The organism is Nonomuraea sp. NPDC049378, from assembly GCF_055586745.1.
In genome coordinates this window covers 53982-108114 of record NZ_JBVJHP010000025.1, presented here as the reverse complement: position 1 = coordinate 108114, position 54133 = coordinate 53982, and the positions used below count along the sequence as shown (strand labels likewise).

Annotated in this window: 57 protein-coding genes (1 of these 57 running past the window's edge); 32 read left to right on the top strand and 25 right to left on the bottom strand. The window is 71.4% G+C overall.

What is annotated here, in order from left to right:
- Positions 1 to 1282 carry the 5' portion of an MFS transporter gene (locus tag ACZ6SA_RS40985; protein ID WP_347645867.1) on the bottom strand. It extends 122 nt beyond the left edge of the window, so only the first 1282 of its 1404 coding nucleotides appear in the window; its start codon is at positions 1280 to 1282; the stop codon falls past the left edge of the window.
- 84 nt (positions 1283 to 1366) lie between these two features.
- Here ACZ6SA_RS40985 and ACZ6SA_RS40980 point away from each other — a divergent pair, with 84 nt between their 5' ends.
- From ACZ6SA_RS40980 to ACZ6SA_RS40970, 3 genes are all read left to right on the top strand, one after another.
- On the top strand, positions 1367 to 2170 hold the full coding sequence (locus ACZ6SA_RS40980) for a helix-turn-helix domain-containing protein (RefSeq protein WP_465834361.1): 804 nt from the start codon (positions 1367 to 1369) through the stop codon (positions 2168 to 2170).
- A 28-nt stretch (positions 2171 to 2198) separates the two neighbouring features.
- Positions 2199 to 3134, top strand: coding sequence for a DUF6924 domain-containing protein (locus tag ACZ6SA_RS40975; RefSeq protein WP_465834359.1), 936 nt, complete (start codon positions 2199 to 2201; stop codon positions 3132 to 3134).
- Positions 3135 to 3281: 147 nt separating this feature from the next.
- Entirely contained in the window at positions 3282 to 5048 is a 1767-nt protein-coding gene (locus ACZ6SA_RS40970) for an alpha/beta fold hydrolase (RefSeq protein WP_465834357.1), read from the top strand.
- A 47-nt stretch (positions 5049 to 5095) separates the two neighbouring features.
- Here the strand turns inward: ACZ6SA_RS40970 and ACZ6SA_RS40965 are convergent, their stop codons facing one another.
- Positions 5096 to 5995: an aminoglycoside phosphotransferase family protein gene (locus ACZ6SA_RS40965; RefSeq protein WP_465834355.1), complete on the bottom strand. Its 900-nt coding sequence runs from the start codon at positions 5993 to 5995 to the stop codon at positions 5096 to 5098.
- A gap of 315 nt (positions 5996 to 6310) precedes the next feature.
- Between ACZ6SA_RS40965 and ACZ6SA_RS40960 the strand changes: the two genes are divergently transcribed.
- The 4 genes from ACZ6SA_RS40960 to ACZ6SA_RS40945 all read left to right on the top strand — a co-directional run bounded on the left by ACZ6SA_RS40960 (position 6311) and on the right by ACZ6SA_RS40945 (position 10323).
- Positions 6311 to 7012 carry a vWA domain-containing protein gene (locus ACZ6SA_RS40960; protein ID WP_347645872.1) on the top strand — a complete coding sequence of 234 codons (702 nt, stop codon included), beginning with the start codon at positions 6311 to 6313 and terminating at the stop codon, positions 7010 to 7012.
- A gap of 83 nt (positions 7013 to 7095) precedes the next feature.
- Positions 7096 to 8073 carry a protein phosphatase 2C domain-containing protein gene (locus ACZ6SA_RS40955; RefSeq protein WP_465834352.1) on the top strand — a complete coding sequence of 326 codons (978 nt, stop codon included), beginning with the start codon at positions 7096 to 7098 and terminating at the stop codon, positions 8071 to 8073.
- Between the two features lie 21 nt (positions 8074 to 8094).
- Complete coding sequence (locus ACZ6SA_RS40950; RefSeq protein ID WP_347645874.1) at positions 8095 to 9132, top strand: protein kinase family protein; 1038 nt, start codon at positions 8095 to 8097, stop codon at positions 9130 to 9132.
- A complete protein-coding gene (locus tag ACZ6SA_RS40945) occupies positions 9133 to 10323 on the top strand; it encodes an FHA domain-containing serine/threonine-protein kinase (RefSeq protein ID WP_465834350.1) in 1191 nt (396 codons plus the stop codon).
- On the opposite strand, the gene ACZ6SA_RS40940 is transcribed toward ACZ6SA_RS40945, so the two are convergent.
- The gene (locus ACZ6SA_RS40940) at positions 10313 to 11719 is read right to left on the bottom strand and encodes a type 1 periplasmic-binding domain-containing protein (RefSeq protein ID WP_465834348.1); all 1407 of its coding nucleotides are present in this window, start codon (positions 11717 to 11719) and stop codon (positions 10313 to 10315) included. The genes ACZ6SA_RS40945 and ACZ6SA_RS40940 overlap by 11 nt on opposite strands.
- Before the next feature lie 316 nt (positions 11720 to 12035).
- On the opposite strand from ACZ6SA_RS40940, the gene ACZ6SA_RS40935 reads away from it, so the two are divergent.
- Positions 12036 to 12767, top strand: coding sequence for an aminoglycoside phosphotransferase family protein (locus ACZ6SA_RS40935; protein ID WP_347645877.1), 732 nt, complete (start codon positions 12036 to 12038; stop codon positions 12765 to 12767).
- Here ACZ6SA_RS40935 and ACZ6SA_RS40930 read toward each other — a convergent pair.
- Positions 12748 to 13383 carry an NAD(P)-dependent oxidoreductase gene (locus ACZ6SA_RS40930; protein ID WP_347645878.1) on the bottom strand — a complete coding sequence of 212 codons (636 nt, stop codon included), beginning with the start codon at positions 13381 to 13383 and terminating at the stop codon, positions 12748 to 12750. The two genes, ACZ6SA_RS40935 and ACZ6SA_RS40930, sit on opposite strands and share 20 nt — an antisense overlap.
- 81 nt (positions 13384 to 13464) lie before the next feature.
- On the opposite strand from ACZ6SA_RS40930, the gene ACZ6SA_RS40925 reads away from it, so the two are divergent.
- Positions 13465 to 13821 (top strand): winged helix-turn-helix transcriptional regulator, encoded by a 357-nt coding sequence (locus tag ACZ6SA_RS40925; RefSeq protein WP_347645879.1) that lies wholly within the window; start codon positions 13465 to 13467, stop codon positions 13819 to 13821.
- Here ACZ6SA_RS40925 and proS read toward each other — a convergent pair.
- A complete protein-coding gene (gene proS, locus ACZ6SA_RS40920) occupies positions 13815 to 15257 on the bottom strand; it encodes a proline--tRNA ligase (RefSeq protein ID WP_347645880.1) in 1443 nt (480 codons plus the stop codon). The genes ACZ6SA_RS40925 and proS overlap by 7 nt on opposite strands.
- Before the next feature lie 73 nt (positions 15258 to 15330).
- On the opposite strand from proS, the gene ACZ6SA_RS40915 reads away from it, so the two are divergent.
- Together ACZ6SA_RS40915 and ACZ6SA_RS40910 are read left to right on the top strand one after the other, a co-directional pair.
- Complete coding sequence (locus ACZ6SA_RS40915) at positions 15331 to 15963, top strand: hypothetical protein (protein WP_465834344.1); 633 nt, start codon at positions 15331 to 15333, stop codon at positions 15961 to 15963.
- Positions 15964 to 15968: 5 nt separating this feature from the next.
- On the top strand, positions 15969 to 16562 hold the full coding sequence (locus tag ACZ6SA_RS40910; protein WP_465834342.1) for a hypothetical protein: 594 nt from the start codon (positions 15969 to 15971) through the stop codon (positions 16560 to 16562).
- On the opposite strand, the gene ACZ6SA_RS40905 is transcribed toward ACZ6SA_RS40910, so the two are convergent.
- On the bottom strand, positions 16559 to 16966 hold the full coding sequence (locus ACZ6SA_RS40905) for a PIN domain-containing protein (RefSeq protein WP_465834340.1): 408 nt from the start codon (positions 16964 to 16966) through the stop codon (positions 16559 to 16561). The two genes, ACZ6SA_RS40910 and ACZ6SA_RS40905, sit on opposite strands and share 4 nt — an antisense overlap.
- Positions 16951 to 17211, bottom strand: coding sequence for a type II toxin-antitoxin system Phd/YefM family antitoxin (locus tag ACZ6SA_RS40900; protein WP_465834338.1), 261 nt, complete (start codon positions 17209 to 17211; stop codon positions 16951 to 16953). Before ACZ6SA_RS40900 ends, ACZ6SA_RS40905 begins: the two co-directional genes overlap by 16 nt.
- A 663-nt stretch (positions 17212 to 17874) precedes the next feature.
- On the opposite strand from ACZ6SA_RS40900, the gene ehuB reads away from it, so the two are divergent.
- The 4 genes from ehuB to ehuA are packed head-to-tail and all read left to right on the top strand — an operon-like array spanning position 17875 to position 21007.
- Complete coding sequence (ehuB, locus tag ACZ6SA_RS40895; RefSeq protein ID WP_465834336.1) at positions 17875 to 18807, top strand: ectoine/hydroxyectoine ABC transporter substrate-binding protein EhuB; 933 nt, start codon at positions 17875 to 17877, stop codon at positions 18805 to 18807.
- Between the two features lie 7 nt (positions 18808 to 18814).
- A complete protein-coding gene (gene ehuC / locus ACZ6SA_RS40890; RefSeq protein ID WP_347645883.1) occupies positions 18815 to 19549 on the top strand; it encodes an ectoine/hydroxyectoine ABC transporter permease subunit EhuC in 735 nt (244 codons plus the stop codon).
- Positions 19546 to 20199: an ectoine/hydroxyectoine ABC transporter permease subunit EhuD gene (gene ehuD / locus ACZ6SA_RS40885; protein WP_443154451.1), complete on the top strand. Its 654-nt coding sequence runs from the start codon at positions 19546 to 19548 to the stop codon at positions 20197 to 20199. Before ehuC ends, ehuD begins: the two co-directional genes overlap by 4 nt.
- 46 nt (positions 20200 to 20245) lie before the next feature.
- A complete protein-coding gene (ehuA, locus tag ACZ6SA_RS40880) occupies positions 20246 to 21007 on the top strand; it encodes an ectoine/hydroxyectoine ABC transporter ATP-binding protein EhuA (RefSeq protein ID WP_347646176.1) in 762 nt (253 codons plus the stop codon).
- A 78-nt stretch (positions 21008 to 21085) separates the two neighbouring features.
- On the opposite strand, the gene katG is transcribed toward ehuA, so the two are convergent.
- The 3 genes from katG to ACZ6SA_RS40865 form a co-directional block, all read right to left on the bottom strand.
- A complete protein-coding gene (gene katG, locus ACZ6SA_RS40875) occupies positions 21086 to 23317 on the bottom strand; it encodes a catalase/peroxidase HPI (RefSeq protein ID WP_465834333.1) in 2232 nt (743 codons plus the stop codon).
- A gap of 31 nt (positions 23318 to 23348) precedes the next feature.
- Positions 23349 to 23786, bottom strand: a complete 438-nt coding sequence (locus ACZ6SA_RS40870; protein ID WP_347617628.1) for a Fur family transcriptional regulator — start codon at positions 23784 to 23786, stop codon at positions 23349 to 23351.
- A gap of 79 nt (positions 23787 to 23865) precedes the next feature.
- Positions 23866 to 24315 (bottom strand): hypothetical protein, encoded by a 450-nt coding sequence (locus ACZ6SA_RS40865; RefSeq protein WP_347645886.1) that lies wholly within the window; start codon positions 24313 to 24315, stop codon positions 23866 to 23868.
- 150 nt (positions 24316 to 24465) lie between these two features.
- On the opposite strand from ACZ6SA_RS40865, the gene ACZ6SA_RS40860 reads away from it, so the two are divergent.
- Entirely contained in the window at positions 24466 to 25209 is a 744-nt protein-coding gene (locus ACZ6SA_RS40860; RefSeq protein ID WP_465834330.1) for an NUDIX hydrolase, read from the top strand.
- On the opposite strand, the gene ACZ6SA_RS40855 is transcribed toward ACZ6SA_RS40860, so the two are convergent.
- Positions 25188 to 25604: a helix-turn-helix domain-containing protein gene (locus tag ACZ6SA_RS40855; RefSeq protein ID WP_347645888.1), complete on the bottom strand. Its 417-nt coding sequence runs from the start codon at positions 25602 to 25604 to the stop codon at positions 25188 to 25190. The two genes, ACZ6SA_RS40860 and ACZ6SA_RS40855, sit on opposite strands and share 22 nt — an antisense overlap.
- A 52-nt stretch (positions 25605 to 25656) precedes the next feature.
- On the opposite strand from ACZ6SA_RS40855, the gene ACZ6SA_RS40850 reads away from it, so the two are divergent.
- Entirely contained in the window at positions 25657 to 26598 is a 942-nt protein-coding gene (locus ACZ6SA_RS40850; protein ID WP_465834327.1) for an NAD(P)/FAD-dependent oxidoreductase, read from the top strand.
- 35 nt (positions 26599 to 26633) lie between these two features.
- Complete coding sequence (locus ACZ6SA_RS40845; protein ID WP_465834325.1) at positions 26634 to 28010, top strand: MFS transporter; 1377 nt, start codon at positions 26634 to 26636, stop codon at positions 28008 to 28010.
- 31 nt (positions 28011 to 28041) lie between these two features.
- Here ACZ6SA_RS40845 and ACZ6SA_RS40840 read toward each other — a convergent pair whose 3' ends face one another.
- From ACZ6SA_RS40840 to ACZ6SA_RS40825, 4 genes are read right to left on the bottom strand one after another with little or no spacing between them, the layout of a single operon-like run.
- Positions 28042 to 28653 carry a class I SAM-dependent methyltransferase gene (locus ACZ6SA_RS40840; protein WP_347645891.1) on the bottom strand — a complete coding sequence of 204 codons (612 nt, stop codon included), beginning with the start codon at positions 28651 to 28653 and terminating at the stop codon, positions 28042 to 28044.
- Positions 28650 to 29264, bottom strand: coding sequence for a TIGR04282 family arsenosugar biosynthesis glycosyltransferase (locus ACZ6SA_RS40835; protein ID WP_465834323.1), 615 nt, complete (start codon positions 29262 to 29264; stop codon positions 28650 to 28652). The genes ACZ6SA_RS40840 and ACZ6SA_RS40835 overlap by 4 nt, the downstream gene beginning before the upstream one ends.
- A gap of 29 nt (positions 29265 to 29293) precedes the next feature.
- Positions 29294 to 30322 (bottom strand): molybdopterin-dependent oxidoreductase, encoded by a 1029-nt coding sequence (locus ACZ6SA_RS40830; RefSeq protein WP_465834321.1) that lies wholly within the window; start codon positions 30320 to 30322, stop codon positions 29294 to 29296.
- Positions 30319 to 31635 carry a glycosyltransferase 87 family protein gene (locus ACZ6SA_RS40825; protein ID WP_465834319.1) on the bottom strand — a complete coding sequence of 439 codons (1317 nt, stop codon included), beginning with the start codon at positions 31633 to 31635 and terminating at the stop codon, positions 30319 to 30321. Before ACZ6SA_RS40825 ends, ACZ6SA_RS40830 begins: the two co-directional genes overlap by 4 nt.
- Before the next feature lie 139 nt (positions 31636 to 31774).
- Between ACZ6SA_RS40825 and ACZ6SA_RS40820 the strand changes: the two genes are divergently transcribed.
- Together ACZ6SA_RS40820 and ACZ6SA_RS40815 are read left to right on the top strand one after the other, a co-directional pair.
- A complete protein-coding gene (locus tag ACZ6SA_RS40820) occupies positions 31775 to 32746 on the top strand; it encodes an NAD-dependent epimerase/dehydratase family protein (RefSeq protein ID WP_465834389.1) in 972 nt (323 codons plus the stop codon).
- Positions 32743 to 33399, top strand: coding sequence for a glycosyltransferase family 2 protein (locus ACZ6SA_RS40815; RefSeq protein WP_347645896.1), 657 nt, complete (start codon positions 32743 to 32745; stop codon positions 33397 to 33399). The genes ACZ6SA_RS40820 and ACZ6SA_RS40815 overlap by 4 nt, the downstream gene beginning before the upstream one ends.
- 11 nt (positions 33400 to 33410) lie before the next feature.
- On the opposite strand, the gene ACZ6SA_RS40810 is transcribed toward ACZ6SA_RS40815, so the two are convergent.
- The 3 genes from ACZ6SA_RS40810 to ACZ6SA_RS40800 all read right to left on the bottom strand — a co-directional run bounded on the left by ACZ6SA_RS40810 (position 33411) and on the right by ACZ6SA_RS40800 (position 35433).
- Positions 33411 to 33992, bottom strand: coding sequence for a hypothetical protein (locus ACZ6SA_RS40810; protein WP_347645897.1), 582 nt, complete (start codon positions 33990 to 33992; stop codon positions 33411 to 33413).
- Positions 33993 to 34066: 74 nt separating this feature from the next.
- A complete protein-coding gene (locus tag ACZ6SA_RS40805) occupies positions 34067 to 34993 on the bottom strand; it encodes an NAD(P)H-binding protein (RefSeq protein ID WP_347645898.1) in 927 nt (308 codons plus the stop codon).
- Positions 34990 to 35433 carry a nuclear transport factor 2 family protein gene (locus ACZ6SA_RS40800; protein WP_465834316.1) on the bottom strand — a complete coding sequence of 148 codons (444 nt, stop codon included), beginning with the start codon at positions 35431 to 35433 and terminating at the stop codon, positions 34990 to 34992. The genes ACZ6SA_RS40805 and ACZ6SA_RS40800 overlap by 4 nt, the downstream gene beginning before the upstream one ends.
- Before the next feature lie 98 nt (positions 35434 to 35531).
- Between ACZ6SA_RS40800 and ACZ6SA_RS40795 the strand changes: the two genes are divergently transcribed.
- A complete protein-coding gene (locus ACZ6SA_RS40795; protein WP_443154438.1) occupies positions 35532 to 36137 on the top strand; it encodes a TetR/AcrR family transcriptional regulator in 606 nt (201 codons plus the stop codon).
- A gap of 277 nt (positions 36138 to 36414) precedes the next feature.
- On the opposite strand, the gene ACZ6SA_RS40790 is transcribed toward ACZ6SA_RS40795, so the two are convergent.
- Positions 36415 to 37284 carry a hypothetical protein gene (locus tag ACZ6SA_RS40790; RefSeq protein WP_347645901.1) on the bottom strand — a complete coding sequence of 290 codons (870 nt, stop codon included), beginning with the start codon at positions 37282 to 37284 and terminating at the stop codon, positions 36415 to 36417.
- 400 nt (positions 37285 to 37684) lie between these two features.
- Here ACZ6SA_RS40790 and ACZ6SA_RS40785 point away from each other — a divergent pair, with 400 nt between their 5' ends.
- A complete protein-coding gene (locus tag ACZ6SA_RS40785; protein WP_465834315.1) occupies positions 37685 to 39355 on the top strand; it encodes a serine/threonine-protein kinase in 1671 nt (556 codons plus the stop codon).
- Between the two features lie 70 nt (positions 39356 to 39425).
- On the opposite strand, the gene ACZ6SA_RS40780 is transcribed toward ACZ6SA_RS40785, so the two are convergent.
- Positions 39426 to 40772 carry a hypothetical protein gene (locus ACZ6SA_RS40780; protein WP_465834313.1) on the bottom strand — a complete coding sequence of 449 codons (1347 nt, stop codon included), beginning with the start codon at positions 40770 to 40772 and terminating at the stop codon, positions 39426 to 39428.
- Between the two features lie 229 nt (positions 40773 to 41001).
- Between ACZ6SA_RS40780 and ACZ6SA_RS40775 the strand changes: the two genes are divergently transcribed.
- From ACZ6SA_RS40775 to ACZ6SA_RS40760, 4 genes are all read left to right on the top strand, one after another.
- A complete protein-coding gene (locus ACZ6SA_RS40775) occupies positions 41002 to 42819 on the top strand; it encodes a flavin-containing monooxygenase (RefSeq protein ID WP_465834311.1) in 1818 nt (605 codons plus the stop codon).
- A 14-nt stretch (positions 42820 to 42833) separates the two neighbouring features.
- Positions 42834 to 43265 (top strand): hypothetical protein, encoded by a 432-nt coding sequence (locus ACZ6SA_RS40770; protein WP_347645905.1) that lies wholly within the window; start codon positions 42834 to 42836, stop codon positions 43263 to 43265.
- Between the two features lie 97 nt (positions 43266 to 43362).
- The gene (locus ACZ6SA_RS40765; RefSeq protein WP_465834308.1) at positions 43363 to 44520 is read left to right on the top strand and encodes a sensor histidine kinase; all 1158 of its coding nucleotides are present in this window, start codon (positions 43363 to 43365) and stop codon (positions 44518 to 44520) included.
- A complete protein-coding gene (locus ACZ6SA_RS40760) occupies positions 44511 to 45152 on the top strand; it encodes a response regulator transcription factor (RefSeq protein WP_347645907.1) in 642 nt (213 codons plus the stop codon). The genes ACZ6SA_RS40765 and ACZ6SA_RS40760 overlap by 10 nt, the downstream gene beginning before the upstream one ends.
- A gap of 32 nt (positions 45153 to 45184) precedes the next feature.
- On the opposite strand, the gene ACZ6SA_RS40755 is transcribed toward ACZ6SA_RS40760, so the two are convergent.
- The gene (locus tag ACZ6SA_RS40755; protein WP_465834306.1) at positions 45185 to 45616 is read right to left on the bottom strand and encodes a VOC family protein; all 432 of its coding nucleotides are present in this window, start codon (positions 45614 to 45616) and stop codon (positions 45185 to 45187) included.
- 31 nt (positions 45617 to 45647) lie between these two features.
- Here ACZ6SA_RS40755 and ACZ6SA_RS40750 point away from each other — a divergent pair, with 31 nt between their 5' ends.
- The 5 genes from ACZ6SA_RS40750 to ACZ6SA_RS40730 all read left to right on the top strand — a co-directional run bounded on the left by ACZ6SA_RS40750 (position 45648) and on the right by ACZ6SA_RS40730 (position 48882).
- Entirely contained in the window at positions 45648 to 46445 is a 798-nt protein-coding gene (locus ACZ6SA_RS40750; RefSeq protein WP_465834304.1) for an MBL fold metallo-hydrolase, read from the top strand.
- A 68-nt stretch (positions 46446 to 46513) separates the two neighbouring features.
- Entirely contained in the window at positions 46514 to 47086 is a 573-nt protein-coding gene (locus tag ACZ6SA_RS40745) for a PadR family transcriptional regulator (RefSeq protein WP_347645910.1), read from the top strand.
- Between the two features lie 110 nt (positions 47087 to 47196).
- Positions 47197 to 47574, top strand: a complete 378-nt coding sequence (locus ACZ6SA_RS40740) for an SgcJ/EcaC family oxidoreductase (RefSeq protein WP_443154430.1) — start codon at positions 47197 to 47199, stop codon at positions 47572 to 47574.
- Positions 47571 to 47918 carry a hypothetical protein gene (locus tag ACZ6SA_RS40735; RefSeq protein WP_465834301.1) on the top strand — a complete coding sequence of 116 codons (348 nt, stop codon included), beginning with the start codon at positions 47571 to 47573 and terminating at the stop codon, positions 47916 to 47918. The genes ACZ6SA_RS40740 and ACZ6SA_RS40735 overlap by 4 nt, the downstream gene beginning before the upstream one ends.
- A 10-nt stretch (positions 47919 to 47928) precedes the next feature.
- Positions 47929 to 48882, top strand: a complete 954-nt coding sequence (locus ACZ6SA_RS40730) for a GNAT family N-acetyltransferase (RefSeq protein WP_465834299.1) — start codon at positions 47929 to 47931, stop codon at positions 48880 to 48882.
- On the opposite strand, the gene ACZ6SA_RS40725 is transcribed toward ACZ6SA_RS40730, so the two are convergent.
- Complete coding sequence (locus ACZ6SA_RS40725; protein ID WP_465834297.1) at positions 48861 to 50396, bottom strand: sensor histidine kinase; 1536 nt, start codon at positions 50394 to 50396, stop codon at positions 48861 to 48863. The two genes, ACZ6SA_RS40730 and ACZ6SA_RS40725, sit on opposite strands and share 22 nt — an antisense overlap.
- A complete protein-coding gene (locus ACZ6SA_RS40720; protein ID WP_347645915.1) occupies positions 50393 to 51064 on the bottom strand; it encodes a response regulator transcription factor in 672 nt (223 codons plus the stop codon). Before ACZ6SA_RS40720 ends, ACZ6SA_RS40725 begins: the two co-directional genes overlap by 4 nt.
- 124 nt (positions 51065 to 51188) lie before the next feature.
- Between ACZ6SA_RS40720 and ACZ6SA_RS40715 the strand changes: the two genes are divergently transcribed.
- Positions 51189 to 51623, top strand: a complete 435-nt coding sequence (locus tag ACZ6SA_RS40715; RefSeq protein WP_465834294.1) for a hypothetical protein — start codon at positions 51189 to 51191, stop codon at positions 51621 to 51623.
- 84 nt (positions 51624 to 51707) lie between these two features.
- On the opposite strand, the gene ACZ6SA_RS40710 is transcribed toward ACZ6SA_RS40715, so the two are convergent.
- Positions 51708 to 53288 (bottom strand): hypothetical protein, encoded by a 1581-nt coding sequence (locus ACZ6SA_RS40710; protein WP_465834292.1) that lies wholly within the window; start codon positions 53286 to 53288, stop codon positions 51708 to 51710.
- 164 nt (positions 53289 to 53452) lie between these two features.
- Complete coding sequence (locus ACZ6SA_RS40705; protein ID WP_347645918.1) at positions 53453 to 53866, bottom strand: hypothetical protein; 414 nt, start codon at positions 53864 to 53866, stop codon at positions 53453 to 53455.
- Positions 53867 to 54133 lie beyond the last annotated feature (267 nt).

Genomic DNA, 54133 nt, shown 5'->3' with positions numbered 1-54133 from the left:
AGGGCGCCGCGAAGTAGACGCTTCCGAGCCCGGCGACGGCGGTCACCCCGGCGAGCAGCGGGCCGCTGGCGTTCAGTGCCGAGATCGCTGACGCGAACCGCGCCTCCATCAGGGAGGTGATCTGCGCGATCAGCGGACTGTATCCGGCGGCGTGGCCGGCCCCGGCGATGAGCAGCAGCGGGATGGAGCCGAGCGGGCTCCACTCGTCACGGTAGAGGAGCACCACCAGGGCCGACCCTGCCGCGAACATGATCGGTCCGGCGATCGGCAGCGCGTTCTGCAGCCACTGCGGGTAGCGGCTCCAGCTCAGGCTGAGCGTGCCGAAGCCGAGGGCGTACGGGACGAACGCCAGTCCTGCCTCCAGCGGGGAGTAGCCGAGCGCGGTCTGGAGGTGCAGGGTCAGGGTGAGCAGGAAAACGGTGTAGCACCCCATGATGATCCAGCAGGCCGCCAGCCCTGACTTGGTTCCGCCCGGCCGCAGCGCCGCGAGGTCCAGCAGCGGGTGCGGCGCTCCGGCTTCGTGGCGGACGAACGCCACCAGCAGCGCGGCGCCGCACGCCAGGGAGATCCACGCCCACGTGGGCCAGCCGTGGTCCTGGCCGAAGATGAGCGGGACGGTGAGCGCCGTCATGGCGACGGTCAGGAGGGCCACCCCGGCCACATCGAGGCGTACCGGCTGGTCGGTGCGGGAGTTCAGCAGGACGCGCGGGCCGGCCATCAGCAGGATCACGCCGATCGGGATGTTGATCAGGAAGATGGGCCGCCAGGAGAGGCCGAACAGGTCGGCGCCGGCCACCAGCCCTCCGATGACCTGCCCCAGCGCGACTCCCAGGGCGAGCACCATGCTGTAGACGCCGATCGCCCTGCGGCGTGCCGCGCCCTCCCAGTGCATGTGGATGAGCGAGAAGATCTGCGGCGTGAGCAGTGCCGCACCCATGGCCTGGGCGATGCGGGCGAGCACCAGCACGGTCGGGTCAGGGGCCAGCCCGCACAGCAGCGACGCCCCGGTGAACCAGCCGAGCCCCAGCAGGAACGCGCGCCTGTGCCCGATGACGTCGCCGATCCGCGCGCATGTGACCAGGAGCACGCCGGTGATCAGCAGGTAGCCCGACACGATCAGCTGGATCTCGGCGCCACTGGCGTGCAGGCCCTCGCGAATGGTCACCGCGCCCACGGACACGATCGACCCGTCCATGGACGCCATGGCCTGCCCGGTGAGCAGCACGGCCAGCATCCGGCCCCGGCGGGCAGCCGTCACCGACTGAGGAACAACAGTAACCATGTACGCAGCATCGGCCGTTCGCGCCGCCCGGTCTTGAAGAAATATGCGGACGAAACTGTCGGTGGTGCTGCTTAGGGTTGTCCGGTGCGTACGGCGAGAAGGCTCATCGAGAGCCCACACTTCGTGGTCAGCGCGGTGGAGTGCGCGGACGACCACGCCGGCTGGTCGGCTCCCGAGACGTCGTCCGCCGCCCAGATCGTGCTGGTGCGGCGGGGCCGGTTCCGCCTCGAGTCCCAGGGCCGGCAGCTGACGGTCGAGCCCACCACCGGCTATCTGCACCGTCCGGGGCAGGAGATCCGTTTCGCCCATCCGGCGGGCGGTGACGTGTGCACGTCGATCACGTTCACCGGCGATGTGCTGACGGCCGGGCTCGATGCGGTCCGTTCTCCCGCGGTCCGGGTCGACGCGCGGCTCGAACTCGCCCACCGCCTGCTGCTGCGTCCTGGCGCCGACCCGGGCTTCGCCGCCGTCGAGGCTCTGCTGGACCTCCTCCTGCCGGCCCTGCGCGAGCAGCCCCGGGACGTGTCCCCGCCCGGCCGGCGGGAGCTGGCGGACCGGGCCCGGGAGGCGATCGTCGCTGACGAGCCGGGCTGCGCCAGCCTGACAGCCCTGGCCCGGCGGTTGCGGACCTCCCCATCCCATTTGAGCCACACCTTCCGCCATCACGTGGGCATGCCGTTGAGCCGCTACCGCAACCGCGTGCGGGTGAGCCGCGCGCTGACGCGCCTGGACCAGGGCGAGACGGACCTCGCGGCGCTCGCGGCCGGCCTAGGCTTCAGCGACCAGGCCCACCTGACCAGGGTGATGCGCGACGAGCTGGGTCACACTCCCGGCCGGGTCCGTGCCCTTCTCTCCCCGGACGCCGGCCCGTGCCGGCCGTCCCCGTGACCTTTTCGATCTCGTCTTCGGAGGATCCATGTCCCGCCCCGAGCTTCCCCATCCGGCGCCCGGCGAGGTGCTGCTGGTCTGCACGTGTTACGAGGACGGTAAGGCTCTGTACGGCGGGTTGCCCGACGAGATCGGCGGGCGCAGGGACGGCGACGTGCTCGTTCTCGGGGACAGCGGGATGCGGCTCCGCCCTGTCGAGGACTCCGGATGGGATTACCTGCACGGAGGCAACGTCCCGGCGCTCATCCCGGACGGCGGCCCCGTGCCGCCGGTCGCCGTCCTGGTGGACATCCCGGTGGTGTACGGCGGAGACGGGCCCCTGCTGGTGGACCTGGTGGCGATCCCCGGTCGCGGGGTCCGGGTCGCGCCGGACCGGCTCGGCGAGATCCTGGCGGCCCTGCGATCCGGCACGCTCGCGTTCGACGACCTGGTACGCGACATGGACCGGTCGGGCGTCTACCTCGGTGACGGCGGCCGGCCCGCCTTCCCCGTGCCGGCGGCGCCGCCGCACCGGTCGTTCCCCGCGCTGCCCTCGACCGACCTCGCCCTGCTCGTCCGCACCTCCTTCGACGACGAGGAGGGCTGGCGCGCCCTGCTGGACGAGCTGGGCGGGGCCGACGAGGACGGCCATGTCGGCATGGACGAGGACGCGATCGACGACGACGCACCGTTGGCGGCGCTGGTCGTCGACGACCGGGCCTTCGAGGGTCTCCAGCCCGGCGAGGTCCCGGCGCTGGTGCCGCCCGAGGAGCACACCACGCTGGTCGCGCTGGCCGACGGCCGCACCTTCGCCGAGCCCGGCCGGCCGCTGACCGTGGTCGACCTGTACGACACGCCCGGGCAATCCGCCGTTCTCCCATGCCGCATGGCCGGGTCGCTCGCGTGCAACCTGGAGATCGCCAACATGGACTTCCACGAGTTCGTCGCCGAGGAGGGCGTGCAGCCGTGGTGGGAACGCCCTTGACGCGACGCGGGCGCGTCCGGTCGGAGAGGCGGCTGGTCAGGGCGCTGAGATCATCCCAGGGTCGCTGACGGCTCTGGGAGCCGGCTCCCAGAGGGAATCCTCCGCCAGGCCGAAGACATCCGGTGCACGGCAGGCGAAGCTGTCGGCATGATCGCAGAAGCCTTGGGATCAACGCTGGTCGCGGCCCTGTTGCCCGGCACGCTGGCCCCTTCGACCGACCTGCATGACTGCGCGAATGCGGCCACGCGCTGCGACGGCAGCATCGAGGTTCCCCTCGACTGGGACAACCCCTCCTCCGAGCGCATTTCCGTAGCCTTCGCCTGGATTCCAGCCAAAGTCGCCGACGGAACCGTGGTGGCCAATCTCGGCGGGCCAGGGCAGACTCTGACGACCGTACCCACGATGCAGCACGTTCTCGGGCCCGTGCTCGAACGCAAGAACCTGCTGGTCATGGATCCGCGCGGGATGGGGAAGTCCTCGCCGCTGCACTGCCCGGGAGCCGGCCTCGACAAGCCCGAGTCCCTCGCCGCCTGCGCCAAGAGCGTGGGGCCGCGGGGCGCGTACTTCACCGCCGACCAGGCTTCGCACGATCTCGACGCGATTCGGAGGGCGCTCGGTCTGGGCAAGGTGAGTTTCTACGGCAACTCCTACGGCACCCTGTACGCCCAGGCGTACGCCGCCCGCTATCCGGCCGGCCTGGACGCGATCTTCCTGGACAGCTCCGTGGTGGTGAACCGCGACGGGTACGCGAGCTGGAAGAACTACTGGTCCAGACTTCGCCAACTCGATCTCGTCTGCGCGCGGTCGAAGGCGTGCGACGCGCTGCCGGGCAGCGCCACCGACACGTGGACGCGGTTGGTGGACCGGCTGCGGAAGCGGCCCGACCCCGAGGTGTCGGTGTTCCAGACCGTGGCGCTCAGCAACGTGTGGGAGCCGGTGTTCGGCCGGGAGGCCACCGCGGCCGCGGACGCCTACCTGCACGGCGACCCGGCTCCGCTGCACCGCCTGGCCCGGCTGATTCCCGCGGCGCTTCCCCCGGCCAACGATGCGTACGTTGCCGGATATCTGGGCTTTCGCTGCGGCGACGGCACCTTCCCCTTCGACCGGCGCGCCTCGGCGGCCGAGCGGCAGGTCCAGGCCGAGCGCTACTACGAGCGGGCACGCCCGCTGGGGCCCTATCGGATCACCGACATCTTCCCTTCGGGAATCGGCAGCGTCGAGCCGTGCATCTACTGGCCGACTCCGCGCCACAGCCCGCCGCGCCCACCTGGACTGGCGCTGCTCGCCGTGCCCGTCCTGGTGATGGCGGGGGAGATCGACCAGAACAGCCCCGCCGAAGTGGCCCGATCGTTGCGGGCCTTCCCGAACGCGACCGTCGTGCGGGTCCCCTTCGGGCCGCATGCGCTGACCTCCTTCGCGTCGCCGATGGGTGACTGCGTGCGCGGCATGCTGCGTACCTTCCTGACCACCAGGCAGGTGAGTGACTCGCAGTGCACCGGCGAGAACTATCGTGCCCTCGGCGCCTTCCCGCGGACCGTCGGGGACGTGCCGCCACAGACGGCTCGCAACCTCAGCGTCGCCCAGCGGCGGGTGCTCGCGGCCACCTTCGCCACCGCCGCGGACGCCACCGCCCGCCGCAACCCCAACGGTCACGCCTACACCAGCGTGCGGGACGAGCCGGGGCTACGGGGCGGCCTGGTCACCTTCGGCCAGGACATCACACTCGACGAGGTGCGGTTCGTGCGCGACCTGCGGGTGAGCGGGCCGATCAAGCTCACTCCGGAGGGCCGCGCCACCGCCACGCTCCGCGCCGAGACCGGCGGACGCACCCACGAGGTGGCGCTGACCTGGGCGGCGTTCTCCACCCGCCCAGCCCTGTCGGGCACCTTCGACGGTGTCCCCTTCGGCCAGTAGCCCCGCCACGTCTTCGCCGGCGGCGGCGGGATCAGCCCGCTGCCGACCTAGCCGATGAGGGCCTCGGTGATCTGGCGGGCGGTCTGCGCGGCGATCCTCGGGTTGGCGGCGGCGTAGGAGGTGTAGGCGTTCAGGCCGGTGGTGAGGGCCCAGCCGCGACCGCGGGTCCAGGTGGCGTCGTCCACGCCGAGCGCGGCGCGGAAGGCGGCCCGGCTGCCGGCCGACATCAGGGTGTAGGCGATGGTGAGGTCGCAGGCCGGATCGCCGATGCCGAGCCCGCCGAAGTCGATGACGGCGTTGAGGCGGCCGTCGACGGTCAGCAGGTTGCCGGTGTGGAAGTCGCCGTGGAACCAGACCGGCGGGCGATCCCATGCGGGGGCGTGCAGGGCTCTCTCCCACAGGCCGGTCATGGCGGTGGCGTCGAACACGTCGCCGACCTGGGCGATGGCGGCCCGCGTCGCCTGATCGCGGCTCTTCAACGACTGTCCGGTGAGGTCGTCGCGGGCCTGCAGGGTCCGTACGTCATCGGCCGCGAACTGCTGGAGGGCGGCCAGGAACTCCGCCAGTCGCACGGCCGCCGCGGACGAGTGGGCCAGCGCCTCGACGGTCGCCACCTCGCCCTCCAGCCAGCGCGACACCGCCCACCGCCACGGGTAGCCGAAGTCGGGCTCGCCCACTCCCACCGGCACCGGGATGGCCAGGGGCAGGTGGGGAGCGAGCCGGGGCAGCCACTCGAGTTCTTTGGCGGCCTGCCCGATGGCGCCGGCGTGGCGGGGCAGCCGCACGGACAGCTGCTCGCCCAGCCGGTAGATCACGTGGTCGGAGCCGGCCGGGTCGAGCAGCTTCAGCGGCAGCCCGGCCCACCGCGGAAACTGCGTGTCGACGAGCCTCCTGGCCAGCGCGTCAGTGATCGTGGGCCGGGACCCGGCGGTGCCCGAGGTCGCCAAGAGCAACTCCTGAGATCGGCCCGCTCCGCGCGGCGGGCGGCCGCACCATCACAGTGCACCGCAGGCTTGCCTGTCGAACGGATTTCCGCCGGCGTGGCCACCGCTGTGCCGCCTGTTCCGCGCTCCCGTGGCCGGGGTCGCCTACTGGGTGCTCCCGGCCGCCCGCGGCGCCGGAGCGCCGCCGTGCATGACGACGGCCGGCATGACATGCACCTGCACGCCCGTGTCCGAGGGACGTGAGCAGGTCCGGTAGGCCGCATCCTTTCGTTCGCCGACCTTGCCAAGACCGGTAATCCCTATAAGGATGAAAATCCGATGACATCGGCTAACGGGCGCCCTCGTGCCTTCCCCTTCTACATCGTGTGCGACGTGTCGCATTCGATGCACACCGCCCGCGAGGACGGACGGCCCACCCCCTTCGAGGTGCTGTCGAACTGCGTGGGGGAGTTGCTTTTCGAGCTGGAGGCGGGCGACCCGGGTGTCAGCGAGGCCGCGCACGTCGCGGTGGTGTCCTTCGCCGACAAGGTCGAGGTGGTGCTGCCGCTGACCAGGCCGTGCGACGCGATCAGGGTCCCGGCTCTGAGGCCCGGCATGCAGACGGACTACCTGGCGGCTTTCCGCGGGCTCGTGAAGATCATCGAAAAGGACCACAGAAAGCTGTCCAGGCACTTCGACGTACGGGCGCCGGTGGTCTTCTTCATCACCGACGGCGAGCCGTACGTCGGCGCGAACCATCAGGACGTCGAGATCTGGGGCCCCGCGCGCGACCGGCTGGCGAGCCTCGACCCGGCCCCGTACATCGTGGCCCTCGGCTTCGGGACGGTGCAGGAGGACACCCTGCGACGGGTCGCCACCACGCTGAGAGGTGACGTGCTGGCCTTCGCGGGCGAGGTCGCGACAGGGGCGGCCACGGTGCTGCACGGCATCGCGCAGGCCGTGTCCGACAGCATCAGCGCCTCCGTCAACAGGAACACGGCGGTTCTACGCGGGCCCGCGGGGATGCGGCAGCTGAGATGATCAAAGCGGCGCTGGCGGGATTACTTCTGGTCATCGGCATCGGTCCGGTGGGAGCGCGGCCTGCTCCGTCACCGGAGCCGACGGTGACGGTGACCGTGACGCCCAGCCCGGCGCAGGAGGGCTGGCCGCTGTGGATCCTGTCCGGCGTCGCCGGCGCCGGCGCCGTACTCCTGGGGCGGTTCGTGCTGGCGCGCAGGAACCGTACCGCTGACGTCGTCGACGGCAGGACGCCGCTCGGCCCGCCTCCCCAGCCGCTGCCGGTCCTGCTGGCGGGCGGCGCGGATTCGCGCGCCCCGGGCGTCGCGCTCGACGGCGGCATGCTCGCGCAGACCACGATCCGCGCCGTGAGCATCCGCGGGCGGCGCCATCGCTACCGAGGCGAGCCCCTCCAGGACGCCTACGCGGTACGGCTGAGCGCGGACGGACGGTGGGTCATCGCGGCCGTGGCCGACGGGCTGGGCAGCACGCCGCACGCCGAACACGCCGCCGCGGTGGCCGTACGCGCCGCCACGAACCTCGCCCTGACCCCCGAGCCCGGCTGGCACGCGGCCTTCGCCGCCATCGCCGGGGAGGTCGTGCGCGCCACCGCCCGGTTCGCCGGCCCCGTCAGCCAACCAGCCGGCAGGGGGACGGATCCGCCCGCCACGACGCTGACGATCGCGGTGGTCCCCGCGGACGGCGGGCGCGGGATCGCCGCCTGCGCGGCCATCGGCGACTCGCCGGCGTTGTGGCTCCACGACGGGACGTGGACCGAGCTGTTCCCTCCGGACGGGCGGCGACCGGACAACGTCACGTCCGCCCTGCCGGACGACCTCGGCGAGCTGCGCGAACGGCAGATCGACTGGCAGCCGGGCGATGTGCTCGTCCTGTGCAGCGACGGGTTCGGGACGGCCATGGGCGGCGGCGGCAGCGTGCTCGCCCAGCAGCTCGTCACATCGTGGAGCTCGCCGCCCGCGCTGCGCAGCTTCTACCGCGATGTGGGTTTCCATCTGTCGACCTACGACGACGACCGGACCGTTCTGGCGTTGTGGGCGGGCCGCCACGACACGGCCGTCTTGTGACAGGAGTGCGGCGGCAGAACGATGAATCCCCCAGACGTGGTCGACGAAGCGGATCTGACACCCCCCACGGACGCCGATGCCTATTCCCTGCGCCCGGGAGGCCAGGCGCGCAGCCTGGCGCCGTGCGGGGTCAGCGGCGTCCCAGGCCGGTTCCTGTTCAAACGGTACGACGAGGAGACGCTGGCCGGGCTGGACGAGAAGGCCCTGCTGGCCATGGTGCGCTGGCGGCGCGAACTTCCCCGGCACGACCGCGCGACGCTCGACCAGCGTTGTGCGTGGCCGGTCGCGGCGGTCCGGCACGACCGGATCACCGGCATCCTGATCAGGCCCGCTCCCAGGCAGATGTTCGTCGAGCTGCGCGACCGGCTGGTGCCGCGGCACCTCGATGAGCTCACGCGCTCGCCCGAGCGGGTGAGTGCCCTTCGCGATCACTACGGCACGCGCTACTACGAGCCGCCCTACAAACTGGCCGTCCTCGGGCAGCTGCTCGCGACGGTCCAGTGGCTGCACGAGCAGGGCTACGTGGTGGGCGATCTGCAACTGCGCAACGCCGTCTTCACCATCGACCCCGCGCCCGCGGTGTACCTGCTGGACTGCGACTCCTGCCTGCCGGCCGGGGGCCGCGGCGCCCTGGCGGAGGCCGATCCCGAGCAGTGGAAACTCCCCCGTGAAGGCGCGTTCACCCAGGAGTCCGACTACTACAAGTTCGCCTGGGCCGTCGTACGGTGCCTCCAGGAAAGCGCCGAGGCGTGGTCGCCCGACGAGGCCGCGCTCGCCAGGGTGCTGCCCTTGCGGCACCGCCGCCTGATAAGGCAGTGTCTGGACGGTTCACCGGAATCAGTGGACACCGCGCGATGGCGGGCGGCCGGCGAGTCGTGGCAGTGGCTCGTCACTCCCGAACGCATCTACGTCGAAACCGACTCCAACCTGCGCGAGGCGTGGCGGCGGGGGAGGTCCGCGGTGGGGGACGGCTCGCGGGGCCGGCGCGGGGCGGTCGTGGTGCTGCTCGTCGTCCTGGCGGCGATCGCCGTCGTCGTAGCGGTCACGTTGGGAGCGTGAATGGACACCGGCGAGCCACGGCACATCGGGCCCTACGAGGTGCTCGGCCGTCTGGGTGCCGGCGGTCAGGGGACGGTCTACCTCGGGCAGAGCGAGGCCGGCCGGGTCGCGATCAAGGTGATCCACGCGCAGGGGGCGGCCGACCCGAGGGCGCGCAGGCGGTTCGCGGACGAGGTGTCCATCGCGTCGCGGGTGCCCAGGGCTTATACCGCGATGATCATCGACGCCGCCATCGACCGTGACCAGCCGTACATCGTGAGCGAGTACGTGGAAGGCCCGTCCCTGCAGAAGCTCGTCGACAACCACGGGCCGCTGTCGGGGCCCGCGCTCGAACGGCTGGCGACCTATACGGCCACCGCGCTGGCGGCCATCCACGGCGTGGGAGTCGTCCACCGGGACCTCAAGCCCGCCAACGTCATCGTCGGGCCGGACGGGCCACGGGTCGTGGACTTCGGGGTCGCCCGGGCCCTCGAGGCGACCGCCGTGATCACCACGCCCGTGGGAACTCCCGGATATCTCGCGCCGGAGCAGGTGGTGGGGGCGGACGCCGAAGTGGGCTTCCCCGCCGACGTGCACGCCTGGGCGGCCACCATGTACTTCGCCGCCACCGGCAGGATGCCGTTCGCGGGCAGCAACGTGGCCGTCATCATCAACCGGGTCCTGAACGAGACCCCCGACGTGACGGTGATCTCCGAGCCGCTGCGTTCGCTGATCGCCGACTGCCTCGCCAAGGATCCGGCGCGGCGGCCGACCACCATGGAACTGCTCGGCCGCCTCGTGGGGCACCAGTCGGAGAACGCGCAGGCGACGGTGCCCCGCACCCGGATCCTGTCGGCCGTCATCGGAACGCTGAAGGAGACCACCACGCTGGGCAGCGGGCCCGCGGCCGACATCGTGATCGACGAGGAGGGGATCGCCCCGGCGCACGCCACCGTCCGCAAGGTGAGCGCCGGGTACCGGCTGCACGACCACAGCGGGGGCCTGGGGACGTACATCGACGGCAGCCCCGTGCTCTACGCGACCCTGCGACCGGGTGATCGGTTCACGATCGGCACGGCGGTGCTCCGCCTCACCGAGGCGGGGGAGCTGGAGCGCGTACGGCTCGGCCGGATACCCGCCGCACGCTGGTGGCTGCTGCTGCTCCTCGTCGCGGCGGTGGCGCTGATGGCCGTGGTCGCCATTACGGGATAGTCACGGGCGTGGGCGCGGTGACGTTCACGCGTTCCCCGGTCTTGGAGTCGAGGGTGAAGGCGCCGCTGGCGCCGCGGATGACGTTGGTGCCGGTGAACAGGTAGAGCTGCCCGCGCACCGCCGCGGTGGACGGCAGGCTGAGCTGGGACGGGTCGGCGCCGATGGCGGCCTTCTGCACCGCGGTGGCGGCGGCGGTCACCGCGTCGTACGCCATGATCGCCAAGCCGCTGCCGAGGTGCGCCGCGGAGAACGTCTCGCCATGGTGGGGCGCCACGAACTCGTTACGGAACTGCTGGTAGAGCTGGCGGTGCTCGTTGTCCTCGTGATCGAGCCGCTTGGGGTCGGCGAGCGGCACGAACATCACCTTGATGGGCGCTTCCGGGTCGTGCAGCGACGGGTCCTCCGGGTCCTGGTTCTGGGCGTCGTCGCCGGTGACCACGGTGATCGGCGTGGACCGGCAGGGCCGGTTGCGCAGGAGCTTGAGGAACGTCGGCATGAACGTCTGGCGGCCGGCGTAGAAGATCATGTCGGTCTTCGTGCCGCAGATCGTGTCGCTGATGGTCCGGAGGAGCGAGGGGCCGCCGCGCGGGTCGAAGGGGAAGCTGAGCCCGGACTCGTCGACGTACGGTTTCAGCCCCAGCTCCGGATCGAGAAAGGCGTCCTTCAACGACAGGGCGTAAAGGTCCTTGGTGCCCTGCGGGGTCACCTCGGCCCACATCAGCGCCGCGCTGCCCTTGACCTTCTTGTCCTTGAGCTCTTTCGCGATGGCTTCGAGCTGGGCAGAGGTGCTGACCGCGGTGCGGGTGAGACCGGGAATGGGTCCGCTGCCGTCGATCTCGCCGGTGGTGTTGAATCCGGCCGCGGTGATGAAGTCGGCCACCATCGGAATTCCGGGATCCTTGGCCAGGGCCCGCGCGGCGTCGATGCTTTCCTGCTGGCTCGGGCCCATTCCGGTGACCGCGACGATCTGACCGGGACTGCCCGTCGCGCCCGTCGCGGCGTTCTTCCGCACCGCCTGCACCGCCGTACGCCACTTCGAGCCGTCGTGGCCGGTGTTGGCGAGCACGAGCCGGATCTTGGGGAACGTCTCGGACTGGTTGGCTCGGTACTGGCCGATGAACGCCCCTTCGAGCTGGTGGAGAGCACGATCTCCGACCAGCCCGCGCGGGCCCGCCCCCATCGGGGCCATGAGCGCGATCGTGCTGTAGTCGGTGCCTTCGGTGACCTTGCGGTTCTCCGCCGCGATGACCTCGAGCAGCGGCCGGTATTCCTCGCCCAGGACCATCGTCCCCTCGGCCGGGTCCATCAGCCCGACGCATTCGCCGTCGATGGCGACGACGTCCTCGCTCTGCGTTTCGCAACCGCCCCAGGGCCACCACCCCTGGGTGTAATTCACGAGTACGACTGTGGATATCAGTACGGCGACAACAACGACGATCACCACGAGTCTGCGGCGGAAAAGTGCCCCCACCTGGCGTAAGAGGTTCCAGACGCGCGCTGCGAGTGAGGGTGCCGGTGCCGGTTCGTCATACATCTGGACTCCCACCCGTCACTGATGCCTTGACCGCGCTCTCCAGAATGTCGGTCGCACGCTTCCCCTCCCTGGGTCGACGGGCGCCTAAACTCTTTGTCATTAAAACGTGATCGATGAGGCCCCACAACGGGCTTCGTCATGCGGAGCGTTTGCGGAACAGCCAGGAGAACTCCCCGCCATGCGCGACGTCCCCGCCGAAATTCCCCTGACCGGAGGGCGCATCACCCCGGGCGTCGTCCGCGTCGCCGATACGGTTCGGCGCCCCGCCACCGACTCGTCCGATTTCGTCGCCCGGCTGCTCACGCACCTTCAGCGCTGCCGGTTCCAGGGAGCGCCGCGCCATCTCGGACGCGACCTGGCCGGCCGTGACGTTCTCAGCTACCTGCCCGGCTGGGTGCCGGCCACGTTCCGGCGCTGGAGCGACTCCCAGGTCGCCGCGGCCGGCGTGCTGCTCCGTTCGTTGCACGACGCCACGCGGGGCAGCGGGCTCACCGGCGAGCACCCGGTCGTCTGCCATCACGATCCCGGGCCGAACAACACGGTGTTCCGCGCCGGGCTGCCGGTCGCCTTCATCGACTTCGACACCGCCGCCCCCGGCGATCCGCTCGAGGACATCGGCTACATGGCCTGGACGTGGTGCGTCTCGTCCAAGAGCACCGCGCCGCCTGCCGCCGAACAGGCCGCCCAGGTGCGGGTCCTCGCCGACGCCTACGGACTCGATGCCGAGCGCCGCGCCGCCGTCGTCGACGCGATCCTCGACCGCCAGGTCCGCAACATCCGGTGGTGGACCGGGCGCCTGACCGGCCCCGCTCACGGGTCGGCCGACCCGGAGGAGAGCATCGCCTGGTCCGAGCGCGAACACGCCTTCACCAGCGCCAACCGCCCTCACTTCACCGCGGCGCTGCGGTGACGCCGATGTGCGTGCGATGGTGGCGAGGGTTGTCGATCTCGTCGAGCAGGGCGACCGCCAGGTCGCCGTAGGAGATGCGACCGGTCATGTCGACGGCTGCGACGGCATAGCGGCCGGAACGTGCGCCGGCGTGGTCGAAGTCGCCGGCCGGGCTGACGATCAGCCAGTCCATCCGGTCGTCCGAGGAGCGCAGCACGGCCGCCGCGGCCGCGTGCCCCAGGCAGATGGGGCGGAATTCCTGAGGAAAGCCTGGGGTGTCCATCAACGGTGTGCCGTCGGCGGTCTCGAGCGTCGCCGCGAGGCCGACGGCGACCAGCCTGCCCACCGCGGCCCGCGCCAGGCCGTCGAGCAGGGCGCGGGCGGCGGCCGGGAAGAAGGCGTCGGGCCGTGCGCCGGCGTCGTACGCGGCCATGATCGCGGCGTCGTGCCCGGCCGCGAGGCCGGCGACCGCGCCGGCCTCGGTGACGTCGCCGGCGCGGACTGCGGCGCCCGTGAGGTGCCGGTGCCTGTCCGGGTCGCGGACGACTGCGGTGACCTGGTGGCCGCGGCGAAGGGCCTCGCCGACGGCCGCACGCCCAGCGCGCCCACCGGCACCGAACACAATGATCTTTCCCATGGTCCACCTCTTCTCCGATGTGCTGCGCCAAGGTAGCCGGGGCCGTGGTTACCGCGTGGATAGCGCGGTTACGGTGGTTCCGTGACGCAGCCGCTGGATCCGGAGATGTTCGACCCGGTTTGCCCCTCCGGCCTGATGCCGATCAGGATCGGGGACAAATGGGCGGGAATGATCATCCAGTGCCTCGAAGAGGGTCCCCGGCGGTTCTCCGAACTCCTCGTACCGCTGCGGACCATCACCCCCAAAGTGCTCACGAAGTCGCTGCGGGCGCTGGAACGCGACGGCTTCGTCGTCCGTACGGTCCACGCCGGGCCCGCCAGGCACGTCGACTACGCGCTGACCCCGCTCGGCCGGAGCCTGCTCGGGCTGCTGGACGCGGCGCGTGCCTGGGCGGAGACGCACATGGACGAGCTGATCGACGCCCGCGAGAGTCAGTAGGCCCGCCCGAAGATGACCCGCTTGCCGTAGGCGGAGGCATCGCCGCAGAGCACGCACCGCCCGGTCTCGGAGGCGCCGTCGAGCGGAACGCAGCGCGGAGTCGCCGCGACCTTGCCCTTGATGTCGGCCTCGCACGCGGCTTTGCCGCAGTGCAACGCCAACGCCCATCCCGACGCGACGGCCTCCGCGAAGGAGCCCCAGGTGTCCACCGTCACGGTGTGAGCGTCGCGGAACTCGGTGGCCCGCCGGAGCAGGAAGGCCTGGAAGTCTTCGAGCACGCCGGGAAGGAGCTCCGGCGCGGACGACAGGGGGATGCTCTGCTTGCCCTCGTCGCCGAGCCGCCTGACCATCACCACGGTGCCGGACTCGAGGTCGCGCGGGCCGAGCTCGAGCCGTACGGGAGCTCCGCGCAGCTCCCAGTCGTTGAACCGGAAACCGGGCGAGAGCTGCGCGCGATCGTCGACGTGGACGCGCACCCCGGCCGCCTTGAGCCGCCCCGCGAGCTCCCGCGCCGCGGCCGCGGTCCGCGTGCCCTGCTCGCCGCGTCCGATGGGCACGATGACCACCTGGTAGGGGGCCAGCCTGGGCGGCAGGACGAGCCCCTTGTCGTCGCCGTGGGTCATGATGACCCCGCCGATCATCCGCGTCGACATGCCCCATGACGTGGTGTGACACAGCTCCAGCTGACCGGCTTCCGAGGTGTACTGGATGTCGAAGGCCTTGGCGAAGTTGGTGCCCATGTAGTGGGAGGTGCCGGCCTGGAGCGCCTTGCCGTCCCGCATCATGCCCTCGATGGTGAACGTGCGGACCGCGCCGGCGAACCGCTCACCGGCCGTCTTCTCGCCCGGCACGACCGGGATCGCCGCGACGTCCCGCGCGACCTCCGTGTAGAGATCGAGCGCCAGCATCGTCTCGCGCATCGCGTCGGCCTCGTCGGCGTGCGCCGTGTGCCCCTCCTGCCAGAGGAACTCCGTCGTGCGCAGGAACATGCGCGGCCGCAGCTCCCAGCGCACGACGTTGGCCCACTGGTTGAGCAGGAGCGGCAGGTCGCGATGGGAGGAGACCCACTTGGCCATCATCTCGCCGATGATCGTCTCCGAGGTGGGCCGGACGATCAGCGGCTCCTCGAGCTCCTTGCCGCCGGCGTGCGTGACGACGGCGAGCTCGGGCGAGAACCCCTCGACGTGATCGGCCTCGCGCCGGAGGTAGCTCTCGGGGATCAGGAGAGGGAAATAGGCGTTCTCGTGCCCGGTGTCCTTGATCCGGCGGTCGAGCTCGTCCTGGATGAGCTCCCACAGGCAGTAGCCGTACGGTCGGATGACCATGGTGCCCTTGGCCGGGCCTCTGTCGACGAGCTGCGCCTTGGCGACGAGCTCGTTGTACCAGGCCGAGAAGTCCTCATCCTGAGGAGTCACACCACGTTCGTCACGTCCCATGACCGGAGAATATCGCTCATGGCCAGCCATCGTGGCTCGCCCTACCTGATCGTCTTGCCCGTAGTGTCCCTCCATGGTGGACATCGGATTTCTCCTGGTTTACGTGGCCTTTGCGGGCTTACCCGTGGCGCTGACGTTCAGCTCGACGATCCTCGCGGCGGTCACAGCTCCTCGCGGCAGGTACGGCGAGATGCGTTTCGCCCACCTGGCCTCGGGAGCGTTCTTGGTCATTTTCGGCCTCCTGGCCATGGCGCTCGTGGCATGGTCGACGCGCGAGGACGGGCGCCATGACGTCTCGGCGACGGCCCTGCTGGGAGTCATCGTGGGCGCGATAATGGTCGTTCTCGGGCTCGGGCCGTTCGTCCCGTGGCTGCTGGGAGTGCTCGGGCGGGCTGGGATACGGCTGCCGGCGCCCTTACGGCTGGCGGCCCGCCACCTTGCGGACCATCGCGCGCGTACGGCTCCCGCGGTGGCGGCGACCATGACCGCCACGGCCGTCACCGTCGCTGTGGCGATCCTCGTGGCGGCCGGGACGGCACAGGCCAGGGCGAACTACTCTCCGCAGGCCCGCTCGGGCGCGCTCGTCGTGAGGTTCGCACCGGAGCACGTGACGACCGCGCTGGCGACCGTACGGAGCGAGTTACCCGGCGCGCCGGTAGCGTGGAGATCACGTACGCCTCCGCGCCGTTCGCTGAGACGACCGTGAAAGCCGTGCCCGCGATCAGCGCCGGACCCGCGACTCCCGAGGTCGAGGCCGTCTTCATTCCCGCGAAGGTCGTGCGGGAGCTGGGCCTGCAACTCGACACGGAGGCGCTGATCGTCGATCCTTCCCTGCATCGGGTCTCGGAAGCCGACCGCGACCGGCTCCAGGACCGGCTGGGCGACAGCGCCGAGGTGTACCTGGAGCAGGGGTATCAGGCCTCGTCCCGCTGGTTGTACGTCGCCGGGACGATGGCGCTCATCGCCCTCGCCGGCGCGCTGGTGGCCACCATCCGGTCGAACCGCTCGCACCTGCTGCTGCGCCGGGTGGGCGGCGGCTCCGGCTTCGCCGTACGCGGTCTCATCGCGTGCCGGGCTGCCTTGGCCGCGGCCTGCGGCACCGTGACGGGTGCGTCGGCAGGGTGCGCGATCGGCCTGCTGCTGGCCTGGCCCTTCACGGCCTCGCCCAGCTGGGATGCGCTGCCGCGGGTGTCGTTCGGGACCCCGTGGACGTCGATCGGCCTGCTGACCGTCGCGATCCCGCTGCTCGCGGCGGCGGTGACGCTGCTCGTGAAGCCCTCGCCGGGGATGACGACCGGCTCTTAGCGGGGAACCACCTGAGCGCGGACGCCCGGCAGATCATCGAACGCGGCGGAAGCGTCCATCGTGATCACTGTTCTCGCCGTGGCCGCAGCTGTCGCGGCGATCAGCAGATCGTACGCTCCACGAGGCTTGCCTTCTCGTCGAGCATGCGCCATGAGACGTGCATGGACTCTGGCGACGTTGGTCGTGTATTCCTCGACGGGAATCAACGCCAGAACGTTGTCCACGAAGGTCTGCCGGTCGGGCCGTCGGGCAGCATCGGCCAGTTCCACACCGCCCAGCAGTTCGGCCACAGTGAACGCCGCGATCGCCACATCATCGGCATCGTCGATCACTGAGACTATGGACGCCCTGCCGCGCTCTGCGGCGATGAGCACACCTGTGTCCAAGATCAGGCGTCGGGCCATGTGTTTCTCATCTCGTCATCGACCGTCTCGCGGGCCGCCGCTACATCGGCCTCGAAATCATCGTCGAGTGTCCCCGCGCTTCTGGCCAGAAACGCCTTGACCATGCGCCCTGGTGCGACAGGCGCGGGGCCGATCACGGCAATGTGCTTCCCTCCGCGGGTCACCACTATTGTCTCCCCGTGTTCGGCCTGGTCAAGGACGGCGGCGAAGCTCCGGGAGGCTTCGGTGGCGGTCATCACCTTCATGGAATCAGATTATCTGATATCAAGGGGTGTTATCCAGTCCAAGTGTGCCAAGTTCTCCTTGCTTGAGCTGGGACTTTGCCGAAGTGTCCGGCCCTGCGCGCGCAGGTGGTGCCGGTGGGACGGATGGGTTTACCCAGGTCACAGGTTGACATCAATGTCACGTAACACGAATCACATATTTATCCCCTGGACGCGGGACCCTGTGCTCGGTTCGAGATCTTCCCGTGACGGCTCCGCAAGCGTTTCGGAAAGCCGGAGAGATCGCGGGGCCGACGACGTTTTCCCAGCTCAGGCGGGGTAGTTGCTAACCTTGGCGCGACGTTTAACCCACCGGACGACTCGGAAAAAGGACAAGCCATTTTCCCTACCCGGCTAAACCGGGGCCTCAAACATCGCGGACCGAAGCCGGTTCGGAGGAGCACACAGGTCCGTCCGCTAGGTTCGGGGCCCATGTTGGCGAAACGCATCGCCGGTTCGACGTACGCATGGAGGCCCTGCCCGCGTGCGCGGGGCCGGGTGTCTACGAGCGGCGCCGAAGCGGCGGAGCGCATCGCGAGGCCACGGTACCTCCGGGCCTTCCCCTTTCGCAGAGGAAACCGAACGGCGGTTGATGATCCGTTCGGATGAGCATAGTAACGACAACGGCACGAACGGGAGTAAAGCGTGACGGCCAACCGTTGGACGCGTCGGGATTTTTTGAGAAGCTCGGGACTCGCTGCGGCGGCCCTCGTCGGCGGCCCCGCCCTCATCGCCGGTTGCAGCCGCGTCGACGACGGCGGCACCACCAGCGCCTCACAGAGCGCTGACCCCCTCGCCCGCTTCAAGCAGACGGGCACCATCAAGGTCGGCATCGCCAACGAGCAGCCGTACGGCTACCGCGACAAGGACGGCAACCTGACCGGCGAGGCCCCAGAGGTGGCCCGCGTGATCTTCAAGGCGCTCGGCGTGGACAACATGGAAGCGCAGATCGTCGACTCCTTCGGCTCCCTGATCCCCGGGTTGCAGTCGAAGCAGTACGACTTCATCGCCGCCGGCATGTTCATCACCCCCGAGCGGTGCTCGCAGATCGCTTTCTCCAACCCCGACTACGCCGGCACGACCGCGTTCCTGGTGGCCAAGGGCAACCCGAAGAAGATCACCAGCTTCGAGGAGATCGCGAGGGGCGGCGCCAAGGTCGGCGTGCTCGAAGGCGCCGTCGAGAAGGGCTACGCGGAGGCCGGTGGCGTGGAGGGCGGCCAGATCCAGGTCTTCCCCAACCAGAACGCGGCCTTCAAGGGCATCCTCGCCGGCCGGGTGGACGCCATCGCGCTCACCGCCGTCTCGCTGCGCTGGACGCTCCAGCAGCAGTACGCGGACGAGCCGCTGGAGGTGACCGAGTCGTTCGTGCCGGTCGTCGACGGCAAGGAGCAGGTCGGCGCGGGCGGGTTCGGCTTCCGCAAGGAGGACACCGGGCTCATCGAGGCGTTCAACGCCGAGCTGAAGAAGCTGCAGGACTCGAACGGCGTGCTGCCGCTCATCGAGAAGTTCGGCTTCACCAAGACCGAGGTCGACAACGCCGCCAAGCTCACCGCCCAGCAGCTCTGCGCGGGTTCCTGACGCGAGCATGATGACTGTCAACCCGTGCAGCGGGGACCTGCCAGGCGTCTTCGGCGAGACGATGCCCTTCCTGTGCCAGGGGGCCGCGGTCACGTTGCAGAGCGCGGCGGGCGGCGCCGCGCTCGCCATCGTCATCGCGCTGATCGTGGGGCTGATGGCGTCCTCGCCGCTGCGGACGGTACGAGGCGTCGCCCGCGTCTACATGGAGTTCTTCCGCGGCACGTCGGTCCTCGTCCAGCTGTTCTGGCTCTTCTACGCGATGCCCATCCTCACGGGCTACCAGCTGGACAAGGTTTTCGCCGGCGTGCTGGCGCTCGGTCTCAACCTCGGCGCCTACGGCTCGGAGGTGGTGCGCGGCGCGCTGCAGGCCGTGCCGCCCAGCCAGCGTGAGGCCGCGATCGCGCTGAACTTCTCGCCGTTGCAGCGGATGCGCTACGTCATCCTGCCGCAGGCGTTCGTCGAGATGATCCCGCCGATGAACAACCTGCTCATCGAGCTGCTCAAGGCGACGTCGCTGCTGTCCGTCATCACCGTGGCCGATCTGGCCTACGAGGGCCGGCTGCTCGTCAACTCCGGCAGCGACCAGCTGATCGTGTTCGCGCTGATGCTGGTGATCTATTTCCTGTTCTCGTACGCGATCACGCTGGTGATGAGGTTCGTCGAGCGGCGGGCCGCCCGCATGGTGGGCCGGGGCACGCCGCGGCGGCGGCGGGCCACGGCGGCAGTGGAGGCGGCCCGATGATCTGGGACTGGGACTGGACGCTGGAGATCCTTCCCCAGCTGCTCACGCAGGGACTGCTGGTCACCGTGCAGGCGACGCTCGGCGGCGCGGTGCTCGCGTTCGTGCTGGGGTTGTTCGTGGCGCTGCTGCGCCGCTCGCGCAGGGCGTACATCAGCCGGCCGGTGGGCGCGGTCATGGAGTTCATCCGCAGCACGCCGCTGCTGGTGCAGCTGTTCGTGCTCTACTACGTGCTGCCGGACTTCGGGTTCAAGATGACCGCGCTGACGACGGGCATCATCGGGCTTGGCGTGCACTACGCCGCCTACACCTCGGAGGTCTACCGTGCGGGCATCGACGGTGTGCCGAAGGGGCAGTGGGAGGCGGCGATCGCCCTCAACATGCCCCGCCCCTACACCTGGATCAGCATCGTCCTCCCGCAGGCCGTACGCCGGGCGCTGCCCGCCCTGGGCAACTACGTCGTGGCGATCTTCAAGGAGTCGCCGCAGCTGTCCGTGATCACTGTCGTCGACGTCGTCGGGCTCGCCCGCGGTGTCGGCTCCGAGAGTTTCCGCTACCTGGAGCCGATGACCATCGCCGGGCTGTTCTTCCTGCTCATCGCAATCCCGGCGTCGATGCTCGTCCGTCGTATGGAGCGCCGTCTTGATACCTGATACGCAGTCCGAGAAAGATCCACATGTGGGCGACGACCAGCAGTGGATGATCCAGTTCGACAAGGTCGTCAAACGGTTCGGCGACGTGACGGTGCTGCGCGAGCTCGACTTCCACGTCAAACCCGCCGAACGCGTCACCCTGATCGGGCCGAGCGGGTCGGGCAAGACGACGATCCTGCGCCTGCTGATGACCCTCGAACGGGTCACCTCCGGCACCATCGAGGTCGACGGCCAGTGCCTGTCCCACATGAAACGCGGCGACCGCGTGGTGCCCGCCGACGAGAAGCACCTGCGTCAGGTCCGCAAGAAGATCGGCATGGTGTTCCAGCAGTTCAACCTGTTCCCCAACATGAACGTGCTGCGCAACATCACCGAGGCGCCGGTGCGGGCCCTCGGCGTCCCGCGCGAGCAGGCGGAGGAGAAGGCCCGCGAGCTGCTGGAGATGGTGGAGCTGTCCGATAAGGCGCTCGCGCATCCGTCGCAGCTGTCGGGAGGCCAGCAGCAGCGGGTCGCCATCGCTCGGGCGCTCGCGATGGAGCCGGAAGTGCTGCTGCTCGACGAGGTCACCTCGGCGCTCGACCCCGAGCTCGTCTCCGGCGTGCAGTGCCTGCTGCGTGACATCGCGCGTTCGAGCAACCTGACCCTGCTGTGCGTCACCCACGAGATGAACTTCGCCAGGGACATCTCCCACCGGGTCCTCATGTTCGACCAGGGGCAGATCGTCGAGGACGGGCCTCCGGAGCAGATCTTCAACGAGCCGGAGCAGCAGCGCACGCGGGACTTCCTCCAGGCGGTGCTGGACACCTGATTGTTTCCTCTTCAGGCGGTGCTGGACGCCTGAGGATGTCCAGGCCGGCCCGCGCCGGCCGGCCTGGACGCCGTCTGATCAGCGCAGGCCGAACCGGTCGAGGTTCATCACCTTGTCCCACGCCGCGACGAAGTCGGTCACGAACTTCTCGCTCGCGTCGTCACTCGCGTAGACCTCCGCGAGCGCGCGCAGCTCGGAGTTCGAGCCGAAGACGAGGTCGGCCCGGGTGCCGGTCCACTTGACCTCGCCCGTGGCGCTGTCGCGGCCCTCGAACGTGGTCTGGTCCTGCGACGTCGACTTCCACGTCGTGCCCAGGTCGAGCAGGTTGACGAAGAAGTCGTTGGTGAGCTTCCCCGGCGTCTCGGTGAGGACGCCGAGCGGCGACTGCCCGTGGTTCGCGCCCAGGACGCGCAGGCCGCCGACGAGCACGGTCATCTCGGGCGCGCTCAGGGTCAGCAGGTTGGCCCGGTCGAGCAGCAGGAACTCGGCGGGCAGCCGGTGGCCCTTCCCGACGTAGTTGCGGAAGCCGTCGGCGGTGAGCTCCATCGCCGCGAACGACTCCACGTCGGTCTGCTCCTGCGAGGCGTCCACGCGGCCCGGCGTGAAGGGCACCTGGACGTCGAAGCCGGCGTCCTTGGCGGCCTTCTCGACGGCCGCGCACCCGCCGAGCACGATCAGGTCGGCCAGCGAGACCTGCTTGCCGCCGGTCTGGGCGGAGTTGAAGGCCTGCTGGACCCCCTCCAGCGAGCGCAACGCCAGCGCCAGCTCGTCGGGGTCGTTGACCTCCCACCCGTTCTGCGGCTCGAGGCGGATGCGGGCGCCGTTGGCGCCGCCGCGCTTGTCGCTGCCGCGGAACGACGAGGCCGAAGCCCACGCCGTGGACACGAGCTGCGACACCGACAGGCCCGAGGCGAGGATCTTGCCCTTGAGCTCGGCGATGTCCGCCGCGTCGATCAGCTCGTACGTCCTCGCCGGCAGCGGGTCCTGCCACAGCAGCGTCTCGGACGGGACCTCCGGGCCGAGGTAGCGCTCGACCGGGCCCATGTCGCGGTGGGTCAGCTTGAACCACGCCCTGGCGAACGCGTCCGCGAACGCGTCGGGGTTCTCGAGGAAGCGCCGCGAGATCGGCTCGTAGACCGGGTCGACCCGCAGCGACAGGTCGGTGGTCAGCATGGTCGGGGCGTGACGCTTCGACGGGTCGTGGGCGTCCGGCACGGTGCCGGCGCCGGCGCCGTCCTTCGGCCGCCACTGGTGGGCGCCCGCCGGGCTCTTGAACAGCTCCCACTCGTAGCCGAAGAGGATCTCGAAGAAGCTGTTGTCCCAGGCGGTCGGGGTGTTGGTCCAGATGCCTTCGAGGCCGCTGGTGATGGTGTCGCCGCCCTTGCCGGTGCCGAAGGTGTTGCGCCAGCCGAGGCCCTGCTCCTCGAAGCCGGCGGCCTCGGGGTCGGGGCCGACGTGGTCGGACGGGCCCGCGCCGTGGGTCTTGCCGAAGGTGTGACCGCCCGCGATCAGGGCGACCGTCTCCTCGTCGTTCATCGCCATGCGGCGGAACGTCTCGCGGATGTCGCGGGCCGCGGCGAGCGGGTCGGGGTTGCCGTTCGGGCCCTCCGGGTTGACGTAGATGAGGCCCATCTGCACCGCGCCGAGCGGGTTCTCCAGCTCGCGGTCGCCGGTGTAGCGCTCGTCGCCGAGCCAGGTGGACTCGGGACCCCAGTAGACGTCCTCCTCCGGCTCCCACACGTCCTCGCGGCCGCCGGCGAAGCCGAAGGTCTTGAAGCCCATCGACTCCAGGGCGACGTTGCCGGACAGGACCAGGAGGTCGGCCCACGAGAGGTTCTTGCCGTACTTCTTCTTGACCGGCCACAGCAGGCGGCGGGCCTTGTCGAGGTTGGCGTTGTCCGGCCAGCTGTTGAGGGGGGCGAAACGCTGCTGGCCGGAGCCGGCGCCGCCGCGGCCGTCGCTGATCCGGTAGGTGCCCGCGCTGTGCCACGCCATCCGGATGATGAACGGGCCGTAGTGGCCGAAGTCGGCCGGCCACCAGTCCTGCGAGGTGGTCAGCACCTCCGCGATGTCGCGCTTCACGGCCGCGAGGTCGAGGCTCTTGAACGCCTCGGCGTAGTCGAACTCCGCGCCGAGCGGGTTGGCCACGGCCGGGTTCTTGGCGAGGATCTTCAGGTTGAGGCGCTCAGGCCACCACTGGCGGTTTCCGCCGCCCTGCGTCGGGTGCAGCGCGCGCTCGTGCGCCACCGGGCAGCCGCCCTCGCCCTCGGTTTTGGGGTCAGTGACGATTGCTTCGTGGTTCTCGGACATGGATTCCTTCCGATATCGGGCTTCCTGGTACTCAGGAACTGCGACTGGTGGAACAGCCGGGGCACAGGCCCCAGTAGATGACCTCGGCCTCGTCGATGGAGAAACCGTGGTCGTCCGACGCGGCCAGGCAGGGTGCGTGACCGACCGCGCAGTCGACGTCGGCGACGGCACCGCACGACCGGCACACGACGTGGTGGTGGTTGTCCCCGACCCGCCCCTCGAACAGGGCGGCGCTGCCGGCCGGCTCGATGCGGCGTACGAGGCCCGCGGCGGTGAGCGCGTGAAGGGCTTCGTACACGGCTTGCAGGGAGATGTGGCCGACGCGCTCGCGCACCCCGGCGGCGATCGCTTCGACGCCGAGATGGTCACCGTGCCTGACGGTCTCCAGCAGCGCGACGCGGGCCGCCGTCACCCGAAGCCCTGCCCCGCGCAGCTCGTCGGCGGTCGTCGGCGTCTTGGGTGCGGTCATGGCCGCCACCGTATCCCCATAAACACGAACGATACAAGATAATGAACCATGCAATTTAGTGGCGTGTCGCCGAGCGGGCTCAGCTCTCGTCGAGGCGGGCGAAGGTCGCCCCCGCGGCGGCGGCGCGGGCGCCGAAGACATGCCCGTCGCACATCCGCGTCTCCGTGCCGGCCCGGTCGATCACCTTCCAGGTCACCGGCTCCTCGCACGGCCGGCCGAGCCGGTCATGGTCCCAGGCGCGCCCGCACACGCGGCACGTGGTGACACCGGCCCTGGAGGACAGGGTGTTGCCGTGCTCCGGGCAGACGCCCCACGGCAGGCCGCACGGCTGGACCTGGAGCCTGGCCAGGTCGGCGGCCGCCCGGTGGAGGTCTTCCGCGCCCCGCGCCAGCCGGCTCGCGGCCTGCCGCGCGGTCGTGAGGGGCTCGGGCTCCGGCCGGGCGGCGCGGTCGCAGAGCGCCAGGACCTCGGCGGTGAGCGCCTCGGCGCGGCTCGCGAGGTCGCGCAGGTGTGCGGGAGTGACGGTCATGTCGGCGTCCATCTCGCGAGGGCCGGCGTGCGCACGGCGGGAATGGGTGCAGATCTGGACCCTACGTCTTATCCGGCACGACGGGTGCTCCGGCGACAAAGGTCGGGTCAAGTCCGGTGATGGAGTCATCACCAAGGGTGACCATGAGGTATGACCCGACCGCTGCCGCGCACGCCCGGCGTCGAGCTCCTGGACGTCCACCGGCTCTCCCTGGTCGAAACCGTCGCGCCCCGGCTGTCGCCGGACGAGCGGGCGGCCATGGACCGCCTGTGGGAGGAGGCGGTCCAGGCCAACCCGAGCCTCTTCGACGGTCCGGTGGTGGCGTGCGCGAGCCTCGGCTGGGAGGGGCCGCACCGCCTGGTGGTCTCGTGGGTACGCACGACGTTCCGGCATCACGTCCTGCGCCGGGTCATGGGCTGCGCCGCGTGGCTGCCGTCCCTCTTCGTCGCCGTCGTGCAGCCGGCGGACGACGGGCGCCTGCTGGTCGGGCGGATGTCGCGGGTCACGGTCGCGCCCGGCCGCTGGCAGCTGCCCGGCGGCTCCATGGAACCGCCCCAGGGCGACGACCCCCTCGACCTGGCCGCGCTGGGCAGGCATGCCGTGCGCGAGCTGGTCGAGGAGACCGGCGTCGACACGGCACCTGAAGACCTGAGCCTCTGGCTCGTCACGCGCGGAGCCACCGGGAACGTCGGCGTGCTGTTCAGCGCGCCGAGCCGGCCGGCGGCGTACCTGCGCGAACGGTTCGCGGCCCTGCAGGCCGCGGAGGAGGACCCGGAGTTCGACCGGATCGCACTCGTACGCTCCCCGGCCGAGCTGGGCGGGCCGCTGGTCGACTACCTGGAGCCGGTCGTCCGCCGCTGCCAGCGGTCGGGTCAGATCATGCACATGTCCTGAGCGGGCGTCGCGGTCTCCACGATGCGCCGGTAGTCGGGGCACCGGGTCCAGTCGTCCGCGCGGCACTCCATGAGGTGCTCGATCAGCGTCTTGGACGCCGCGATCTCCCGCGACCGGCGTTCGAGCTCCTCGTGGTGCCGCCGGAGGAGCGCCTGGCGCTCGGCCTGGCCGGAGACGTTCAGGATCTCCCTGATCTGCTCCAGGCTCATTCCCGCCGACTTGGCGCGGATGATCGTCATGACGCGAATGACGTGCTCCTGCGTGTAGCGGCGGCGGCCGTTCACCCTGGCGGCGGGGGCCAGCAGGGACATCGCCTCCCAGTGGCGCAGCACGTGCGGCGCGAGCCCGAACCGCTCGGCGAGCTCCCCGATCCGCATGGATTCGCTTGACTTCATGTTGACATTAACTTGCAGACTCTCCTCCACGTCAAGACACGTGGAGGACAACATGATCGACGTCGTCATCGCCGGCGCAGGTCCTGCCGGCATGGCCGCCGCCCTGACCCTGGGAAGGACGTGCCGTACGGTCCTGCTGGTCGACGCGGGCGAGGGCCGCAACGCCAGGGCCGGGCAGGTGCACAACTTCCTGACCCGCGACGGCACGCCGCCCGCCCGGCTGCGGGAACTCGGCCGCGCCGACCTCGCCGCGTACCCGTCGGTGCGGGTCGAGGCCGGGACGGTCACCGACGCCGCGGTGCTGGACGGCGGCTTCCGCCTGGACCTGGCGGACGGCGGCACGGTGGACGCGCGCCGGCTCCTGCTGGCCACCGGGCTGGCCGACGACCTGCCAGGCCCGCGCGGGGTCGAGGCGCTGTGGGGCCGCTCCGCCTTCCACTGCCCCTACTGCCACGGCTACGAGTGCGCCGGCAAGCGGGTCGCGGTGCTCGGCGCGGCGCCGGCCCGGGTGCGGCTGGCGCTGCAGCTGAGCCGCTTCGCCGCCGACGTCGCCCTCTGCACCGGCGGCGAGCCGCTGGACGCGGCGTCGCGGACCACGCTGGAGACGAACGGCGTCACCGTACGGTGCGAGCCCGTCGCCCGCCTGGAGGGCACGGGTGACCAGCTCGGACGGGTCGTCTTCGAGGGCGGCCCGCCCCTGGCCAGGGAGGCGGTGTTCGTCGTGAACGTGCCGCGGCAGCGCTCCGAGCTTGCCGCCCGCCTCGGCTGCGCGACGTTCGCCGACGGATGCGTCGAGATCGACGAGTTCGCCCGGACGAGCGTGCCCGGCGTGTACGCGGCCGGCGACATGGCCCGGCGGGCCACCGTACCGGTGCCGCTGGCCGCCGTCGTCGCCGCCGCGGCCGGCGGCACCCTGGCCGGCGCCGTCATCGACCAGGACCTGATCGGCGCCGACTTCGGCCTGCCGGACCCCTTCGCGCGGGCAAAGGGCTGACCGCTGTGCTCCGCGCCTCATCGAGAACGAGCAACGTGCCGCTCGCCACGGCCGGCCTCCTGCTCGGCATGCTGCTGTCGGTCCTCGACCAGACGGTGGTCGCCATCGCCCTGCCCGACATCGCCGCCGACCTGGGCGGCCTGGACACGATCGGCTGGGTCGTCACGTCGTACGTGCTGGCCTCGACGGCGACCGGCGCGCTCTACGGCCGGATAAGCGACCGGTACGGCCGCCGCCCGGTCCTGCTCGTCGCCATCGCCGTCTTCGTCGCGGGCTCCGTGCTGTGCGGCCTGGCGCAGACGATGCCCCAGCTGATCGCCGCCAGGACCGTGCAGGGCGTCGGCGCCGGCGCGCTGTTCGTGTTGCCCACGACCGTGCTGTCCGAGCTCTACCCGCAGCGGCTGCGCAGCCGCGTGCAGGGCTTCACCGGCGGCGTGTTCGCCCTGGCCAGCGTGGGCGGCCCGCTCGCCGGCGGAGCGATCACCGACGCCGCGGGCTGGCGCTGGATCTTCACCGTCAACCTGCCGCTCGGCCTGCTCAGCATGGCGCTCGTCGCGTACGCGCTACGGCTGCCCAGGGCGGGCGGGGACGGCAAGGTGGACCTGGCGGGGGCCGCGCTGATCGTGGGCGCGACGGTGAGCCTGCTGTTGGTGGCCGAGTGGGGCGGCCGCGTGCACGCGTGGGACTCCGGCGTGATCCTCGCGCTGATCGGGGCGGTGGTCGTGCTGGCGGCCCTGTTCGTGTGGCGGGAACGACGTGCCGCCGATCCGCTGCTCCCGCCGCGGTTGTTCGCCGACCGCACGCTGCGGGTCGTCCTGCCCGCCGGTGCGCTGCTCGGCGCCCTGCTCGGCGGCTCCGTCGTCTATCTGCCCACCTATCTGCAGGCGGCGCACGGCATGGGAGCCACCCAGGCGGGCCTGGCGCTCAATCCGTACGTGCTCACCTTCATGGCGGTCTCGTCGCTCGCCGGCGCCTGCATCGGCGCGAGCGGCCGGTTCAGGCCCTACCTGATCGCCGGTGCGGCGATCGCGGCGGCCGGGTTCGTCCTGCTGGGCAACCTCGGCCCCGGCGCCGGCTACGCGCTGTTCGCCGTGGAGATCGGCGTGCTGGGGCTCGCCTTCGGCCTGCTGATGCAGAACCTCGTGGTCGTCGCCCAGAACGCGGCCACCCCGGCGGACCTCGCCGCCACCACCTCCGCCACGGTGTCGGTGCGCGGCCTGGGCCTGTCGGCCGGCGTGGCAGCCGCGGGGAACCTGCTCGCCCGGGAGCTCCACGACCGCGCCCCCGGCCCGGAGTCGACGGCCGCGGCGATCCCCGACGTGCTCATCTGGGGCGCGCCGGTCGCCGTCGTGCTGGTGGCGCTGATGGCCGCGCTGCCCAGGACGGTCGATCGGCCCGCGACGCCCGCATGACGGAGGCCGGCAGGCAGGCCAGGACCCGTGCCTAGCGCAGGCGTGCCAGCCAGCGGCCGTGCGCGGTCCAGCAGCCGGCGTCCGCGAAGCCGGCGGCCAGCCCGATGCGCCGGATGTCGCTGGCGGAAACGGTCGCCCAGCCGAACCACTCCCCGGCCAGCGGCCCCCGGCGCAGCCGGAGCCGGTCCACCCGGCTGCGCGTCCCGGGCGGCGCGACCTCGGCCACGATCGTGCCGCCCGGCCGGAGGAGCTGCCTGACCCTGTGCAGCAGCGCCTCGGGGTTGCCGCCGATGCCGATGTTGCCGTCGGCGAGCAACGCCGTCGCATAGCGGCCGCTGCCGGGAACGTCGTCGAAGACGTCCCGCAGCAGCGCGAAGCCTCCGGCGCGGCGGGTCAGGGCGACGGCGCGCGGTGTGATGTCGATGCCGAGCGCGCGGATCCCGCGCCGGGTCAACGCCGCCGTGAGACGCCCGGGGCCCGAGCCGACGTCCAGCGTGGGGCTGGCGCAGCGGCGGAGGAGCTCCTCGTCTCCGTCGATCGGCTCGAACCAGCGGGCGGTCTCGAGCGTGGCGCGGGTGCCGTCCACGTATTCGAGCTCGGCGCTCTCGCCCGCCAGGGCGTCGGCGTACAGTTCCCCGATCACCGGCTCAGCTCCCTCAGCGCGGCGGCGAAACAGGACGCGGGCGCTTCGGCGGCGACGGCGGCGGCGTCCGCCGCGGTGTCGACGTCGGTCAGCTCGGGCAGGTGGTGCACGGCCAGCCCGGCGCGTTCGAGCCGGTCCAGCTGGAGCTTGCCGGTCTCCGGATGCGACATGGGCACCCCGGAAAGCAGCCCGGGGTCCGGCCGCCGCAGGCCGAGCAGCCAGAAGCCGCCGTCGGCGGCCGGGCCGTACACCGCGTCGTGCCGCTCCAGCGCCTGCCCGGCCTCGCGCAGCAGGGCGGGGGTGACCTGCGGGGTGTCCATGCCGATCAGCACGACGGGGTCCGGCCGCAGCAGGTGGGCGTCGGCGAAGGCCGCCGCCAGGCGTTCGTCCAGGCCGGCGCCGCGCTGCGGGATCACCACGAACCCGGCGGGCAGCCAGCGGCCCGGCAGCCCGTCGAGGGCGAGCACGCGCTGGGTGGCCGGGGCCGCGGCGACGGCGCGCACGCTGTCGCGGAGCGCGGCCGCGGCGAGGGCGGCGGCCTCGGCCGGGGTGTAGGGCGGGGTGAGGCGCGTCTTGACCCTCCCCGGCAGCGGTTCCTTGGCGATGATCACGATCTGGAACGGGTGATGGCTCAGGGTGCTCAGTCCTTCCTGGAAGCCGGCAGCAGGCGATCCCCCACCGCGAGCAGGGCGATGGCTGCGAGGACGATGACGAGGTTGACGCCGTACGACAGCGGGAGGATCGACGGGTTGTCGGCCCGACGGCCCAGCGCCAGCACGGTGGGGAGGGTGGCGAGCACCAGGGTCCCCGCCAGCATCAGGGCGGTCCGCAGGGCCAGCAGCGTCAGCGGATCGCTCCAGTGAGGCGGCCGGACCTCGCTGCTGCGATACCCTCCCGCCCGCTCCAGGGACTCGACGGCGACGAAGGCGTCCAGGGAGGCGCCGGCGGAAAGGAGCAGGTCACGCAGCCGTACGCCGGTCCACTCGCGCTCCACGCTCCAGCCCTCCACGCACGCGATCGGCAGGCGTACGGTGTGCTGCGGCAGCCGTAGCAGGTCGGCGTAGCCGAGCGACGCAGGCGTGCGGACGGCGCCCGTGACCAGCAGCCGGTAGCCGTCGGGGACGGTGGTCACGCCGGCCGCGGCGACGGTGAGCAACAGGCGTCTGCGTTCCTGGCTCTCCACGCGGGTCCACAGGTTCCGCCTGACCTTCGCCCACTCGTCGGCCACGTGGATCAGCAGCGCGCCGTAGACGACGTACGCCGTCCAGTGGTGCGCCTGGAGGAAGCCGAACGGGTACGGGTAGAGGTAGGCGATGTTCAGTGCCCCGGTGACGAGCTGGAACAACGCGCCGGCCACCAGGAGCAGCACGCACAGGCGTTCGGCGGCGTGGCCGGCGGAGCGGCTCGGGTGGACCGCCCAGAGCTTGGCCAGCAGCAGCGGGACCGCGGCGATCCCGCCGATGACGTGCAGTCCCTGGGTGAACCGGTAGAGGTTGACCGGCCGGGAAGGCCACAGCAGCCAGGCGGGCGGGTGCTGCATGAAGTGGCTGGACAGCCCGGTGACGAACGCGACGGTGAAGCTCACGCCCAGCCAGACGCCCAGCTTGGCGGCCACCTGCTCGGAGCGCAGCCGGCTGGTGAACCTGGCGGAGATGGTGCTGGGGTTCATGGGCGTACCTCCGCGGGACGAGGCCTCCGTACGGCCCAGCCGATCAGCACGGCCAGCGCGGCGGCGGCGTAGAAGGGGGCGCCGAGGCTGTCGGGGTCGGTCGGGCCGGCGGTGTAGGCGACCGCGCCCGCCAGGGCGGCGCCCAGCCATTCCCTCCGCCCGTCCATGGCGACCAGCGCGACGAGCAGCAGCGCGTACCAGGAGTATCCGGGGGTGAACAGCAGCAGGAGCGAGCCGCTGACCAGCAGCGCGCCCTGCCAGGGCCGGTCGGCGTCGCCGTACCGCAGGACGAGGAGGACGATCAGGGCGAGCAGCGCGATGGCGGCATAAGGGGCCCAGGAGTCCGGGAGGAGCAGCCGCAGGACGGCGTAGCGGTTGCCGTGGCCGGCTCCGTCGTAGCGCTCCTCCTTGAGGTAGCCCGGCAGGTATCCCAGGACGGCGGCGCCCGAGGCCAGGACATAGGGCAGGTAGGACAGCGCCACCACGAGCACGGCGGGCACCACGGTGACGAGGGCGCGCCGCCACGCCACGCCGTTCGCCAGCACGCCGGACAGGGCGCCGGGGAGTGCCGTCGCGGGCAGCAGCTTGGCCGCCACGGCCGCGCCGAGCAGCGCGCCGCGGGAGCGACCCGCGCCGACCGCGCCGAACGCCAGCACCACCAGCAGCACGCCGAGCATGTCGACGTGCGCGTTGTTCACGGCCTCGACCGGAACCGCGGGGCACCACGCCCAGCACGCCGCCCGCCGGGGGCCCGCGAGCCGGCACAGCGCCAGCAGCGCGAGCACGGCCATCACCCAGCCGCCGAGCTGGAGGACCTTGTGCCGGGAGCCCTCCGGCGACAGCCAGTGGACCAGCAGGAAGTAGCCCTGCGCCACCGGCGGGTAGATCGTGGGCTCGGCGGGGCGGTTGATCCTGGTGCAGCCGTCGCCGGGCAGGGGCCACAGGCGGGGGGCGTCGCAGGCGGGTGGGAAGAGCCAGCCGTCGCGTAAGCCGGCCAGCGCGGGGTCGGCCGGCGGGTGGTCGTAGGGGGAGATGCCCGCGGCCTGCACCCGGCCGTCCCACGCGTACCGGAAGGAGTCGGTGCTGCTGCTCGGCGGGGCCGCCAGCCCGGTCGCGGCGAGCAAGATCCCGCCGGCGACGACCAGCGCGCCGAGCCGCCGCTCCGGCACCCGCCTGACCAGCCACAGGGCGGCCGCGAACAGCGCCCAGGCCGCCAGGGTCCAGCCCAGGCCGGGCGGCCCGGCGACCATCCTGAGCAGGACGGCCGCCAGGGCGGCGAGGGCCCCGCAGGCGAGGAGCAGGCTTCGTCTCACAGGCCGCAGCCTCGCATTCCCGGGCCGCTCACGGACTCCGGCGGCGCCGGCTGTTCGCCCTCCGTAAGAGCCCTTACGAACCGCTTACGTCTCTTCGGCGCGGCCGGGGTCACGGGCTAGCGTCGGCGGAGTGAGAGTGATGGTCACCGGCTCGGCCGGTTTCGTCGGCGGGCACGTGGCCGAGACGCTGGAGGCGGCGGGTCACGAGGTCACCGCCCTGGACCTGCGCGACGGCGCCGACGTGCGCGACGCGGCGGTCCTGGACGCGCTGCTGCCGGGCGTCGATGTCGTCGTGCACCAGGCCGCCAAGGTGGGGCTCGGCGTGGACGTCTCCGACCTGCCCGACTACGCCTCGGTCAACGTGTACGGCACTGCCGTCCTGCTGGCCGCCATGGCCAGGCACCGGATCGGCCGCCTGGTGCTCGCCTCCTCGATGGTGATCTACGGCGAGGGCGACTACGAATGTGTCCGGCACGGCCGGGTCCGGCCGGGGCCGCGTACCGTGCAGGACCTGGAGCGGGGCCGGTTCGAGCCGACCTGCCCGCAGTGCGGCGAGCCGGTGCGCTGCGCCTCCATCGGCGAGGACGCCGCACCCGATCCGCGCAACGCCTACGCCACCAGCAAGCTCGCCCAGGAACACCTGGCCGCCAACTGGGCCAGGGAGACGGGCGGGAGCGCCGTGGCGCTCAGATACCACAACGTGTACGGCCCGCGCATGCCCCGCGACACCCCCTACGCGGGAGTGGCCGCGATCTTCCGCTCCGAGCTGGCGGCGGGCCGGGCTCCGAAGGTGTTCGAGGACGGCCGCCAGCTCCGCGACTTCGTGCACGTGCGCGACGTCGCCCGTGCGAACTTGGCGGCGGTCATGGCCCCGTCGCGGCCCGGCGCGCTGAGGGCGTACAACATCGCCAGCGGCGCCCCGCACACCGTGGGCGAGATGGCGGACGCGCTGGCCGCCGAGCAGGGCGGACCGAGCCCGGAGATCACCGGAGGCTACCGGCTGGGCGACGTCCGCCACATCGTGGCCTCTCCTGAACGTGCGGGCCTGGAGCTCGGCTTCCGTGCCGAGATCGGCTTCGACGCGGGGATGAAGGAGTTCGCCCGGTCATGACGGTCGACGTGATCCTGCCCTGCCTGAACGAGGAGGCCGCGCTCGGCTGGGTCCTCGGACACATGCCCGCCGGCTGTCGCCCGCTCGTGGTCGACAACGGCTCGACCGACCGCTCGGCCGAGGTCGCCCGCGAGCTCGGCGCCCACGTCGTGCACGAGCCGCGGCGCGGCTTCGGCGCCGCCTGCCACGCCGGCCTGCTGGCCGCGACCGCCGACGTCGTCTGCTTCATGGACGCGGACGCCTCGCTCGACCCTCGCCAGCTCCCCTCGGTGGTGGCGCCGGTCGCCGCCGGCCACGCCGACTTGGCGCTCGGCGCCCGCCGGCCGCGCACCGTGGGGGTCTGGCCCTGGCATGCCCGGCTCGGCAACGCCGTCCTCGCCCGCATCCTGCGCCGCCGCACCGGGGCCCTGCTGCACGACCTCGGGCCGATGCGGGCCGCCGGGCGCGAGCGGCTCCTCGCGCTCGGGCTGACCGACCGCCGGTTCGGCTATCCGTGCGAGATGGTCCTGCGTGCCGCCGCCGCCGGCTGGCGGATCACCGAGACACAGGTCGACTACCTGCCCAGGTCGGGACGCTCCAAGGTGACCGGGACCGTGCGCGGCACCCTGCAGGCCGTCTCCGACATGCGGCGCGTCATGGCCGAACTCGGATGATCCTGCGGCGCTCAGAGCTTGCCGTCGAGGAACACGACGCGGTGGCCGGCCAGCCGGGAGGTGATCCCGGCGACGAAGCCGGTGCGGAGCGGCGGCCAGCCCCAGAACCTGAAGCCCAGGTGGCCGAACGCGAAATAGTCGTCCGCCCACCGCCAGCCGGTCGGCTCCACCGCCCGGCCGCAGGACGGACACGGGATGACGACGTCGCGCCCCTCGTCCCAGTCGTGCACGACGTCGCGGAAGGGCTCCCACGCCTGGCGGTCGAGCGTGAAGTCGTCGTCCATGAGCTCGACCGTCGCCGAGCAGTGGGGGCAGGTCACCGCCGTCGGGTCGCCCTGCCCCGCGTCGAAGACGGTGCGGCCGACGCTGATCTCCAGGCCGCCCTGCCACGGCCCGCTCCAGCCGGAGGCGTCCACCACCTCGCCGGCGCGCGGGCCCGACGCGTGGCCGAGCTCGGCGCCGAGAACGCAGTCGGTGCGCTCGGCGGCGACCACGCCGGACGAGACCAGCCAGCTGAGAACGCCCTCCGCCAGCGCGCCCGCCTCCTCGGGCGACGCCTCGACGTCCACGATCGTCTGGAACCAATCCCCCACGTGACTTCCTTCCTGCTCGTCCTGCCAGCCGAACGACGTGAAGCCTACGGTCCTCCACCGACATCCCGCGCCGGTCAGCCGGCGACGGAAGCGCCGGAAGAGCCGGCCCGCGTGCCTTCTCCTGCGACCTCCCGGGTCTGGTGTGTGACCCCCTCGTCCGCGCGCCCGGGAGCGGTGAACGCGGCCCGGTGCTCGGTGACGAACTCGGCGAACGACCGGGCCCGGCGCCCGGTCACGTCGGGAACGGTGCTGGTCACGCGGTCCTCCGCGCCGTGCCGGATGTCCTCGTCGAGGGCGGCGAGCATGCCGGCGTACGCGCGGGGCAGGCCGGTGGCGGCGAACCGCTCGGCCATCTCGGCGGCCTCGACGGGCCGGTGCCGTACGGGCAGGCCCGTGACGTCGGTGATGACGGCGGCGGCGTCGGCGTAGCTCAGCGCCTGCGGGCCGGTGATCAGGTGGTCGGTGTCGTGCGGCGCGGCGTCCAGCAGCGCCCGTACGGCGACCGCGGCGATGTCGGCGGCGTCCACGAACCCCACCCGGCCGTCCCCGGTCGCGGTGACGATCTCGCCGTCCGTGCGGATGCCCTGCGCCACGGGGTGGTCGCCGGTGAAGTTCTGCATGAACCAGGAAGGACGCAGGATCGCCCACTCCGGCACCGTCGCCCGTACGACCCGGGGCAGGGCGCCGACGCCGGGCGCGTCCTCGGGCAGCGCGGACGAGCTCAGCAACACCGCCCGGCGCACCCCGGCGTCCACCGCGCCGGCCAGGAACGACCGCACCAGCGGCGCCGGGTCGAGCGAGCCGGCGGGGGCGATCAGGTAGATCCCGTCCACCCCCGCGACGGCGGGGCGGTGGGTGTCCGGATCGTTCCAGTCGAAGCGTACGTGGTCGGCGGCGGCCGGTGACCGCGTGGCGACGCGCACGTCCGCGCCCTGTTCGCCCAGCCCGGCGGCGACCCGGCGGCCGGTGGTGCCGGTGCCGCCGATGACCAGCACGTTCATGCGCCCGCGCTCCTGCCGGTGAAGGCCGCCGTCATCGCGTCGAGCCCGCCCATCGTCTCGGCCGCGGCGAGCGGGCTCCAGTAGTCGCGGCAGCGCACGATCTCGCCGTCGCGCACGGTGACGACCGTGACGTACCGCATCGTGTACGGCTTCCCGGTGGCCACCGCCACCCCCGCGATCTCGAACTCCGCGACGGCGACGGCCGGATCGGCCGTCTCGTGGACCACCTGCTCGGTGATCTCCTTCACGTCCAGCAGGTCGGGATATCCGCGCAGGTAGTCCTCGATGGCGGCCCTGCCGTTCAGCCGGGCGGGGTAGCCCTTCGGGGCGAACGGGAACTCGATGACGCCGTCGACGGCCCAGAGCCCGGCGTAGCCGATCATGTCTTTGGCGAGCAGGCGCCGGAGCGCTTCTGCGATGAGGTCGCGCGCGGTGGTCATGGGTCTCTCCCCAGGGTCGAACAAATGGACGGTACGGTACCGTCCCGTTCATCATAGGACGGGACGGTACCGTACCGTCCACATGTATGCTGCGGGGCATGACCGCACGTACGCGCCGCCCGCCGACCGGTGCCGCCGTTCTCCAGCCGCAGATCACCACGGCGATCACCGAAGCCGTGCTGGACGAGCTGGCCGAGCGCGGCTACGGGCGGTTGTCGATGGAGGCGGTGGCCCGGCGCGCGGGCGTGGGCAAGAGCGCGCTCTACCGGCGCTGGCCGGGCAAGCAGGACATGGTGCTCGCGGTGTTGTCGGAGATGAGCGTGCCGCTGGCGGAGTTCCCGGACACCGGGTCGCTACGCGGAGATCTGATCGGGGGCCTGCACGCCATCCGCGACTGGCTGACCCACCCGCGGTTCGTCCTCATCCTGCCCGACCTGACCGCCGAGGCCGCCCGCAACCCCGACCTGGCCGAGGCGATCCAGAACGCCATCGGCACCCCGAGGCGGCTGCTCGGCGCGGCCGGTTTGCGCCGGGCCGTCGACCGCGGCGAACTCCCCGCCGACCTGGACCTCGAACTCGCTCTCGACCTGATCGCCGCCCCCATCCACTGGCGGCTCAACGTCCGCCAGGCGCCCGTGGAGCCCGGCTACCTCGAAGCCCTCGCCGACCACCTCATGCGCGCGCTGGGCGCCACCGAAAGGTGACTGGGGGCCACCCCGCCCGGCGAGCTGCCGGTGCGTACCGCCGCCGGCTGAGCTGCGGCCCACCCGGCGATCAAGGAAAGGACGTCCCTGATCGCCGGGGGAGGGGGATGGCCGCCGCGGCGTCGGGGGGATCGGCGCGCCGCACCCCGCTCGTCCCGTACGCTGCCGGTCACGCGCGGTCGGCAGGTCGGGCTCCGGCGAGGTGGCGTCGGGCGCGCACTGAGGATCACGGCGGCCGCGGCTTCACCGGGATCCTCGGCTCTTCACGAGCGAGTCGTCAGCCCTTGCTCCAGATCGCCGCGAAGGTGTTGCCCGCGGTGTCCAGGACGACGGGCGTGTAGCCCAGGGCCTTCATCTTGGTGTTCTGCAGGGTGTAGGTCACGCGGGACAGCTGCAGGTTCTCCTTCAGGCCGGTCGTGGGGCCCTTGCTCCACACGGTGGTGTAGAGCTGGCCGGGCTCGATGGCCATGAGGACGGGGCGCAGGCCCTGCCTGGCCATCGCCAGGAGCTCCTTGCCGCGCTCCTCCACGGTCTGGCCGAGGCTCACCTTGACGGCTCCGGTGGCGGCGCCGGCGACCCAGACGGCCGCGTAGAGCGGCTTCTCGACGGTGCCGTAGACGTCGACCGAGGCGAGGCTGAGGCCGGCGCCGCTGAGCTGGGCGTTGAGCTTCTGGAAGGCGCCCTTGGTCAGGTCGACCTTGGCCTCGGCCTTGCCGGAGGGCTTCTTCTCGAAGACCGCCGCGAAAATGGCGCCAGGGCCCGAGCCGGTGCCGCTGATGATGGTGGGCACGTAGCCCAGCTTCAGCTGCTCGGTGATGCGCTTCTGCAGGTCGATGGCCGTCAGGCCCTGCAGGACGTTGACCTTGCGGGTCACGTCCTTGACCCAGAGAGACGCGTACTGGGGGTTGGCCGCGTTCGTCACGCTCAGCGCCTGCGGCACGTAGCCGCTCTTCAGCAGCTGCTTGACGCGCTTCAGCTGTGCCAGGGGGTTGAGGCCCTGGAGGGGAAGCACGTCGTCCAGCGGCAAGTTCCGCTGGACGGTCGTCGTCGCGGGCTGCGCGGCTGCAGGGGACGCAACAGCCAGCAGGGGAGCGGTGGCCGCCGCCAGAGCGGTGCTGATGGCGATGATCCTTCGGGCGCTCCGCATGATCCTCCTCGGGTAAAGGGTGTCCCTTATTTTGGGGCAGGAAGGGACCATAACAGAGGATGAGGGATATTTGACCATGCGTCATGGTGATCGTGATGCGGCTGTGTCAGATCGTTCACGCCTAGAATGCGATTCGATAACGGGGTGGAAAAGCGCGGCGTCTTCGCAGGTCAGAGCATGTGTCATGAGCAAGATCATCAAGAGAATGGCACGGTCTAATTAGCAGACCTGGTGCTCCGAATTTGCTGTCTCGATCAATTCCCGTTTTCTTCATAAATCGGACATTTCGGTCCCAGCTTTGTGGAAGGCGCCGGCCACCTTGATCATCACCCTGTTCGAGGGCTCGCGGAATCAAGCGATCTGCTACCTGTCGCCAAGGACTCCCGGAACAATCACCACTGTGAGTCACGAACCCCAGCACATCGGCCCATACGCCATCGTTCGCCCGCTGGGGGAGGGCGGGATGGGCATCGTGTACCTCGCCCGCGATCGCGCGTCGAAGCTCGTCGCGCTCAAGACGCTCCGCCCCGGCCTGGGCGCCGACGCCGACTTCAGGCGCCGGTTCAGCAGGGAGATCGAGGCGGCGCGGAGCGTGGCACGCTTCTGTACGGCGCCGGTGCTGGACGCGGGCATCGACGGCGACGTCCCCTACCTCGTCACCGACTACGTCGAGGGCCCCGACCTGGCCGGCGAGATCAGGAAGAAGGGGCCCATGGCGGGGGCCGACCTGGAGGCGCTCGCGGTGGGCGTGGCGACCGCGCTCACCGCCATCCACCAGGCCGGCGTCGTGCACCGCGATCTCAAACCCGCCAACATCCTGCTCAGCTCCGTGGGACCGCGCGTGATCGACTTCGGCATCGCCCAGCTGGTGGAGCCGGACGCGACCCGGTCCGCGTCGATCGTGGGCACGCCCGCGTACATGTCGCCGGAGCAGGCCACCGGCGAGCAGGTCACGGCGGCCGGCGACGTGTTCGCCTGGGGCGGGGTGGTGGCGTACGCGGCCACCGGGCGGGCGCCGTTCGGCACGGGCGGTGCGCCGGAGGTGCTGTTCAGGGTGGTTCACTACGCACCCGACCTGCGCGGCATGGACGATCGGCTGCGGCCGCTGGTGGAGCAGGCGCTGGCCAAGGAGCCGGAGCGGCGGCCGACGGCCCAGCAGCTCCTCGACCGCCTGCTCGGGCGCGAGGCGATCACGGCGGCCACGGCGACGCATCTGGTGAGCGATTCCTGGTCGGCCCGCCTGCTCGACGGCCCTGACCTCTCGTCCTGGTCACCTGGTGACCAGGATCCGTCGTCCGGGCTTTCCGGTGGCTCGGACCTTTCGTCCGGGGTGCCCGGCGTCTCGGATCCGTTGTCCGGGAGGCTCGGAGGCGCCGGCCGCTCGCCCGGGGACGCGGACCCGGCGCCGGCCCTTCGCCGGTCCGGTTCGCCATCCTCGCGCCGGTTCCGGCCCGGCTCTCCGCTGCCGTCCCTGCGGGGCTGGGACCGGTTGCCGCACAGGTGGTGGGGCCGGCCGGCGGCGGCGATCGGCGCCGTGCTGCTGGCGTCGTCGGGTACGGCAGCCGTGTGGTGGCAGACGTCGCGGACCGGCCCACCCGCGGACGACCGGGTGACCGCCACCGCCACGCCGCCGGTCACCCGCCCTCCTCGTGATCCGGACGCCCTCGCGCAACGCGACGCGTCGATGACGAACGCGTCAGGGGAGCGGGTGCCGCTCTCCCTCACGATCAGATCGCTCCACCGGTGGGGCGGCGAGATCCGCTTCGAAGGCACGCTCACGAATCTCAGCTCCACCGGCGCGAGCGCCGACTTCTCTTCCATGCTGGGCAGGCCGGCGTGGAACCTCCAGGAGATCACCCTGACGCCGTCCGGCACGACCGAGCGGCTCTCCCCTCTCATGGAGGGCGAGGTCTGCTCGTGCACGCAGTGGTGGAGTCACGCCAACGCGATCGACCCGAACGAGTCCGTCACCCTTCACGCGATCTTCCCCGACGTGCCGGGAGGGAAGGCCGAGAAGGCCGACCTCGACCTGCTGGATCTGGGCGCCTTCAAGAGCCTCCCCATCGACTAGCGCACGGCACGGCTCTGGCCTGCCTGGCCGTGCCCGGCACGGTTACCGGAGGCGGTTACCGGCGGCGCCCTCAGGCCCGGGCGTGGCCGGCGGGCTCGGGTTCGGCGGCGGCCGGGTCCTGGCGCGAGGGTGAGCGGGCGCCGAGGGTCAGCCCCACGGCCAGGCACACCAGCGGGATCGCCGGGATCACATATCGGACGTCGTAGGCGGCGAGGAAGGGCGGGGAGGCGACCAGCGCGAGCGCCGCGACCCCGGGCAGGAGCGCGTCCCACCGCCGCCGCACCACCGCCGCGACCAGGGCCCCGCCGAGGGCCAGCACGAGCAGCGGGAAGGGCGCGTAACCGAACCGCTGGTACGCGCGCAGCCACCCCGCGACCGGTTCCACCACCCGGGTCGCGGCCGGCCCCGCTTCGTACGACTCGGCCACGTCGCGCACCGATTCGTTGATCGGTCGTTCCGACTCGGGGAGCTTGTAGGGGGTCTTCTCGTCCACGGCCGTGCGCTCCCAGCGCAGCAGCTGCCCGAGGTCGGTCGCCGCCGCGGCCAGATAGTCGCCGGGCTGGGCCAGGATCGCCATCCTGGCGAACTCGCCGGCGAGCTGGTTGCGGTTGGCCTTGCCCGGCACCTTGAGCAGCGGCGAGAAGTCCTCCCAGAGCCAGTGCGGCGGGTAGGGCCGCTGCTCCACCGGCATGTCGGGGCAGAGCACGGCCAGCCGCTCGGGAGGCTTGATCACGCCGCAGTCGGCGAAGCTCATGGTCCGCGACCACAGGAAGTTGCCGTCGGCCTCGGTCAGCCCGAACTTGCCCTTCTCCACCTTCATCCACGTCGCGTACGCGCCCAGCGGGATGGCGCCGGCGACCAGCAGCGCCACCAGCGGGCGCCAGCCGTACCGGCGGATCAGCAGGTAGGCGGCGACCAGGATGAGCAGCGGCAGCCCGACGGTCCTGGTGATGCCGGCCAGGCCGAGCAGCAGCCCGCCGACGGCGGCCGTGGCCGGGGTGACGCGCAGGACGATGAGCACGACCGCGGCGGTGACCAGCACGATGAAGATCGCGTCTGCCATGATCATGTGCTCGAGGAGCAGCATGAACTCGTCGTACAGCAGCGGCGTGACCAGCAGCGCGGCTCCCCAGCCGGGCAGGCCGCGCCGGCGCAGCAGCGCGTAGATCGCCACGGCGAGCCCCAGCACCAGCAGGTGCTGCAGCACCGTCACCAGGGTCAGGCTGTGCGCGGGGCGGAGCAGCGCCAGGAGCAGCGAATATCCGGACGGCCGCGTGGTGCCCGGCGCCAGCTCCTCGCTCAGGAACGCGAACGAGTCGCCGTAGAAGAGCAGCGCCGGCGGGAACCCGAGCAGGGTGAGCACGCGGAGCCCGATCGCGGGCAGCATGGCGATGACCAGTGCGCGATGAGCCAACATGAATCCGCTTCCTCGTGAGCCGGGCCCCCACAATAGTGGGTGTTCCGGTCACCGAGCGGGGGCCGGGAGCTGGTCTCCATGGTGGTCGCCCACCACTGTCAGGCAGCTCGGACTCCTGATCTCCGCGTCGGACCCGGCGTAAGCCGTCAGCCATCCTTGCCGGGGGTTTTCCCGAATGTCATTCTGGAATTGGTGTCCCGGCGTCCTGACCACTCGTCGCGGAGGATGCATGACCGACCGCCCGATCATCGACAAAGAGGCGCTTCGCCTGAAATATCGGGAGGAGCGTGACAAGCGGCTGCGTCCGGACGGCAACGACCAGTACCTCCGCCTCACCGGCCGCTTCGCGCACTACCTCGACGACCCCTACACCCCGGTCACCGAACGCCCCCCGAAGAACGACCACGTGACGGTCGCCGTCATCGGCGGCGGCTTCGCCGGGCTCGTCACCGGCGCGCGGCTGAAGGAGGCAGGCGTCGAGGACGTGCGCGTCGTCGAGAAGGGCGGCGACTTCGGCGGCACGTGGTACTGGAACCGCTACCCGGGCGCGCAGTGCGACACGGCCTCGTACGTGTACATGCCGCTGCTCGAGGAGACCGGGCACATGCCGACGGAGAAGTACGCGCACGCGCCCGAGATCCTCGAACACTGCCGCCGCATCGGCAAGCACTTCGGCCTGTACGACAACGCCCTCCTCCACACCGAGGTCAAGAGCCTCGAATGGGACGCGGCCCGCTCCCGCTGGCGCATCAGCACGAACCGGGGCGACCGCTTCACCGCCCGGTTCGTCACCATGGGCATCGGCCCGCTGCACGTGCCCAAACTCCCCGGCATCCCGGGCATCCAGACGTTCCGCGGGCACGCGTTCCACACGAGCCGCTGGGACTACGCCTACACCGGCGGCGACCCGTCGGGCGCGCCCCTGGACCGGCTGGCCGGCAAGCGGGTGGCCGTCATCGGCACCGGCGCGACGGCCGTACAGTGCGTGCCGCACCTCGCGCGAGCCTGCAAGGAGCTGTACGTCTTCCAGCGCACGCCCTCGTCGGTCGACGTGCGGGACAACCGGCCGACCGACCCCGAGTGGTTCGCCCGGGTCGCGACCCCCGGATGGCAGCAGCGCTGGCTGGAGAACTTCACCGCCAACCAGACCGGCGCGCCGGCCGACGAGGACCTGGTCATGGACGGCTGGACCGATCTGGCCCGCCGCGTGCGCTCGCGCATCCAGGCGCTCCCGCCCGGGCGGCGTACGGCGGAGCACATGCTGGCCGCGTTCGAGGACTCCGACTTCGAGAAGATGGAGGAGATCCGCGCCCGCGTCGACGCCGTCGTCACCGACAGGGAGACCGCGCGGAAGCTCAAGGCGTGGTATCGCCAGCTCTGCAAGCGCCCCTGCTTCCACGACGAATACCTGCAGGCCTTCAACGTCCCCGGCACCCACCTCGTCGACACCGACGGCAAGGGCGTGGAACGCATCACCGAGAAGGGGGTCGTGGCCGCGGGCGGGGAGTACGAAGTCGACTGCGTCATCTACGCCTCCGGCTTCGAGGTGGGCACCGACTACACCCGCCGCGCGGGCTACGAGGTGACGGGAAGCGACGGGGTCAGGCTGTCGGAGCGCTGGGCGGAGGGCATGCGCACGCTGCACGGCATCCACGTGCACGGCTTCCCCAACGTCTTCCTCGTCCAGCCGACGCAGGGCGCGAACCTCATCTCCAACATCCCGCACAACCTCACGGAGGCGGGCAGGACCATCGCGCTCACCATCCGGCACGCCCTCGACCACGGTCACGGCGAGATCGAGGTCACCAAGGAGGCCGAGGACGCCTGGATCGAGCTGCTGCTGTCGGGCGGCGGCGGGATCCTCGGCTCCCCCGACTGCACGCCGGGCTACTACAACAACGAGGGCCAGGACCTCGGCCTGCGCAGCTGGCTCAACGCCGGCTATCCGCACGGGGCCATGGCGTACTTCGGCTACATCGACCGGTGGCGCACGTCGGGCGCGTTCGAAGGGCTGGAGTTCCGGTACAGGGCCGGTCCCGAGGGCTAGTACCTTCGTCCGGCATGAGCTACGACCTCTATTTCGCCCGTCGCGCGCCCGGCCAGTCCTGGGAGGAGGCGCTGGAGGAGCCGCGATCGCCCGACCCGGCGGCCTGGGAGCGCGTCGTCGGTCGGGCCCGCGAGATCCTCGGCGAGGTGCGGATCATCGAATATCCGCCCAACTGGGAGATGGACCATGAGGGCACCGGCATCTCCGTGAACCACTGGGAGGGCGGCTGGGAGATGAGCGCCCCCTACTGGACGCACGGCGAGGACGCGCGGCGGACCGTCGACGCGCTCTACGAGATGGCGCGGGCCGTCGAGCGCGAGTCCGGCCTCGAGTGCTACGACCCGCAGGTCGGCCTGCCGCTCGCGGAGATCGCCGACACGGCGCGCGCGGTGGAGGCGTTCGACACGGTGGCCGACCGGTTCGGCCGGCGGACGGAGGCGACCTGACCGTCCGGCTCGGGTGGCAGGGCGAGGAGGCCTGGCCCTCGCGAAAGGTACACCCTGGACTACTGCCCGGTCCTCCGGCCCTGGTTACCGTCATAGGGTGCTGAACAGGACCGCGCTGGAGGCGTTGACCCGGCGCCCGCTGCCCTTCCTCAGGTCGGCCTGGCCGTGGCGGAGTGTGGCGTACCTGCTGGCCAGCGCCGTCCCCGGCGCGGCCTTCGCGCTCGCCGCCATCGCCGCGACGCTCATCGAGTCGCCCCAGGGCTTCGCCGTGGGCGCGGCGGTCGTCGTCGGAGCCGTACTGCCCGTCGCCTGGTTCGAGCCGCGGCGGCTGCGGCTGGTCGACGACGTGCCCGTACCCGCGACGCCGGACCGGCGCAGGCGGGAGCTGGGGCTCGCGGTCATGACGTTGCTCGCGATGTGGTGGATCGACCTGATCATGGTGCTCTTCACCGTCGTGGGTCCCGTGCTGCTCATCCTCACCCCGGCCGTGCAGCCGAACGTGGCGACATCCGTCGGGGTCGCGGCCGGCGTGATCGGCGTGCTGCTGCTGCCCGTCGCCGCGTACACGGCCACCGCCTGGGGCGGCGCGCGAGGGGCCATGGCCCGGGCGGTGCTCGCCCCGCAGGGGTCCGAGCTGAACGAGGTGCTGAGGTCGCGGGCGCGGCTGGTGGACGCGTTCGAGATGGAGCGCCGCAGGATCGAGCGGGACCTGCACGACGGCGCTCAGCAGCGGCTGGTGTCCCTGTCGATGACGCTCGGCCTGGCCAAGCTGGACCTGCCGGAGGACTCGCCCACCGGACGGCTGATCGGGCTGGCCCACGACGAGGCCAAGCAGGCGCTGGCCGAGCTCCGCGAGCTGATCAGGGGCGTGCACTCGCAGGTGCTCACCGACCGGGGGCTGGGCGCGGCCGCGCAGGACGTCGCGGGACGCTCGCCGGTGCCGGTGGACGTCGACGTCCAGCTGCCGGGACGGCTGCCCACCGCCGTGGAGGTCACCGCCTACTATGTGATCAGCGAGACCCTGGCGAACCTCGCCAAGCACGCCCGGGCCACCAGGGGCGCCGTCAGCGGCCGGCTTGAGCGCGGCACGCTGGTCGTCGAGGTGCGCGACGACGGCGTGGGCGGCGCCGACCCGGCCAGGGGAACAGGGCTGAGCGGCCTGGCCGACCGGCTGGCCGTCGTGGGCGGGAGACTGTCGGTGTCCAGCCCGGAAGGAGGGCCGACCCTGGTACGAGTGGAGATTCCGTGCGCATAGTGATCGCCGAGGACGCCGTCCTGCTCAGGGAGGGCCTGGCCGGGCTGCTCGAACGGTTCGGCCACACCGTGGCCGCCTCGGTCGGCGACGCGCCCGCCCTGCTGTCCGCCGTCGCCGAGCACCGCCCCGACGCCGTGGTGACCGACGTGCGCATGCCGCCCGGCTTCTCCGACGAGGGCCTGCGGGCCGCCCTGCACCTGCGCGGCTCCCATCCCGACGTCGCCGTGCTGGTGCTCAGCCAGTACGTCGAGCAGACGTACGCCGCCGAGCTGCTCGAGTCCGGCGGCGGCGCGGGCGTCGGTTACCTGTTGAAGGACCGCATCGGCGACGTACGCGAGTTCGTCGACGCGCTCGACCGGGTGGCCGCGGGCGGCACGGTCGTCGACCCCGAGGTGGTGCGGCAGCTGCTGCGACGGCGGCGCGACCCGCTGGGCAGGCTCACCCCGCGCGAGCAGGAGGTGCTCGGCCTGATCGCCGAAGGGCGCTCCAACGCCTCCATCGCGAAGGAGCTGGTCGTCACCGACGCGGCCGTGGCCAAGCACATCGCCAACATCTTCGCCAAGCTCGACCTGCCGCCCGCCGCAGACGGGCACCGCAGGGTGCTGGCGGTGCTGGCGTACCTGCGGGGCTGACCGGACGGTGCGGGAGCCCGCGTACGTGCGGGTCAGGTGATGCAGAGCTCGTTGCCCTCGGGGTCGGCGATGGTGATCCACCAGTTGGGCCCCTGGCGGCCGCGGTGCAGCACCTTCGCCCCCTTCGCGGTCAGCCGCTCGACCACGGGCTCGATGTTGTCGGCGCCCACGCGTACGTCGAGGTGCACGCGGTTCTTGGCCGTCTTGGGCTCGGTCACGAGCTGGAACAGCACGCGAGGTGCGCGTTCGAGCCCGTCGGGGTGCCTGATGGCCGCGCCCGCCTTCCACACCAGCGCGCCGTTGTGCGTGGTGGTGTCGTCGTCGGTGGCGTGCCCCTTCTCGATCATGGCGCGGATGAACGCCTCGTTCGAGGGCTCCACCTGCCAGCCGAGCGCGTCGGCCCACCAGTCGGCGAGTGGATGGGGGTCGCCCGTGTCGATGACGACTTGGAAGTCATATGCCATGAGTCCAATGCTAAAAGTAGGGTTCGTGGGCATGAGTGAGCAGTGGCAGGAGATCGGTGACCGGGTCTACGTCCGGCGCCACCGGTCGTACGACATGAACGTGGGTCTGGTCGTGGGCGACGGGCACTGCATGGTGCTCGACACGCGCACGTCGTACCGGGAGGCGGCGGACCTGATCGCGGCGGTCAGGACGATCACCTCCGCTCCGTGGACGGTCGTCAACAGCCATTCCCACTTCGACCACTGCTTCGGCAACGCCCTCTTCCGCCCCGCCGAGATCTGGGGCCACGTCCGGTGCGCGGAGGAGCTGGAGCTGTACGGCGAGCGGCAGCGGGCCGCTGTCATCAAGAACTCGCCGGAGCTGCGCGACGAGCTGGAGGAGCTCAGCATCGTGCCCCCGGACCAGACGTTCAGCGCCGCGGCCGGCCTCGACATCGGCGGTCGCATGGTGCATCTGCGGCATTTCGGGCTCGGGCACAGCAGCAACGACGTCGTCGTGCATGTTCCCGACGCGGGGGTGGTGTTCGCCGGCGACCTGGTGGAGGAGGGCGCGCCTCCGGCGTTCAGCGACTCCTACCCGCTCGACTGGCCGGTGACCGTGGGGAAGATGCTGGAGGAGATGCCCGAGCCGGTGGTCGTGCCGGGGCACGGCGCGGTGGTGGACCGGGCGTACGCGCTGGCGCAGCGCGAGGAGCTGTCCCTGGTTGCCGAGCTGGCCGAACGGGCTCATGTGGAGGGTCTGCGTGACCTGATCAAGCTCTTCCCCTTTCCCGAGGACGTGTCCAGGCAGGCGATCGACCGCGCCTTCATGCAGCTCGACGCGGCCTGAGTGGCCGGTGGTCGACATGACCGCCATCGACGCGCTATATTGCAAAATGCAATATGGAAGGAGGCGGGATGGCGCGACGGCACGACCTGGTGGGCCTCACCGTGCTGGCCATGCTCACGGTGCGCGCCGCTCATCCGTACGAGCTGCACCGGTTCATCGTCGACACGCACAAGGACTTCATCACCGGCCTGCCACGCAGCCTCTACCACGCCGTGGAGCGGCTGGCGAAGGACGAGCTGATCGTGCCCGCCGGCACCGGCCGCGAGGGCCGCAGGCCGGAGCGCACGGTCTACGAGATCACCGACGAGGGCCGTGAGGAGCTGGCCACCCGGCTGCGCCGGCTGCTGGAGACGCCCGACCCCAACCGGCTCACGTTCGTCGCGGCCGTCTCTCTCATGGGGTGCCTCCCGCTGGCGGACGCGCAGCGCGCGCTGCGCACCCGCGGGGCCGCGATCGAGGGCGTCCTGGCCGGGCTGGACGCCCACATGCGCGCGCTCGACGCCGGCGGCCTGCCGCGCGTCCTCATGCTCGAGATCGAGTACGAGCAGGCGCTCTACACCGCCGAGCTCGGCTGGATCACCGGGCTGCTCGACCGCCTCGGCAAGGGGGAGCTCGACTGGTCCCCCACGATCGAGATGTGAAAGGCCGCCGGAGTGCGCCAACACCCCGGCGGCCGTAGACCCGAACAAGGCGCCTGCCCTGCCCGAACTCGCATTCACAGGATAGGCGCCGCGACAGAAGGAGCAGTGCCATGTCCGCAGAAGTCACCCACCTGCTGGCCCGCATGACGGAGACCTGGAACGCCGGGGACGCCACGGCGTACGCCGAGTTGTTCACGCGGGACGCCGAGTACATCACGTTCTTCGGCCTGCACCTGCGCGGCAGGCAGGCCATCGAGGACACGCACAGGAAACTGTTCGAGACCCCGATCAAGCTCGGACCCGCCGACGAGGCGCCGCTGGTCAAGGCGCTGTCCGACGACGTCGCCCTGGTGATCTCGGGCGGCGGCTCCACCGTGGACGGCGAGCCCGACCCGAGCCGCGCCTCCATCATCACCCTCACCGCCCTGCGCACCCCTGAGGGCTGGCGCTTCGCCTCGTTCCAGAACACCCGGGTGCAGCGGCCGTGAGGAAGCTGGTCACCGAGGTCGCCGGCGTGGTCTCGGCCCCCGTCGAGCAGGTGTGGCAGGCCCTGCTCGGCCAGGGGCCCGGCGGCGCGGTGAGAACCGAGCCGGGCGAGCACACCGTCGCCTACCAGGGCGGCTGGTGGTACCGCGGCGAATGGTCGGTCACCTCCCACCCCGAGGGCGCCCGCGTCGTCCACCGCGTCTACAACGTGGCCGAGTGGCTGCGGTGGGGCGTGCCGCTGGCCAACCGGCTCTTCATCGGGTTCGACCGGCGGACGCGCCAGGCGTTCGCCGAGGGCCTGGCCCGCATCGGGGAGAAGTTGGGGTGCCCGACGCGGCTCACCTAGGCTTCCCGGCATGGAGTGGGGACCGCTGACACGGGAGGACGCCCGGCCCTTGGCCGAGCTCTGGGCCGCCATCGAGGCCGAGGACATGACCGGCGCCGTCTACAGCGCCGACGACGTGGCGGAGCGGCTCTCCTCCCGCCTGCTCGACATGGCCGAGGGCACGCTGGCGGCCAGAGACGGCGACCGGATCGTCGCCTTCGGCTGCCTCCCGGCCCGGCAGTCCGCCGGCGACGTGCACCTGATGCAGCTGTGGGGCGGCGTGCACCCGGCCTGCCGCAGGCGAGGGCTGGGCCGGCGGGTCATCGACTGGAGCCTGCGGGCGGCGCCCGAGGTGGGCGCGATGGTTCATCCCGGTGTGCCGGTGGAGATCTCGTTCGACGTCTTCGACGACCGGCCCGGCACGCGGGTGCTCGCGGAGGGCGCCGGGTTCACCGCCGCGCGCTTCTTCGCCCGCATGGAGCGGTCCGTGACCGGCGACCTGCCCTCGGCGCGCCCGCCCGAGGGCGTGTCGATCGCCGCCTGGTCGCCCGAGCTCGACGACGGCGCCCGCCACGTGCGCAACGAGGCGTTCCGCGATCACTGGGGCAGCGTGCCGCACACCCCCGAGAGCTGGCGCCACAGCCTGACCGGCTCCCGCAACTTCGTCCCCGAGGCCACGTTCGTCGCCATGGCCGGCGACCAGCCGGTGGGCGTGCTGGTCACCCACTTCTTCGACCACAAGTTCGCCCTGACCGGTGAGCGCCAGGCCTGGATCCAGATCGTCGGCACGCTGAAGGAGTGGCGCGGCAAGGGCGTGGCGAGCGCGCTGATCGCCCACGCCCTGTCCGCCTTCGCCGCCCAGGGCTACACCAGCACCGGGCTCGGCGTCGACGCCCACAACCCCACGGGAGCGGTCCGCGTCTACACCGGGTCGGGCTTCGCCGTCACGCGCCGCTGCACCGTCTATGTTCGCTCCGTGTCCTGACCCGCGTTCGCGGCCTGGGCCGGGGTCAAGGGAAATCTCGCGATAAATCCGGCGTCTTCGTACACCAGAGTCCCGCCGTGCAGGGCGGCGATGTCGCGGGCGATCGACAGCCCGAGCCCGGCCCCGCCCGCGTCACGGGCGCGGGCCTCGTCCAGCCGGGTGAACCGGTCGAAGACCGCCTCCCTGTGCTCCGGCGGGATCCCGGGCCCGTCGTCGGCCACTTCGAGCACCGCCTGATCACCTTCGGCGCGCACCCCCACCCGCACGGTGGAGGCGGCGTGCCGGACCGCGTTGTCGACCAGGTTGGTCACCAGGCGGTCGAGATGCGCACGCGAGCCCTTCATCACCACGTCGGGCTCGACGTCGAGCTCCACCCGCACGTCGGGCCGCCGCCTGACCCGCAGCGACTCCTCGGCCGCCACCTGCCCCAGGTCCAGCTCCGTCGTGCGCGGCGGCTCACCGGCGTCCAGCTTGGCCAGCATGAGCAGGTCGGCGGCCAGGGACTGCAGGCGTTCGACGTCGGCCAGCGCCTCCTGGGTGAGCTCGCTCCGCTCGGCCAGCTCCAGCCGGGCGCGCAGGGTGGCGATCGGGCTGCGCAGCTCGTGGGCCGCGTCGGCGACGAACCTCTTGTGGGTGCCGACCGCCGTCTCCAGCCGGTCGAGCGTCGCGTTGACGGTGGTGGCCAGCGCGGCGATCTCGTCCTTGGAATCAGGTACGGGCACCCGCTGGTGCAGGTCGCGGGCCGTGATGTCGGACACCTTCGCCCTGATCGCGGCCACGGGCGCCAGCGCGCGGCCCACCGAGAACCACGTCATCCCGGCCACCACGGCCAGCACGGCGGGCATGCCGGGCAGCAGGGCGCCGTACAGCGTGTTCAGGGCTTCCTCGGCGCTCGCCAGGGAGACCCTTGACCACACCATCGCGGGGCCGGCCTCCGTGCTCACCTTGACACCGGCGATGGCGTACTGGCCCGCCTCGGCCCACTCGACGGTCGCGGCGGGCGCGGGTTTCACCTTGGTCAGCATGACGTCGGGGTCGGCGACCCTGACCACCGCGCCGTCGTTCGCGTAGATCAGCTCGCTCGTGCTCTCCGCGCCCACCGGCCGCTCGCCGCTCGGCTCCGCCTTCCGCGCGGGGTAGGACGGCCCGGCGGGTGAGTCCGCGGGAGGCTCGGTGGGAGGGCCGGTGGTCGGCCCGGTGGTCGGCCCGGTGGCTTCCTGCACGGGGTGGAACGCGGTGGCCGGCGGTGTCACCTTTTGAGCGGGTACGACCGACAAGGTCTGCGCGTACGGCACCGCCTCCACGGCCTTCCTGACCGCCGCGGCGTCGGCGCTGCGTTCCAGGCTGCCCCGCAGCACCGCGACCAGTCCCAGGGCGACGACGCCGAGCGCGAGCGCCACCACGAGCGTCGCCGCAGCGGTCGCCCGCAGCCGTACGGACGACAACCCCGAGGCCGGCCACTCTGAGGACGTCGAGGACGACAGCCCCGGGAAGGAAAGCATCGGCCGTTTCACGCCGCCTCCAACCGGTAGCCGGCCCCGCGTACCGTCACGAGCGTCGTCCGGCCGAACGGCCCGTCGATCTTGCGGCGCAGGGCGCTGATGTAGACCTCGACGATGTTCGGGTCGCCGTCGTAGGAGAAGTCCCACGCCTGGGCCAGCAGCTCGCTCTTGGACACCACCTCGCCGGCCCGCCGCGCCAGCGCGTGCAGCACCGCGAACTCCTTCGGCGTCAGCGCGATCTCCGCCTCACCCCGGTGGCAGCGCAGCCCGGCGGGGTCGATCACCAGGTCGCCCACGCTGATCGACACGGGCCGCTCCCGCCCGCCCCGCCGTACCAGCGCGCGCAGCCTGGCCAGCAGCACCACGTAGGAGAACGGCTTGGCCAGGTAGTCGTCGGCGCCGTTGTCGAGCGCCTCGGCCTCGTCGTAGATGCCGTCCTTGGCGGTGAGCATCATGATCGGCGTCCAGTCGCCCGCCTCGCGCAGCTTGGAGCAGACGGCGTAGCCGTTCATTCTCGGCAACATCACGTCGAGCACGATCACGTCGTACGTGTTCTCGGTGGCCATCCAGAGCCCGTCGCGCCCGTCGTGCGCCACGTCCACCGCGAAGCCCTCACCGGCCAGGCCGCCCTTCACCAGGTCGGCCAGTCGCTCCTCGTCCTCCACCAGTAGCACTCGCACACGCACAAGAGTGCCGCAGCGCACCTAAAGCCAACCTGAAGATCGTTTCGGGTCTCTTCAGGGTCGCTTCAGGTACGCGCGAGCACGATCGGGGGCGTTCGATCGACATCGAGTGAGGAGAACCATGTTCAAGCGACGTCTCGCGGTCCTCGCCGCGGTTGCCACCCTGGCCGTGACCGGGCTGGCCGGCTCGGCCCTGGCCGACGAGCCCGCCCGCCCCACCGCCGGCGCGAAGGTGATCTGCAAGACGAGCGACGGCAAGACCATCGAGCTGGCCAAGGCCCTGCCCGCGAAGGGATTCAAGGCGACCCGCCCCGACGGCGAGATCAGGAAGGCCGAGCCCGGGGAGACGGTGGTGCTCCGGGACGGTGACCCGGCCGCGGAGGTGAAGGCCCTGCCGCGCCCCGAGGACGAGGCGGAACGGCACACGCGGGTCGAGGACGGTTACGCGGTGGCGGCGCCCGCCCTGCCTGCAGAGGGAGTGTTGATCAGGGACCACGCCGACGCACCCAAGGGCGTGGCCAAGACCATCAGGATCTCGTGCGAGAAGGCCGAGTAACCAGGTCGCTCCGCTGACGACGGCTGCGGCCCGGCGCCGGGCCGCAGCCCTCGGCCCGGCACGGCGTGTGTGGCCCCTTGGCCCTCAAACCAGGCCGGTGACGACCGGGCTCGCCATCTGGGCGACGACCAACGCGCCGGGCGCGCGCAGCAGTCGCAGGGAGTATGGCTGGAGGGAACCTGTCGGCCCCGCCCAGGGAAGGCCGATGGGGACCCGCACCGTGTCGGCCGTGTCCCACGGGGTGACCAGCACGGTTACGGTCATCTTCGTGCGGCTCTCCCAGGACGGGTACGCCACGGCCAGCGAGTCGGCCAGCGGTAGTTGCCTGGTCTCAAGATCTCCGGTGCGCGATCGATGGAGCCCCCCAAGGGAGAACGACACTCGCTTCGCTCCACCCGCGCCGAACGGCTTCCAGCGGTAGGTCCACTTCTTGTCGTAGTTCTTACCGTTCACGACGTCGAGGAAGCCCTCTGTACTGAACGAGCCGGTCACCCGCTGCCGGGCGAGGACCTTTCCCGACGCCTGCTCCAGCACCACGCCCTCGCGCTCGCCCCAGACCACCGACAGGGCCTCGGCGTCTCCAGATCGGCGGATCTCGACGCTCTCCGGACTGGCCGACACCTTCCGCTCATGCCGCCACACCTCGGCGCCGGTAGCGGGATCCAGCCCGAGTACGGCGATGGTGAACGCGCTCGACCCGTACCACCAGTCAAGGTCATATGTTTTCTGCTTGATCCGCGGAGCGCAGATGATGATCTGGGCGAACACGTCCCGGGCCATCGTCCGGAATTGGTGCTCGTCCCGGTCCTTGCCGGTCAAGCAATCTCGCGGCGGGGCGTAGTGCCAGGCGGGCTCAGAGGCGGTCGGCTGCCAGCCGGTGAGCGTTCCGGGCCACAGAGTTGCGAGCGGCTGTCCACGGCTGGAGGTGACCACACCAGTGGAGTTCAGCCACGGGTCTTCATCTCCCCACCCCTTCGAGTGCTCGGAGAGGACCACCCCTGTGTACGCGTCCAGAAGCACCGTCCGCCGGGTGAAGCGGATCGCAACGGTGCTCCCGTCAGGTGACGCCCGGAAACCTTTCGCGAAGCTTCCCGGCCGGCGGTAGTGCCAGCGTTCCCGGCCGGTGACGCTGTCCAGCGCCACGACGCCGTTTCTCACCCACACCACCAGGCCGGCACCCGCGACGGCGACGTCATATGGGGGCGCGCCGTCCGGGGTCTGCCACCGCCATGCGATCTTTCCCACCGAAGCCGGCACCGCCGCCTGCGGGGCGGCTTTCGTCGTGGTGCCGGCGTCAACGGGCAGCACCACGACGGCGATCAGGACGATTGCGCTTGTCACCACCGCGACGGCCGATCCGCCCAGCACCCCGGTGAGCCCTCTTTTCGCCGGTCTGAACGCGAGCGCTGTCACGGCGAACCCTGCCGCCGTCGCCGTCAGGCCCGTGGTGAAGGCGGCCTCGGACGCCCCCGGCTCACCCAGCGCGAAGGCGCCCTTCAACGCAATCCACTGAAATACGGCGGCTACCACAAGTCCTGCGGCGCAGGTCAGCGTTGATACACGCCATTCGTCGGCCTGCGGCCCGCCGTACGAGTCGCGCCGGCCTGTGCCGCGGACCGTCCTGACGATGGTGACCAGCCACCAGACCAGCAGAATCCCCAGCACGAGCGCCGCCATACTGAGGCCGGGCGGCTCCGGGGACGAGGCGGGTAACGATGGCCAGTCAGGCGGCGACCACCAGGCCACGTACGCCGAAACCGCTGTAACCGCTCCGGTGGTCGCCAGACCGACGCCGAACCACCCCCACCACGGACGGTTCACCATGTGCGTCAGCCGCAGTGGACGCCCCGCAGCCAGCGACCCGCACCGCCGACCGCGCCGTAAACGTCGATGCACTTGCTCGGAGCCTTGGCGTACACCGGTCCGGCGTAGTACTTGAACCATCCGTGGTCGTTGTCGGTGGAACCGCCGGAGGGCCTGATCTTCGCTGTCTTGTAGTTCTCCGCGTTGGCGAAGCTCCCGTACCCGTAGGTGAGAGCGCAGTTCTTGCCGTTGCCGGCGTTGTAGTAGACCTCGATCGTGCCGTGCCTCTTGACGTCTCCGTTGATGGCGTAGACGCCGACCCTGGCGTAGCCGGCGCCGCACGGGCCGGCCGCGCTGGCCGATGTGGCCCCGGCCACCAGCCAGGTGGAGGCAAGCGTCGCGCCGGCCATGACCAGTCCGAGCGTTCTACGGATCTGCATGTGTTTCCCTTCGCCGATCGCCGGCGGCCTCAGGCCCGTTGAGCGGGTCATGCGCCGTTCCCGCGGGAACATACTGGGCTCACCTGGACATCGCATCTGAATGTCCGAATGCGAGGGATGGGCGGCCGGAGACGGGCCCCGGCACAACGGAAGCGGGGGGGGGGGGGGGGGGGGGGGGGGGGGGGGGGGGGGGGGGGGGGGGGGGGGGGGGGGGGTGGGCTCTCTTTTTTTGGGGTTTTTTTTGGGCTTTTCTTTCTCCCCCTTCTC

Coding starts and splice junctions, on each gene's coding strand:
- ACZ6SA_RS40975 (WP_465834359.1), top strand. CDS start 2,199: ATGTCCCGCCCCGAGCTTCCCCATCCGGCGCCCGGCGAGGTGCTGCTG.
- ACZ6SA_RS40970 (WP_465834357.1), top strand. CDS start 3,282: ATGATCGCAGAAGCCTTGGGATCAACGCTGGTCGCGGCCCTGTTGCCC.
- ACZ6SA_RS40960 (WP_347645872.1), top strand. CDS start 6,311: ATGACATCGGCTAACGGGCGCCCTCGTGCCTTCCCCTTCTACATCGTG.
- ACZ6SA_RS40950 (WP_347645874.1), top strand. CDS start 8,095: ATGAATCCCCCAGACGTGGTCGACGAAGCGGATCTGACACCCCCCACG.
- ACZ6SA_RS40945 (WP_465834350.1), top strand. CDS start 9,133: ATGGACACCGGCGAGCCACGGCACATCGGGCCCTACGAGGTGCTCGGC.
- ACZ6SA_RS40935 (WP_347645877.1), top strand. CDS start 12,036: ATGCGCGACGTCCCCGCCGAAATTCCCCTGACCGGAGGGCGCATCACC.
- ACZ6SA_RS40930 (WP_347645878.1), bottom strand. CDS start 13,383: ATGGGAAAGATCATTGTGTTCGGTGCCGGTGGGCGCGCTGGGCGTGCG.
- proS (WP_347645880.1), bottom strand. CDS start 15,257: ATGGGACGTGACGAACGTGGTGTGACTCCTCAGGATGAGGACTTCTCG.
- ACZ6SA_RS40915 (WP_465834344.1), top strand. CDS start 15,331: ATGGTGGACATCGGATTTCTCCTGGTTTACGTGGCCTTTGCGGGCTTA.
- ACZ6SA_RS40905 (WP_465834340.1), bottom strand. CDS start 16,966: ATGGCCCGACGCCTGATCTTGGACACAGGTGTGCTCATCGCCGCAGAG.
- ACZ6SA_RS40900 (WP_465834338.1), bottom strand. CDS start 17,211: ATGAAGGTGATGACCGCCACCGAAGCCTCCCGGAGCTTCGCCGCCGTC.
- ehuC (WP_347645883.1), top strand. CDS start 18,815: ATGATGACTGTCAACCCGTGCAGCGGGGACCTGCCAGGCGTCTTCGGC.
- ehuD (WP_443154451.1), top strand. CDS start 19,546: ATGATCTGGGACTGGGACTGGACGCTGGAGATCCTTCCCCAGCTGCTC.
- ehuA (WP_347646176.1), top strand. CDS start 20,246: ATGATCCAGTTCGACAAGGTCGTCAAACGGTTCGGCGACGTGACGGTG.
- katG (WP_465834333.1), bottom strand. CDS start 23,317: ATGTCCGAGAACCACGAAGCAATCGTCACTGACCCCAAAACCGAGGGC.
- ACZ6SA_RS40870 (WP_347617628.1), bottom strand. CDS start 23,786: ATGACCGCACCCAAGACGCCGACGACCGCCGACGAGCTGCGCGGGGCA.
- ACZ6SA_RS40865 (WP_347645886.1), bottom strand. CDS start 24,315: ATGACCGTCACTCCCGCACACCTGCGCGACCTCGCGAGCCGCGCCGAG.
- ACZ6SA_RS40860 (WP_465834330.1), top strand. CDS start 24,466: ATGACCCGACCGCTGCCGCGCACGCCCGGCGTCGAGCTCCTGGACGTC.
- ACZ6SA_RS40855 (WP_347645888.1), bottom strand. CDS start 25,604: ATGAAGTCAAGCGAATCCATGCGGATCGGGGAGCTCGCCGAGCGGTTC.
- ACZ6SA_RS40850 (WP_465834327.1), top strand. CDS start 25,657: ATGATCGACGTCGTCATCGCCGGCGCAGGTCCTGCCGGCATGGCCGCC.
- ACZ6SA_RS40830 (WP_465834321.1), bottom strand. CDS start 30,322: ATGAACCCCAGCACCATCTCCGCCAGGTTCACCAGCCGGCTGCGCTCC.
- ACZ6SA_RS40820 (WP_465834389.1), top strand. CDS start 31,775: ATGGTCACCGGCTCGGCCGGTTTCGTCGGCGGGCACGTGGCCGAGACG.
- ACZ6SA_RS40815 (WP_347645896.1), top strand. CDS start 32,743: ATGACGGTCGACGTGATCCTGCCCTGCCTGAACGAGGAGGCCGCGCTC.
- ACZ6SA_RS40805 (WP_347645898.1), bottom strand. CDS start 34,993: ATGAACGTGCTGGTCATCGGCGGCACCGGCACCACCGGCCGCCGGGTC.
- ACZ6SA_RS40800 (WP_465834316.1), bottom strand. CDS start 35,433: ATGACCACCGCGCGCGACCTCATCGCAGAAGCGCTCCGGCGCCTGCTC.
- ACZ6SA_RS40795 (WP_443154438.1), top strand. CDS start 35,532: ATGACCGCACGTACGCGCCGCCCGCCGACCGGTGCCGCCGTTCTCCAG.
- ACZ6SA_RS40790 (WP_347645901.1), bottom strand. CDS start 37,284: ATGCGGAGCGCCCGAAGGATCATCGCCATCAGCACCGCTCTGGCGGCG.
- ACZ6SA_RS40780 (WP_465834313.1), bottom strand. CDS start 40,772: ATGTTGGCTCATCGCGCACTGGTCATCGCCATGCTGCCCGCGATCGGG.
- ACZ6SA_RS40775 (WP_465834311.1), top strand. CDS start 41,002: ATGACCGACCGCCCGATCATCGACAAAGAGGCGCTTCGCCTGAAATAT.
- ACZ6SA_RS40770 (WP_347645905.1), top strand. CDS start 42,834: ATGAGCTACGACCTCTATTTCGCCCGTCGCGCGCCCGGCCAGTCCTGG.
- ACZ6SA_RS40755 (WP_465834306.1), bottom strand. CDS start 45,616: ATGGCATATGACTTCCAAGTCGTCATCGACACGGGCGACCCCCATCCA.
- ACZ6SA_RS40750 (WP_465834304.1), top strand. CDS start 45,648: ATGAGTGAGCAGTGGCAGGAGATCGGTGACCGGGTCTACGTCCGGCGC.
- ACZ6SA_RS40745 (WP_347645910.1), top strand. CDS start 46,514: ATGGCGCGACGGCACGACCTGGTGGGCCTCACCGTGCTGGCCATGCTC.
- ACZ6SA_RS40740 (WP_443154430.1), top strand. CDS start 47,197: ATGTCCGCAGAAGTCACCCACCTGCTGGCCCGCATGACGGAGACCTGG.
- ACZ6SA_RS40730 (WP_465834299.1), top strand. CDS start 47,929: ATGGAGTGGGGACCGCTGACACGGGAGGACGCCCGGCCCTTGGCCGAG.
- ACZ6SA_RS40715 (WP_465834294.1), top strand. CDS start 51,189: ATGTTCAAGCGACGTCTCGCGGTCCTCGCCGCGGTTGCCACCCTGGCC.
- ACZ6SA_RS40705 (WP_347645918.1), bottom strand. CDS start 53,866: ATGCAGATCCGTAGAACGCTCGGACTGGTCATGGCCGGCGCGACGCTT.